This window comes from Ruegeria sp. F5, from assembly GCF_056533845.1.
The window spans coordinates 1-55,215 of sequence record NZ_JBQFOU010000012.1; the positions used below are offsets into that span (position 1 = coordinate 1).

General features: G+C 62.3%; 54 protein-coding genes (1 of these 54 only partly in view). 24 read left to right on the forward strand and 30 right to left on the reverse strand.

Going from position 1 to position 55,215, the window contains the following annotated elements:
- Positions 1 to 98: 98 nt before the first annotated feature.
- A complete protein-coding gene (locus ACR0K1_RS17245) occupies positions 99 to 1,454 on the reverse strand; it encodes a cytochrome-c peroxidase (protein ID WP_480615785.1) in 1,356 nt (451 codons plus the stop codon).
- Here ACR0K1_RS17245 and ACR0K1_RS17250 point away from each other — a divergent pair.
- Complete coding sequence (locus ACR0K1_RS17250; RefSeq protein ID WP_480615523.1) at positions 1,383 to 1,853, forward strand: tetratricopeptide repeat protein; 471 nt, start codon at positions 1,383 to 1,385, stop codon at positions 1,851 to 1,853. The genes ACR0K1_RS17245 and ACR0K1_RS17250 overlap by 72 nt on opposite strands.
- A gap of 30 nt (positions 1,854 to 1,883) precedes the next feature.
- Here the strand turns inward: ACR0K1_RS17250 and ACR0K1_RS17255 are convergent, their stop codons facing one another.
- The 6 genes from ACR0K1_RS17255 to ACR0K1_RS17280 are packed head-to-tail and all read right to left on the reverse strand — an operon-like array spanning position 1,884 to position 7,461.
- Positions 1,884 to 2,945 carry a TRAP transporter substrate-binding protein gene (locus ACR0K1_RS17255; protein WP_480615525.1) on the reverse strand — a complete coding sequence of 354 codons (1,062 nt, stop codon included), beginning with the start codon at positions 2,943 to 2,945 and terminating at the stop codon, positions 1,884 to 1,886.
- 25 nt (positions 2,946 to 2,970) lie between these two features.
- Entirely contained in the window at positions 2,971 to 4,260 is a 1,290-nt protein-coding gene (locus tag ACR0K1_RS17260; protein WP_480615527.1) for a TRAP transporter large permease, read from the reverse strand.
- Positions 4,261 to 4,848 (reverse strand): TRAP transporter small permease, encoded by a 588-nt coding sequence (locus ACR0K1_RS17265; RefSeq protein WP_480851355.1) that lies wholly within the window; start codon positions 4,846 to 4,848, stop codon positions 4,261 to 4,263.
- 53 nt (positions 4,849 to 4,901) lie between these two features.
- Positions 4,902 to 5,417, reverse strand: coding sequence for a flavin reductase family protein (locus ACR0K1_RS17270; RefSeq protein ID WP_480615531.1), 516 nt, complete (start codon positions 5,415 to 5,417; stop codon positions 4,902 to 4,904).
- The gene (locus ACR0K1_RS17275; protein WP_480615533.1) at positions 5,417 to 6,307 is read right to left on the reverse strand and encodes an aldo/keto reductase; all 891 of its coding nucleotides are present in this window, start codon (positions 6,305 to 6,307) and stop codon (positions 5,417 to 5,419) included. Before ACR0K1_RS17275 ends, ACR0K1_RS17270 begins: the two co-directional genes overlap by 1 nt.
- Positions 6,307 to 7,461 carry an LLM class flavin-dependent oxidoreductase gene (locus tag ACR0K1_RS17280; protein WP_480615535.1) on the reverse strand — a complete coding sequence of 385 codons (1,155 nt, stop codon included), beginning with the start codon at positions 7,459 to 7,461 and terminating at the stop codon, positions 6,307 to 6,309. Before ACR0K1_RS17280 ends, ACR0K1_RS17275 begins: the two co-directional genes overlap by 1 nt.
- A 108-nt stretch (positions 7,462 to 7,569) precedes the next feature.
- On the opposite strand from ACR0K1_RS17280, the gene ACR0K1_RS17285 reads away from it, so the two are divergent.
- Positions 7,570 to 8,280 (forward strand): GntR family transcriptional regulator, encoded by a 711-nt coding sequence (locus ACR0K1_RS17285; RefSeq protein ID WP_480615537.1) that lies wholly within the window; start codon positions 7,570 to 7,572, stop codon positions 8,278 to 8,280.
- Positions 8,281 to 8,292: 12 nt separating this feature from the next.
- A complete protein-coding gene (locus ACR0K1_RS17290) occupies positions 8,293 to 9,390 on the forward strand; it encodes a Gfo/Idh/MocA family protein (protein WP_480851356.1) in 1,098 nt (365 codons plus the stop codon).
- A 1-nt stretch (position 9,391) separates the two neighbouring features.
- Here the strand turns inward: ACR0K1_RS17290 and ACR0K1_RS17295 are convergent, their stop codons facing one another.
- The 8 genes from ACR0K1_RS17295 to ACR0K1_RS17330 form a co-directional block, all read right to left on the reverse strand.
- Positions 9,392 to 12,016 (reverse strand): molybdopterin-dependent oxidoreductase, encoded by a 2,625-nt coding sequence (locus ACR0K1_RS17295; protein WP_480851357.1) that lies wholly within the window; start codon positions 12,014 to 12,016, stop codon positions 9,392 to 9,394.
- Positions 12,013 to 12,345, reverse strand: coding sequence for a nitrite reductase small subunit NirD (nirD, locus tag ACR0K1_RS17300; RefSeq protein WP_480615543.1), 333 nt, complete (start codon positions 12,343 to 12,345; stop codon positions 12,013 to 12,015). Before nirD ends, ACR0K1_RS17295 begins: the two co-directional genes overlap by 4 nt.
- Positions 12,342 to 14,774 (reverse strand): nitrite reductase large subunit NirB, encoded by a 2,433-nt coding sequence (gene nirB, locus ACR0K1_RS17305; RefSeq protein WP_480851358.1) that lies wholly within the window; start codon positions 14,772 to 14,774, stop codon positions 12,342 to 12,344. Before nirB ends, nirD begins: the two co-directional genes overlap by 4 nt.
- A gap of 6 nt (positions 14,775 to 14,780) precedes the next feature.
- Entirely contained in the window at positions 14,781 to 16,466 is a 1,686-nt protein-coding gene (locus ACR0K1_RS17310; RefSeq protein WP_480615547.1) for an ABC transporter ATP-binding protein, read from the reverse strand.
- A gap of 5 nt (positions 16,467 to 16,471) precedes the next feature.
- Positions 16,472 to 17,557 (reverse strand): ABC transporter permease, encoded by a 1,086-nt coding sequence (locus tag ACR0K1_RS17315; RefSeq protein ID WP_480615549.1) that lies wholly within the window; start codon positions 17,555 to 17,557, stop codon positions 16,472 to 16,474.
- Positions 17,558 to 17,646: 89 nt separating this feature from the next.
- On the reverse strand, positions 17,647 to 19,014 hold the full coding sequence (locus ACR0K1_RS17320; protein ID WP_480615551.1) for a CmpA/NrtA family ABC transporter substrate-binding protein: 1,368 nt from the start codon (positions 19,012 to 19,014) through the stop codon (positions 17,647 to 17,649).
- Between the two features lie 271 nt (positions 19,015 to 19,285).
- Positions 19,286 to 20,458 carry a CmpA/NrtA family ABC transporter substrate-binding protein gene (locus ACR0K1_RS17325; RefSeq protein ID WP_480615553.1) on the reverse strand — a complete coding sequence of 391 codons (1,173 nt, stop codon included), beginning with the start codon at positions 20,456 to 20,458 and terminating at the stop codon, positions 19,286 to 19,288.
- A complete protein-coding gene (locus tag ACR0K1_RS17330) occupies positions 20,455 to 21,039 on the reverse strand; it encodes an ANTAR domain-containing response regulator (RefSeq protein ID WP_480615555.1) in 585 nt (194 codons plus the stop codon). Before ACR0K1_RS17330 ends, ACR0K1_RS17325 begins: the two co-directional genes overlap by 4 nt.
- 287 nt (positions 21,040 to 21,326) lie before the next feature.
- On the opposite strand from ACR0K1_RS17330, the gene ACR0K1_RS17335 reads away from it, so the two are divergent.
- A complete protein-coding gene (locus ACR0K1_RS17335; RefSeq protein WP_480615557.1) occupies positions 21,327 to 22,508 on the forward strand; it encodes a phosphoserine transaminase in 1,182 nt (393 codons plus the stop codon).
- Between the two features lie 71 nt (positions 22,509 to 22,579).
- Positions 22,580 to 24,175 (forward strand): phosphoglycerate dehydrogenase, encoded by a 1,596-nt coding sequence (gene serA, locus ACR0K1_RS17340; protein ID WP_480615559.1) that lies wholly within the window; start codon positions 22,580 to 22,582, stop codon positions 24,173 to 24,175.
- A gap of 84 nt (positions 24,176 to 24,259) precedes the next feature.
- On the opposite strand, the gene ACR0K1_RS17345 is transcribed toward serA, so the two are convergent.
- Positions 24,260 to 25,777, reverse strand: coding sequence for a malonate--CoA ligase (locus ACR0K1_RS17345; protein ID WP_480615561.1), 1,518 nt, complete (start codon positions 25,775 to 25,777; stop codon positions 24,260 to 24,262).
- A gap of 155 nt (positions 25,778 to 25,932) precedes the next feature.
- Between ACR0K1_RS17345 and serB the strand changes: the two genes are divergently transcribed.
- Positions 25,933 to 26,808, forward strand: a complete 876-nt coding sequence (gene serB, locus ACR0K1_RS17350; RefSeq protein WP_480615563.1) for a phosphoserine phosphatase SerB — start codon at positions 25,933 to 25,935, stop codon at positions 26,806 to 26,808.
- A 6-nt stretch (positions 26,809 to 26,814) separates the two neighbouring features.
- On the opposite strand, the gene ACR0K1_RS17355 is transcribed toward serB, so the two are convergent.
- Positions 26,815 to 29,142: a caspase family protein gene (locus tag ACR0K1_RS17355; RefSeq protein WP_480615565.1), complete on the reverse strand. Its 2,328-nt coding sequence runs from the start codon at positions 29,140 to 29,142 to the stop codon at positions 26,815 to 26,817.
- Complete coding sequence (locus tag ACR0K1_RS17360; protein ID WP_480615567.1) at positions 29,123 to 29,281, reverse strand: hypothetical protein; 159 nt, start codon at positions 29,279 to 29,281, stop codon at positions 29,123 to 29,125. Before ACR0K1_RS17360 ends, ACR0K1_RS17355 begins: the two co-directional genes overlap by 20 nt.
- On the opposite strand from ACR0K1_RS17360, the gene ACR0K1_RS17365 reads away from it, so the two are divergent.
- From ACR0K1_RS17365 to ACR0K1_RS17380, 4 genes are all read left to right on the forward strand, one after another.
- The gene (locus ACR0K1_RS17365; RefSeq protein ID WP_480851359.1) at positions 29,281 to 29,475 is read left to right on the forward strand and encodes a hypothetical protein; all 195 of its coding nucleotides are present in this window, start codon (positions 29,281 to 29,283) and stop codon (positions 29,473 to 29,475) included. The two genes, ACR0K1_RS17360 and ACR0K1_RS17365, sit on opposite strands and share 1 nt — an antisense overlap.
- A gap of 163 nt (positions 29,476 to 29,638) precedes the next feature.
- Positions 29,639 to 29,968 carry an ArsR/SmtB family transcription factor gene (locus ACR0K1_RS17370; RefSeq protein WP_480615569.1) on the forward strand — a complete coding sequence of 110 codons (330 nt, stop codon included), beginning with the start codon at positions 29,639 to 29,641 and terminating at the stop codon, positions 29,966 to 29,968.
- On the forward strand, positions 29,956 to 30,384 hold the full coding sequence (locus tag ACR0K1_RS17375; protein WP_480615571.1) for an SRPBCC family protein: 429 nt from the start codon (positions 29,956 to 29,958) through the stop codon (positions 30,382 to 30,384). Before ACR0K1_RS17370 ends, ACR0K1_RS17375 begins: the two co-directional genes overlap by 13 nt.
- Before the next feature lie 22 nt (positions 30,385 to 30,406).
- Complete coding sequence (locus ACR0K1_RS17380) at positions 30,407 to 30,727, forward strand: YciI family protein (protein WP_480615573.1); 321 nt, start codon at positions 30,407 to 30,409, stop codon at positions 30,725 to 30,727.
- Between the two features lie 3 nt (positions 30,728 to 30,730).
- Here the strand turns inward: ACR0K1_RS17380 and ACR0K1_RS17385 are convergent, their stop codons facing one another.
- Complete coding sequence (locus tag ACR0K1_RS17385) at positions 30,731 to 31,729, reverse strand: asparaginase (protein WP_480615575.1); 999 nt, start codon at positions 31,727 to 31,729, stop codon at positions 30,731 to 30,733.
- A gap of 178 nt (positions 31,730 to 31,907) precedes the next feature.
- Here ACR0K1_RS17385 and ACR0K1_RS17390 point away from each other — a divergent pair, with 178 nt between their 5' ends.
- From ACR0K1_RS17390 to ACR0K1_RS17400, 3 genes are all read left to right on the forward strand, one after another.
- Entirely contained in the window at positions 31,908 to 32,441 is a 534-nt protein-coding gene (locus ACR0K1_RS17390; protein WP_480615577.1) for an invasion associated locus B family protein, read from the forward strand.
- A 132-nt stretch (positions 32,442 to 32,573) separates the two neighbouring features.
- A complete protein-coding gene (gene rlmN / locus ACR0K1_RS17395) occupies positions 32,574 to 33,761 on the forward strand; it encodes a dual-specificity RNA methyltransferase RlmN (RefSeq protein WP_480615579.1) in 1,188 nt (395 codons plus the stop codon).
- A 228-nt stretch (positions 33,762 to 33,989) separates the two neighbouring features.
- Positions 33,990 to 34,610, forward strand: a complete 621-nt coding sequence (locus ACR0K1_RS17400; protein ID WP_480615581.1) for a cytochrome P460 family protein — start codon at positions 33,990 to 33,992, stop codon at positions 34,608 to 34,610.
- Positions 34,611 to 34,643: 33 nt separating this feature from the next.
- On the opposite strand, the gene ACR0K1_RS17405 is transcribed toward ACR0K1_RS17400, so the two are convergent.
- Together ACR0K1_RS17405 and ACR0K1_RS17410 are read right to left on the reverse strand one after the other, a co-directional pair.
- Positions 34,644 to 34,988, reverse strand: coding sequence for a hypothetical protein (locus ACR0K1_RS17405; protein ID WP_480615582.1), 345 nt, complete (start codon positions 34,986 to 34,988; stop codon positions 34,644 to 34,646).
- Positions 34,985 to 35,905, reverse strand: a complete 921-nt coding sequence (locus tag ACR0K1_RS17410; RefSeq protein WP_480615584.1) for a DnaJ C-terminal domain-containing protein — start codon at positions 35,903 to 35,905, stop codon at positions 34,985 to 34,987. Before ACR0K1_RS17410 ends, ACR0K1_RS17405 begins: the two co-directional genes overlap by 4 nt.
- Positions 35,906 to 36,066: 161 nt before the next feature.
- Between ACR0K1_RS17410 and ACR0K1_RS17415 the strand changes: the two genes are divergently transcribed.
- Complete coding sequence (locus ACR0K1_RS17415; protein WP_480615586.1) at positions 36,067 to 36,450, forward strand: hypothetical protein; 384 nt, start codon at positions 36,067 to 36,069, stop codon at positions 36,448 to 36,450.
- Here ACR0K1_RS17415 and ACR0K1_RS17420 read toward each other — a convergent pair whose 3' ends face one another.
- A complete protein-coding gene (locus ACR0K1_RS17420) occupies positions 36,451 to 37,551 on the reverse strand; it encodes a cystathionine gamma-lyase (RefSeq protein WP_480851360.1) in 1,101 nt (366 codons plus the stop codon).
- Positions 37,552 to 37,554: 3 nt separating this feature from the next.
- Positions 37,555 to 38,397, reverse strand: a complete 843-nt coding sequence (locus tag ACR0K1_RS17425) for an LOG family protein (RefSeq protein WP_480615590.1) — start codon at positions 38,395 to 38,397, stop codon at positions 37,555 to 37,557.
- 79 nt (positions 38,398 to 38,476) lie between these two features.
- On the opposite strand from ACR0K1_RS17425, the gene ACR0K1_RS17430 reads away from it, so the two are divergent.
- From ACR0K1_RS17430 to dapD, 3 genes are all read left to right on the forward strand, one after another.
- The gene (locus tag ACR0K1_RS17430; RefSeq protein ID WP_480615592.1) at positions 38,477 to 39,388 is read left to right on the forward strand and encodes a threonine/serine dehydratase; all 912 of its coding nucleotides are present in this window, start codon (positions 38,477 to 38,479) and stop codon (positions 39,386 to 39,388) included.
- Between the two features lie 44 nt (positions 39,389 to 39,432).
- Positions 39,433 to 40,032 carry a GntR family transcriptional regulator gene (locus ACR0K1_RS17435; RefSeq protein ID WP_480615594.1) on the forward strand — a complete coding sequence of 200 codons (600 nt, stop codon included), beginning with the start codon at positions 39,433 to 39,435 and terminating at the stop codon, positions 40,030 to 40,032.
- A 109-nt stretch (positions 40,033 to 40,141) separates the two neighbouring features.
- On the forward strand, positions 40,142 to 40,969 hold the full coding sequence (gene dapD, locus ACR0K1_RS17440) for a 2,3,4,5-tetrahydropyridine-2,6-dicarboxylate N-succinyltransferase (RefSeq protein ID WP_480615596.1): 828 nt from the start codon (positions 40,142 to 40,144) through the stop codon (positions 40,967 to 40,969).
- A 253-nt stretch (positions 40,970 to 41,222) separates the two neighbouring features.
- Here the strand turns inward: dapD and ACR0K1_RS17445 are convergent, their stop codons facing one another.
- Positions 41,223 to 41,819, reverse strand: a complete 597-nt coding sequence (locus ACR0K1_RS17445; protein ID WP_480851361.1) for a hypothetical protein — start codon at positions 41,817 to 41,819, stop codon at positions 41,223 to 41,225.
- Positions 41,820 to 42,159: 340 nt separating this feature from the next.
- On the opposite strand from ACR0K1_RS17445, the gene ACR0K1_RS17450 reads away from it, so the two are divergent.
- On the forward strand, positions 42,160 to 42,498 hold the full coding sequence (locus ACR0K1_RS17450) for a hypothetical protein (RefSeq protein ID WP_480615787.1): 339 nt from the start codon (positions 42,160 to 42,162) through the stop codon (positions 42,496 to 42,498).
- Positions 42,499 to 42,501: 3 nt separating this feature from the next.
- On the opposite strand, the gene ACR0K1_RS17455 is transcribed toward ACR0K1_RS17450, so the two are convergent.
- On the reverse strand, positions 42,502 to 43,560 hold the full coding sequence (locus ACR0K1_RS17455) for a transporter substrate-binding domain-containing protein (RefSeq protein WP_480615600.1): 1,059 nt from the start codon (positions 43,558 to 43,560) through the stop codon (positions 42,502 to 42,504).
- A gap of 209 nt (positions 43,561 to 43,769) precedes the next feature.
- On the opposite strand from ACR0K1_RS17455, the gene dapE reads away from it, so the two are divergent.
- The 3 genes from dapE to rnr are packed head-to-tail and all read left to right on the forward strand — an operon-like array spanning position 43,770 to position 47,804.
- Complete coding sequence (gene dapE / locus ACR0K1_RS17460) at positions 43,770 to 44,909, forward strand: succinyl-diaminopimelate desuccinylase (protein WP_480615602.1); 1,140 nt, start codon at positions 43,770 to 43,772, stop codon at positions 44,907 to 44,909.
- Positions 44,910 to 44,912: 3 nt separating this feature from the next.
- Entirely contained in the window at positions 44,913 to 45,488 is a 576-nt protein-coding gene (locus tag ACR0K1_RS17465) for a TIGR04282 family arsenosugar biosynthesis glycosyltransferase (RefSeq protein ID WP_480851362.1), read from the forward strand.
- Positions 45,489 to 45,545: 57 nt separating this feature from the next.
- A complete protein-coding gene (rnr, locus tag ACR0K1_RS17470) occupies positions 45,546 to 47,804 on the forward strand; it encodes a ribonuclease R (RefSeq protein ID WP_480615606.1) in 2,259 nt (752 codons plus the stop codon).
- Here rnr and ACR0K1_RS17475 read toward each other — a convergent pair.
- Complete coding sequence (locus tag ACR0K1_RS17475) at positions 47,795 to 48,181, reverse strand: DUF1801 domain-containing protein (RefSeq protein ID WP_480851363.1); 387 nt, start codon at positions 48,179 to 48,181, stop codon at positions 47,795 to 47,797. The genes rnr and ACR0K1_RS17475 overlap by 10 nt on opposite strands.
- Complete coding sequence (locus tag ACR0K1_RS17480) at positions 48,178 to 48,876, reverse strand: glutathione S-transferase family protein (RefSeq protein WP_480615610.1); 699 nt, start codon at positions 48,874 to 48,876, stop codon at positions 48,178 to 48,180. Before ACR0K1_RS17480 ends, ACR0K1_RS17475 begins: the two co-directional genes overlap by 4 nt.
- A gap of 85 nt (positions 48,877 to 48,961) precedes the next feature.
- Between ACR0K1_RS17480 and ACR0K1_RS17485 the strand changes: the two genes are divergently transcribed.
- Together ACR0K1_RS17485 and ACR0K1_RS17490 are read left to right on the forward strand one after the other, a co-directional pair.
- The gene (locus ACR0K1_RS17485; RefSeq protein ID WP_480615612.1) at positions 48,962 to 49,675 is read left to right on the forward strand and encodes a helix-turn-helix transcriptional regulator; all 714 of its coding nucleotides are present in this window, start codon (positions 48,962 to 48,964) and stop codon (positions 49,673 to 49,675) included.
- 63 nt (positions 49,676 to 49,738) lie between these two features.
- Positions 49,739 to 51,043 carry a lytic murein transglycosylase gene (locus ACR0K1_RS17490; RefSeq protein ID WP_480615614.1) on the forward strand — a complete coding sequence of 435 codons (1,305 nt, stop codon included), beginning with the start codon at positions 49,739 to 49,741 and terminating at the stop codon, positions 51,041 to 51,043.
- A gap of 146 nt (positions 51,044 to 51,189) precedes the next feature.
- Here the strand turns inward: ACR0K1_RS17490 and ACR0K1_RS17495 are convergent, their stop codons facing one another.
- The 3 genes from ACR0K1_RS17495 to ACR0K1_RS17505 all read right to left on the reverse strand — a co-directional run bounded on the left by ACR0K1_RS17495 (position 51,190) and on the right by ACR0K1_RS17505 (position 54,094).
- Positions 51,190 to 51,783, reverse strand: coding sequence for a GNAT family N-acetyltransferase (locus tag ACR0K1_RS17495; RefSeq protein WP_480615616.1), 594 nt, complete (start codon positions 51,781 to 51,783; stop codon positions 51,190 to 51,192).
- A 154-nt stretch (positions 51,784 to 51,937) separates the two neighbouring features.
- Positions 51,938 to 53,335, reverse strand: coding sequence for an aspartate aminotransferase family protein (locus ACR0K1_RS17500; protein ID WP_480615618.1), 1,398 nt, complete (start codon positions 53,333 to 53,335; stop codon positions 51,938 to 51,940).
- 75 nt (positions 53,336 to 53,410) lie between these two features.
- Positions 53,411 to 54,094 (reverse strand): GntR family transcriptional regulator, encoded by a 684-nt coding sequence (locus ACR0K1_RS17505; protein WP_480615620.1) that lies wholly within the window; start codon positions 54,092 to 54,094, stop codon positions 53,411 to 53,413.
- A gap of 140 nt (positions 54,095 to 54,234) precedes the next feature.
- Between ACR0K1_RS17505 and ACR0K1_RS17510 the strand changes: the two genes are divergently transcribed.
- On the forward strand, positions 54,235 to 55,215 hold the 5' portion of the coding sequence (locus ACR0K1_RS17510; protein WP_480851364.1) for a polyamine ABC transporter substrate-binding protein. 105 nt of this gene lie beyond the right edge of the window; only the first 981 of its 1,086 coding nucleotides appear in the window; it begins with the start codon at positions 54,235 to 54,237; the stop codon falls past the right edge of the window.

Sequence of the window (55,215 nt, forward strand, 5' to 3'; positions counted from 1 at the left end):
ACCGAAACCTCGTCTGCACATGCCCCCCGATGTCAGAATACGAAGACGCCGCAGAGTAAATCACAAAAACCCCGCCCGACATCGGGCGGGGTTTTTTCTTAGGGCTTGAACCCTTCGGGCACGCCGAAGGGCGGCCTGTCGATGCTGGTGCCGGTCAGGGCATGCAAAAACGCCACAAGGGCGTCGATTTCAGTGTCCGACAAGTCCAGCGGCGCGATATCGATCTTGCGCCGCTGACGCTGCATTTCGAACCGGTCATCCCACACCACGAAATCCGCCTTTTGCAACCACGAAACCTTCGGCAGCGCTGCCATATCACGGGTCCAGTGCGACAGGCTGCGTTCGGGGTTCAGGTGGTGGCGGATGATGCTGTCGAGGTCGGGAAAGGCCCCATTATGACCGTAAGGCGCGGTCAGGGCGACGTTGCGCAGCATCGGGGTGCGGAAGCGATAGGCGTCTTCTATCCGGTCGCTTTCACCCATGCGGCCAACATCGCGCACATAGGGGTCCCATTGGCGGGTGCGACCGGGGCCGAACGGGGGCAGGGCCAAAGCATGAAACTGCTGATCCGACATCAGCGGGCCGGAATGGCATGAGGCGCAGTTTGCCTTGCCGTAGAACAGGTCCATGCCGTCTTTCTGCTGCGCCGTTAGCGCGCTTTTGTCGCCCGCAAGGTATTGATCAAACGGGCTGTCGGTGCTGCGCCACTCGACGGCCATGAAGGCGGCCAGAGCATTGGCGATCTGGGTGATCGTGATGTCTTTGGCCGTTTCGATCTCATCGAAGGCTTCGACCATCGGGGGGCCGTAACGCGGATCGGTGCGGACGCGTTTGGCCAGAATGGGCCAGCCAAGATCGATCCGGTCAGCTACGGCACCGGTCACCTGATTTTCGCCGACATTTCCGGCCATCTCGAACTGCGAGGTCAGGGGAAACAGGGCCTGCGCGGCCAGCAGCGAATTCAAACCCTCGGGCAACCATTCCTGCGCTGGCGAATTGAAGCCGTTGCCATAAACATCCGATATACTCAGTCGACCATCATGGAAGACGGTATGAAGGTCGCGCGCGCCAAGGTTCCACAACCCCGGCGAATTGCGCGGGATGCGTTTGCGGATTTTGTCGGCTCCAACGCCGGGCGTGCGCTCCGGCCCCAGCCCTTGGCCACCTTCGCCGATGCCCAGCGATAACCCGTCGGACGTACCTAAATCGGGGTGGTGGCAATGGGCGCAGGCGATGTTCCGATTGCCCGACAGGATGGGATCGTAAAACAGTTGATGACCGATGGCGGCCTGTTCCCTATCAAAGGGGATAAAGTCATCATCGGTCAGCGGGCGCGGCAGGTCCTGCGCCGCCGCCGCGCCGACGAAAAGGAAAACGACCCCATGCGCCAGCTTGTATTTGCCCTTTGGCTTGTTGCGACCCCGGCGCAGGCCGAGTTGGAACAGGCCCGCGATTTGATGGAGGCGGGCGAATTCGAGGCTGCGCGCGAGGAGTTGCTGCCAGCCGCGCGGTCGGGCAATGCCGAGGCCGAGGAGTTGATCGGCGTGATGTACGGGCTGGGCCTCGGGGTCGCGCAGGACTATGAGCGAGCGTTCGAATGGTATCTGCGCGCCTCGATGAAGGGCCATCCGGGGGCGCAGTCCGGTGTCGGCTGGTACTATGAGCTGGGTCTGGGCATGCCCGCGCCCGATCTGGTGCGGGCTTACATGTGGTACACGCTCAGCGCCATTGGCGGCGACCCCGACGCGGCGATCAGCCTTGAGGAAGTGATCAGGAAAATGTCGCCGGAGCAGATCGAAAGGGCGCATGTTCTGGTCAACGACTACAAAGGGTGGATGTACCCGTTTCGCTAAGGGCCGGACGCAACGCCCGGCCCTGCCTGGTTAGTTGAGGTCTGCGTCACGCGCGGCGTTGACCTCGGCCTCGGCTGCGGCCACAGCCTCGGTCAGCGCGGCGAATATTTCATCTCCGCGGGCCACGTTGGACTGGAACCACTCGTAGACCGGTGTCGCGGCCTCTTTGAAGGCCGCTTTCTGCTCGGGCGTCGGCACATAAAGATCACCGCCGCCGGCGACGAAATCCTCATAGGCCTGAATCGCTTTGCGCTTGGGTGAGGCAAAGGTCGCTTGCTGCAGCGCATAGAACCCGTCCACCACGACGCGGCGCAGGTCCTCGGGCAGTTCCTGGAACTTGGCGTTGTTCATCCACCACATGGCGCCCATATAGGCATGCCCGTCCAGCGTCAGATACTGAAGACCTGCATCCGGGAACTTCATGCCCATGATGTCGGTGATGCCGTTCTTGGACCCTTCGACCACACCGGTCTGGAAGCTGGTGAACAGTTCCGGCCACGGGATCGGGGTTGGGGATGCGCCCAAGGCCTTGACCAGTTCCTGCGGCAGGTCGGCAACCACGGTGCGGATTTTCAGCCCTTCCATGTCGGCAGGCTCGGCGATGCGGCGCTGCGTGTTGGCGAAGTTGCGCCAGCCGCCGGTGTTGCCGATGGTCATCAGGCGGATCGCACCGCCGGAATCTTCCAGCGCCATGTCCCGCATCTTGCGGGTGAAGTCGCCCGTCAGGACCTGTTCGGCGATGCGGTCATCGGCCATCAGGTAAGGCAGGTCCAGAACCTGCACGTAGGGGAAGATGCCCGACGCGCCGCTGGAGGTTGAGATGAAGATGTCAATGGTGCCATCGGCCACGCCCTGCAGACACTCGGCCCCGTTCGAGCACAGCTGCGTGCCGATGAACAGCTCCACCTCGATCGCGCCGTTCGAAGCGGCCTCGACATAGTTCTTGAACACGATCAGGCCGTCATAATCCTCGTCGTTTTCGTTCGAGTTTGCGGTGGCCCGCAGCGTGTAATCGGCGGCTGCGGCGGCCATGGCGGACGCGGCCACCAGCGACGTGGCCACCGCTGCGGTTTTGATGAAATCTCTGAGCATGCGTTTCCTCCCTGTGATACTCAGTTCAGTTTGCAAATCCCGTTATCCTCGGGATCGTCATGGATAGTGCGGGGACATAGGTGATCAGGAAGATCACCAGAATTTCGACAGCCAGAAACGGCAGGATCGCCTTGGCAATGGTTTCCACCTTCTCGCGCGACACGGCGGCGGCCACGAACAGCACCAGCCCCATGGGCGGTGTGGCTAGGCCGACGGTCAGGTTAACGCTCATGATAATGGCGAAATGGATCGGGTCCACGCCGAGGCTGGTGAAAATCGGCGCAAGGATCGGGCCAAGGATTATGATCGCGGGGCCCGCGTCCAGGAACATGCCGACGATGAACAGCAGCAGGTTGATCAGGAACAGCAGGATCAGCGGATTTTCCGACAGGCTGAGGATCAGCGAGGCCAGCTGTTCCGGCGCGTGGCTGAGGCTGACCACCGTCTTGAACGCCATCGCCGCGCCGACCAGCAGCAGGACAACCGCCGAGGTGAGCCCGGCATTGCTGAGAATCTCGGGCACCTCTTTCAGGGTCAGCGTCCGCAGAACAAAGAAGCCGATGATGAAGGCGTAACCCACGGCGACGGCGGCGGCTTCGGTCGGGGTGAAGATGCCGCCCAGAATGCCGCCCAGAATGATTACCGGGGTCAGCAGGGGAAAGAACGCCTTGAGGCTGGCCTGACGGCGCTCGCCCCATGTGTATTTGCGGCTGGCGACGGGAAAGTCGTATTTGTCGGCCATGACCTTGATCATCAGCATCAAGCCGACGCCCACCATCACACCCGGCACGATCCCCGCAAGGAACAACGCGGCGACGCTTTCGCCCATCACATAGGCGTAGATGATCATGATGCCCGAGGGCGGGATGATCGGCCCGATCACCGAACTGGCGGCAGTGATCGCGGCGGCGAATTTGCGGGTATAGCCCTGTTTCTCCATCGCCGGGATCAGCATCGACCCCAGCGCCGAGGTGTCGGCGACCGCGGACCCGGAAAGCCCCGCGAACAGGATGGAACTCAGCACGTTCACATGCGCCAGACCGCCCCGGAAATGACCCATCAGGGCCTGAGAGAACTCGACCAGACGGATGGTGATGCCGCCGCGATTCATCAGCTCTCCGGCCAGCATGAAGAAGGGGATCGCCATCAGCGGAAAGCTGTCCATGCCGTTATAGACGTTCCGGTACAGCAGCGTGATGTCGTTGGTCTGGCCGTTCAGCCACAGCAGAATACCGGGCGCGGCCAGAAGCGCGAAGAAGACCGGCAGGCCGATCATCAGGAAGACAAGAAAGGTGGGCAGGAACCAGATCAGCATCTATTCAGCCCCCACCGGTGCGTCTGCGATTTCCGGCAGCAGGTCGCCGCCGCCCATCAGGGTGACGATGGCGCGCAGGATCAGCTCGATATTGACGGAAATCAGCAGGATCACCCCGACCAGCAAGGACGCCATCATCCAACTGCGCGGGATGCGGTACCATTCGTCAAACCCGAACGAGGTGGGGATATAGAGCGCAGCGGTGGCGAACCGGCCGCCAAATCCCGTAACCTCGGACCAGCCGATATTAACCGCGACCAGCAGCACGGCCAACGAAACGAACAGTAAAAACAGCATCAGCAATTGACCAACCACGCGCGGCAGCATCATCGGCACCGTATCGATGGCCACAAATCCGCCGCGCCGGAACGCGGTGGGGGCCATCAGGCCGGTCATCCACAGCATGCAGAACCGCGCGGCCTCGTCCGGCCAGGGCAGGGCGTTGCCCAGAACGTATCGGAAGAACACCTGAATCAGGATTGCGATCACCATCAATGCAATCGCAACGACACCAACCGCGCGGCCAAAACGCAGCACGGTTTCGTTCACGAATGCAATCGGCGCGAGCGCCGACGCCAGTCCGCTCATGCGGATCCTCCCTTGTTCAGCCGCAGGTTTGGCCCGCGGTCGTCATATCGCGCTTAGGCTTTCGCGAATTGGCCGAGTTTTCCGGCATAGAAGGTCAGCGCGTCTCCGTCCGCCATGCTGACCTTGAGCACTTTGCCCACCACGATCACGTGATCGCCTGCATCGTGATAGGCGTGCTGCTCGCATTCGAACCGCGCCAGACAATCCGGCAGCAGCGGTGTTCCGTTGCCGCAGCGGTCATGGGCGATGTCCCGCAGCGCAAACGCGTCTTTCGAGCAGCCAAAACACAGTTCGGCCTGTTCCGAGGATAACACGTGAACGGTGAAATGACGCGCCTTGTGGAAATAGGGGAAGCGGCGCGAATTGCGGTCGCCCGCCCACATGATCAGAGCCGGGTCCAGCGACAGGGACGAAAAGCTGTTGGCAGTGATGCAGACCGGGCCGTCTTCGCTGTTGCAGGTGACGATGGTGACGCCGGTGGCAAAGCGGCCAAAGGCGTCGCGCAGGCTGCGGGTGTCGTCCTTATGCGGGACGAACGTGTGGCTTATGTCCTTTGAGATTGCGTTCATCATGGTACCTCATGCCCCAGCGCCGCCTCGTACAGGCGGAACCAGCTTTCGCGATCCAGGTTGACGTTCAGAGCGTCCGAGATGCCCTTGATCCGGTCCAGGGTGTTGGTGCCCAGAACCGGCAGAATGCCTGCCGGATGCGCCAGCAGAAAGGCCACGGCGACAGCGGCGCGGTCGGTGCCGAATTCAGCGGCGATCTCATCCGCCACGACGCCGACCGGCGGGCTGCCCGCCATCAGCGCGCCCCCACCCAAGGGTGACCAGGCCATGACCGGGTGGCCGTGCTGCTGGTGAAAGGCCAGATCGCCGTTGGTAAACGGAGTGATCTCGGCCAGCGAAATCTCGATCTGGTTTGTCACCAGCGGGGTCTTCATCGCCGATTGCAGCAGCGTCCAGTCCCACGGGCGGAAGTTCGACACGCCGACCGCGCGCACCTTGCCGCTGGCCACGACCTCGTCCAGTGCCGCGCCGGTTTCATGGTGATCCATGAACGGATCGGGGCGGTGGATCAGCAGCAGGTCGATATGGTCGATGGCCATCTCGGTCAGGGATGTCTCGACCGAGTGCAGAATGTGCGCGCGCGAGGTGTCGTAATATTTGACCTTCACGTCCGAATAGCGGCCACAGGGCGCGACGATGTCACATTTGGTGACGATCTCCATCTTCGCGCGCAAGCCGGGATTGGCGCGCAGGGCGTTGCCCAGAACCGCCTCGGCCCCGTAATCGCCATAGATATCGGCCTGATCGAATGTGGTGATGCCCTGATCCAGACAGGCCTGTATCTTGGCCTCGACATGGCTTGCCGAGGTGTCGCTGTCATCGCCCAGCCGCCACATGCCGTAAACAAGGCGGCTCAATTCAAGCGTGTCGTTCAGTTTCACGCGTTGCATCAGCGGCGCTCTCCGTTGCCCAGCGGGGTGGCCGGGGTCGTCTTTGGCACGCGCCCGTATTCTTCGGGCAGCGAGCAGGTTTTCAGGTTGGGCAGGACGCGCGCGCCGAAATGCCTGGCCTCGTCCATGTGCGGATAGCCCGAGAAGATGAAGGCGCGGATGCCCATCTTCTGGTAGTCCTCGATCTTGCTCATGACCTGATCGGTCGAGCCGACCAGCGCGGCGCCACAGCCCGACCGCGCCCGGCCCACACCGGTCCAGAGGCCCGGTTCGACATAGCCATATTCATCCGCCAGATCGCGGTTCTTGGCCTGATGCGCCACACCCAGCGAGGTCGCATCCAGCGCCCGCTCCCGGATTGCGCGGCCATATTCGTCATCCAGTTTGGAAACGATGTAGTCGGCATATTCCTGCGCCTCAGCCTCGGTATCGCGGACGATCATGTGCACGCGCAGGCCGTAATCCAGCGTGCGGTTGTAATTCTCGGCCACCGCGTGCACCGCCTTCATCCGTCCGGCCAACTGGTCCTTGGTTTCGGGCCACATCAGGTAGACATCGCAATGCTCGCCGCACAGTTCCAGCGCCGACGGAGAATAGCCGCCGAAGTAGAGCAGCGGCCCGCCAGTTTGATAAGGTCGTGCCGGGTCGGTGGTCAGGCCCGAGAAGGTATAAACCTCGCCGAAATGGTTGATCTCGTCCTGCGTCCAGGCCTGTTTCAGAATCTCGACCACCTCGCGCGAGCGCTGGTAGCGGAACGCGCTGTCGGCCTTTTCGCCGGGGAAGTCGGACGAGATGATGTTGACCGTCAGCCGCCCCTTCAGCATGTGATCCAGCGTGGCAATGGTGCGGGCCAGCATGATCGGCTGCATCTCGCCGCAGCGCACGGCGGCCAGCAGGTTGATCCGGTCGGTGATCGGCGCGCAGCCGGCGACAAAGCTCAGCGTGTCCTGACCGACCTGATAGGAGGATGGGCACAGGATGTTGCGAAACCCCTGCGCCTCGGCCTCGCGCACGATGCCGGAACAGTGGTCCCAGCTGGAGCGCAGATCGCCATCCGGCACGCCCAGAAACTGATAATCGTCCGAGCACAGCGCCGCGAACCAGGACACTTCGGCCGCATCCAGATCGGGGGATGTGATGGGGACGATGGTCATTTGATTCGTTCTCCGTGCATCTTTTAACTTTCCTCTTGCGTAGCAATCACTTTGATGTAGATCAATAGTGTATCAATTTTTCCTGCGACTCAGTGAAGCGCAATTCCGATGGCAATGACGCACCGCAACCCCAACGCCCTGCCGATCTATGTCCAGATCGCCGAGCTTCTGATCCGCGACATTGCAGCCGGTCGGCTGATCGATGGCGAGCGTTTGCCGCCTGAACGGGACATGGCGGCGAACCTGAAGGTCTCGGTCGGGACGTTGCGAAAATCGCTTGCCGAGCTTGAGAAAAAAGGGATGTTGGAGCGGATTCAGGGCTCGGGGAACTACATTCGCGAGACCGGAACGCAGAACAGCGTCTATGCCATGTTCCGGCTGGAACTGCCCGAGGGCGGCGGCCTGCCGCGGGCCGATATCCTGTCGGTGGATCACTTGGAAAAGCCCGCCGACTTGCCGGAATTCGGCACCTCGGACCGGGGATCGCGGGTGCGGCGGATGCGCTACCTGAATGACACAATCATCGCGGTCGAGGAAATCTGGCTGGACGCTTCCGCCGGAAAGGTCGATCGGGCGCTGCTGTCGGATTCGCTCTATCGCTATTACCAGCAGCAGCTCGGGTTCTGGATAACACGGGCCGAGGACCGGGTGTCGGTCCGCGCGTTGCCCAACTGGACCCCGCCCGGTTTCACCAAACCCGCCGGGGACCCGGCCGGGTATATCGAGCGGTTCAGCTGGTCCGAGGGGACAGAGCCGGTCGAGTTTTCCAAAACATGGTTCGACCCGGATCGGGCCACCTATGTCCAACGTCTGAAATAAAAGGAAACGCGCATGACCCGGACCATCCATTACGGGCTGATCGGATGCGGCATGATGGGGCAGGAACATCTGCACAACATCGCCTTGCTCGAGGGCACGCGGGTCTCGGCAATCTACGAGCCCGATGCCGGGATGGCCGAGACCGCGCAGGCGATTGCGCCTGAGGCGCGGATGGTCTCGTCGCTCAAAGACCTGCTGGCCGTCGAGGACCTGGACTGTATCGTGATCGCCAGCCCCAATCACCTGCATGTGGATCAGATCGACCACATCGCCCGCACACGGCCTTTGCCCTTGCTGGTGGAAAAGCCGCTGTTCACCGACCCGGCGGATGCGGCGCGGCTGGACGCAATTCAGCGCGGCTACCCCCATCCGATCTGGGTGGCGATGGAATACCGCTATATGCCGCCCATCGCCGCCCTGATCGATCAGGCGCAGGTGACGGGCGGGGTGAAGATGCTGTCGATCCGCGAACACCGCTTTCCGTTTCTGCAAAAGGTCGGCAACTGGAACCGGTTCAACCGCAACACCGGCGGGACCTTTGTTGAAAAATGCTGCCATTTCTTCGACCTCATGCGCCTGATCCTGCAATCGGACCCGGTGCGGGTCACCGCCAGCGGCGGGCAGGCGGTCAATCATCTGGATGAAGCCTACGGCGGTCAGGTGCCCGACATTCTGGACCACGGCTATGTCACGGTCGATTTCGCTTCGGGCGCGCGGGCGATGCTGGAACTGTGCATGTTCGCGGAAGGATCGCGCTATCAGGAGGAAATCTCGGCCATCGGCCCGAACGCCAAGATCGAGGCGCTGGTACCCGGACCGGGCCGGTTCTGGCCCGATCATCTGGGCGACGCGCCGGTGCCGCAACTGATCGTCAGCCCGCGCGACCCGAAAGGGCCGGTGTCCAGGGATATCCCCGTCGATCCGCAGCTTTTGGCGGCGGGGGATCACAATGGCTCGACCTTTTATCAGCATCAGGGGTTTCTGGCCGTTCTGCGGGGCGAGAGGCCCGCGCCCGAGGTGACGTTGCAGGATGGCATCTGGGCCGTGCGCATGGGATTGGCGGCGCAAGAAGCGCTGGAGACCGGCGAAGCGGTTCGATTCTCCGGCTAGATTACTCGGCGGCCTCTTTTTGCTGCGCGGATGCCAGCAATGCGGCCAGTTCCGGGCGGCACGATCCGCAATTGGTTCCGGCCTGCAACGCCTCGCCTATGGCCTCGACGCTGAGCAGCCCTTTGGTTTCGATTGCGGTCAGGATGGTGTTCACACCCACATCGAAACACGAACACAGGACCGGGCCGGGATCGGGCATGTCCGCGGGCGCGCGGCCTGACAGCAGATCGGGGCCCTGCGGCAGCGTCGCCAGATAGTCGCGCATCACCGCTACGGGCTCGGGCGAGACAAAGAGGGCGGCGACCAGCCGTCCGTTGTCGCGAAAGGCCAGCCGGGCCATGCCGCGCGCCGGGTCCTCGAGGGCGCTGATTTCGGCATCCGGCAGTCCAAACAGATCGCGCGCCGCCGCCTGCCAGTTTTTGACCGCGTCCACCCCGGCCAGTTCCGCCCGGTAGCCGGATTTGGTGGGTGTCTGCGCCCAGTAGTCGCAGGTGGGCGTCATCTCGCGATCCGATACCGCGAACCCGTACCATTTGGCGTTGAAGCGGGTCACGCTCACCACCGAGGCCTTGCTCTCCGGCTGGCCCGAGACGGGGTCCGTCGCAGCGGCAACCACGGCATCGATACGCGCAGAGGGGGCGGTTTCTCCGGTCCAGTGGATCGGGGCAAAGACCTGACCCTTGGTGACATCGCTGGTGATCCGAGCGCGCAGGATCGCATTGCCATACGGGCTGGAGACCTTGACCAGATCAGCGGGGCTTATGTGGGCCGTGCGCGCGTCTTCGGGGTGGATGTCCAGAAACGGCTCGGGCAGATGGGCGGACAGGCGCGCCGACAGTCCGGTGCGGGTCATCGTGTGCCACTGATCGCGCAGCCGTCCGGTGTTCAGCCAGAACGGAAAGCGCGGTCCGGTTTTCGCGGCGGGTGGCCGCCATTTGACCGGCAACAGCCGCGCCTTGCAGTCCGGGTGGTAGAACTGCCCATCCGCAAAAAAGCGCCCGCCCTGCCGGGTTGCGGTGACGGGCCAGCGGGTAGGTTCCAGATTTTCGTAACCGGCGGCATTCAGATCAGCCAAACCGGAGATATCGAAATCCCGCCCGAACTTTGCGGCCACACCGGACAGGGCGGCGTATTCGTGGAAAATCTCGCCGGGCGATTGGTAGTCGAAGGCGGATGCCCAGCCCATCCGCCGCCCGACCTCGGCCAGAATCGCCCAGTCCGCGCGGGCCCGCCCCGGAGGGGGCAATACCGCGCGCTGGCGGCTGATGGTGCGGTCGGAATTGGTGACGGTGCCGTCTTTCTCGGCCCACCCGGCGGCGGGCAGCAGCACGTCCGCCAACCGCGCCGTATCGGTGCGGGCGGTGATGTCCGAGACAACGGTGAACGGGCAGGCGGCGATGGCGTTGCGCACGGCGTCGGCCTCGGGCATCGAGACTGCGGGGTTGGTGTGGATCACCCACAGCGCCTTGATCCGCCCGTCTCCGACAGCGCGGAACATGTCTACCGCTTTCAGGCCAGGGGCTTCGGGCATCGCGGGGGCCGACCAGAAATCGCGCACCGCGGCGCGGTGGTCGGCGTTCTCGATATCCAGATGGCAGGCGAGCATATTGGCCAGCCCGCCAACCTCGCGCCCGCCCATGGCGTTGGGCTGGCCGGTGACCGACAGCGGCCCGCAGCCCGGTTTGCCAATGCGCCCGGTGGCCAGATGGCAGTTCAGGATCGCGTTGACCTTGTCGCTGCCCGAGGTCGACTGGTTCACGCCCTGACTGAAGATCGTCACGACCTTTTTGGTGCCTATCCACATCTCGCAGAAGGCGGCGATATCGTCCGGGTTCAGGCCCGTGACCGAAACATCATCGGTTTTTGCGCTTTCCAGCGCGTCGGAGAAGCCGTTTGTGTGGGTGAGGTATTCCGCATCCACCAGCCCGGCGGTCTCGATCCGGGTCAGCAGGTGGTTGAACAGCGCCAAATCGCTGCCCGCCGCCAGCGGCAGGTGCAGATCGGCGCGGTCGCAGGAGGCGGTGCGGCGCGGGTCGATCACGATGATCTTTTTCCCGCGCGCCTGCCGCGCGGCCATCAGGCGTTGGTACAGAACCGGATGGCACCAGGCCAGGTTTGAGCCAACCAGAACCACCAGATCGGCTTGGTCCAGATCCTCGTAGGTGCCCGGCACGGTGTCGGTACCGAACGCGCGCTTGTGGCCCGCGACGGTCGAGGCCATGCAAAGCCTTGAATTCGTGTCGATATTGGCCGAACCGATGAAGCCCTTCATCAGCTTGTTGGCGACATAGTAATCCTCGGTCAGCAACTGCCCCGAGACGTAGAAGGCCACCGAATCCGGCCCGTGTTTGGCGATGGTTGCGCGGAACCGATCCGCGACCAGTTGGAGGGCATCGTCCCAGCCAGTCTCTACGCCGGAAACCACGGGCGCCAGCAGCCGCTGCGACAGGCCCACGGTTTCGGCCAATGCCGACCCTTTGGAACACAGCCGCCCTTGATTGGCCGGGTGATCGGGATCGCCAGTGACGGTCAGGCCACCCGCGCCGTCCGGTGTCAGCAGAACACCGCAGCCAACCCCGCAATAGGGGCAGGTCGAGCGGGTGGCGCAGGCGGTCAGGTCTTTCACGCGGCGCTCCTTTGCCCCAGCGAGGTGCTGTCCAGCAGGATGCGTTCGCCGTCCAGCTGCACCGGATAGGTGGCGATCCGGCCCTCATCCGCGCCCTGCGCCTGACCGGAATTCAGGTCGAACACCCAATTGTGCAGCGGACAGGTGACGGATTGGCCATGCACGATCCCTTCTGAAAGCGGCCCGCCCTTGTGCGGGCAGCGGTCCGAGGCGGCAAAGACTTCATCCTCGGAGGTCCGAAACAGAGCGATGCAGCCCACCGGCGTTTTCACCACCCGCGCGCCGCGCAGGGGGATGTCGTCGATATGTCCGATGTCGATCCAGCTCATTCTGCGGCCTCCAGTGTCAGATCGGCCAGCGGCGCAAAACGCGGGGCCTCTTTGGCCTGCTCGGCCCATGGGTCTTTGCGATAGATGGATTGGCTGAGTTCAAAGCGTTCAACCAGCGCCCGGCGGTTGTCCAGATCGTCCACCACGGTCCGCTTGATCCAGTCGAGGCCGACCTTCCCCATCCATTTATACAGACGGTCCAGATACTTGCCGCCCTCGCGATAGGCCTGGGTGACGGCCATCACGACCTCGATGGCTTCGTCCTCGGTTGGCACCTGCACCAGCAGTTCGGTTTCCTTGACATCCATGCCCGCTGCGCCGCCGATGCTGATCTGAAAGCCCGAATCCACGCAGACCACGCCAATATCCTTGCAGGTCGCCTCGGCACAGTTGCGCGGGCAGCCCGAGACCGCCAGCTTCAGCTTGTGCGGGGTCCACGAGCCCCAGAGGATTTTTTCCAGCTTCACGCCAAGACCGGTGCTGTCCTGCGTGCCGAACCGGCAATGATCGGTGCCGACGCAGGTTTTGACCGTGCGCAGACCCTTGGAATAGGCGTGCCCCGAGACCAGCCCGGCCTTGTTCAGATCGGACCAGATATAGGGCAGGTCAGCCCCCTTCACGCCCAGCAGGTCGATCCTCTGACCGCCGGTGACCTTGACCGTGGGCACATCGTATTTCTCGGCCGCGTCGGCAATGGCGCGCAACTCCGTCGGGTTGGTGATGCCGCCCCACATGCGGGGCACGACGCTGAACGTGCCGTCCTTCTGGATGTTGGCGTGTTTGCGTTCGTTGACGAAACGGCTTTGCGGATCGTCCTGATATTCAACCGGCCAGTCGGCCAGCAGATAGTAGTTCACCGCCGGGCGGCAGACATGACAGCCGTTCAGGGTTTTCCAGCCCAGTTCCTGCCAGACGGCCTCCTGACTTTTCAGTTCCTGCGATTTGATCAGGCGGCGCACGTCCTCGTGGGTCAGGTCGCAGCAACCGCAGATCGGTTGCGCTGTAGGCATCTGGAAGTCATCGCCCAGCGTGACCTGCAGCAGTTGCTCGACCAGCCCGGTGCAGGTTCCGCAGGAGGCGCTGGCCTTGGTGGTTGCGCGGATCGCGCCCAGGTCGGTTGCACTGCCTTCGATGGCTGCGGTGATGTCGGATTTGCACACGCCGTTGCAGCCACAGATTTCCGCCTCAGGCGGCAATGCTGCAACGGCTGAGAGAGGGTCCGCAGAACCGCCCCCCTGATAGGCCGGGCCGAAGATCAGCGTTTCGCGCATGTCCGAGACATCCTCGCCGTCGCGGATCAGGCCGAAGAACCAGTTGCCGTCGCCAGTGTCGCCATACATGACCGCGCCGACCAGCCTGTCGCCTTCCAGCACCAGCCGTTTGTAGACGCCACGGGCGGGGTCGCGGAAGACAATGTCCTCGCGGGTCTCTCCCTCGGCGAAGTCGCCTGCACTGAACAGGTCACAGCCGGTGACCTTCAGCTTGGTCGACAGCGAGCGCTGCTTGAACGCGGCAGGTTCGCCCAGCAGGGTCTGTGCCAGCACTTTCGCCTGATCATAAAGCGGCGCAACAAGGCCAAACACCTCACCCTGATGTTCGACACATTCGCCAACGGCAAAGATATCGGCGTCTGAGGTGATCATCTGATCGTCCACATGGATGCCGCGCCCGACGGCAAGCCCCGTGTCCTGTGCCAATGCGGTGTTGGGGCGGATGCCCACAGCCATCACCAACAGGTCGCAGGGCAGTTCAGTACCATCGTCCAGCAGCAGCGCACGGGCCTTGCCAGCCTTGCCCACGATCTCGGTCGATTTGGCATTCAGCAGGACGGTGATGCCTTTTTCTTCCAGCGATTTCTTCAGCAGGTAACCGGCGGCAGGGTCCAGCTGACGTTCCATCAGGTGGCCCATGATGTGCACCACGGTCACATCGGCCCCGCGCGCGGCCATGCCTGCGGCGGCTTCGAGCCCCAGCAAACCGCCGCCGATCACGACGACCTTGCTGCCCGCGTCCATGCGCATCATCCGTTCGGTATCTTCCAGATCGCGATAGGCGATCACGCCGTCCAGATCATGGCCCGGCATCGGGATCATGAAGGGGTTGGACCCGGTGCCGAAGATCAGCTTGTCATAGGGGACATGACCGTTTTCGCCCTCGACCACTTTCAGCTCGCGGTCGATCTTGACCACTTTCTCTCCAAACCGGCAGGTGATGCCACGCGCGGCATACCAGGCGGCGTCATGGGTGATGATCTCTTCATAAGTCTGATCCCCGGCCAGAACCGGGCTCAGCATGATGCGGTTGTAATTCCCGCGCGGCTCGGCGTTGAACAGGGTGATGTCGAACGCATCGGGGGCGGCGTCGGTCAGGTGTTCCAGCACCCGGCCCGAGGCCATACCGGCACCGATGACCACAAGTCTTTGTTTCATATCAGGTCACTCCGCAGCAATGGCTTTGGGGGAAGGGGTTTTGGGCTTGGGTTTGGCGCCATGCTCGTATTCCTCGAGGAAATCCAACACCTCTTGCCGGTAGGCGTAGTAGTCGGGATGGGCCAGCAGCGCCTTGCGGCTGCGCGGGCGCGGCAGGTCGACATGGGTGATTTTGCCGATCGTCGCCTGCGGGCCGTTGGTCATCATCACCACCCGGTCGGCCAGCAGGATCGCCTCATCCACGTCGTGGGTGACGCAGATGGTGGTCACTTTGGTGCGCGACCAGACCTCCATCAGCACTTCCTGCAATTCCCACCGGGTCAGGCTGTCGAGCATCCCGAAAGGTTCATCCAGCAGCAGCAGTTTCGGAGACAGCGCAAAGGCCCGCGCAATGCCAACCCGCTGGCGCATGCCGTTCGACATATCGGCGGCGGATTTGTCCATCGCGTCGGCCAGACCGACCCGTTCCAGATAGTATTCCACCACGTCCTGCCGTTCGGCCTGACTGGCGCGAGGGTAGACGCGGTCCACCCCGACCGAGACATTCTCTTTCGCGGTCAGCCACGGGAACAGCGAAGGCGACTGGAACACCACGGCGCGTTCCGGGTCGGCGCCTTCGATATGGCGGCCGTCCAGCTTGATCGCGCCTTTCGAGATGTCGTTCAGACCGGCGGCCATGGTCAGCACGGTGGACTTGCCGCAGCCCGAGTGGCCGATCAGCGAGATGAACTCGCCCCGGTTCAGTTTCAGGTTGAAATCCTCGACCACGGTCAGCGGGCCTTTGGGCGTGGGATAGACCTTGTGCAACTGGCTGAAATCGAGATAGCGCTCGTCGATCAGACCTGTCTGAGCCTCTTTCACCGCCGCCGGAACCCCGTGGATCGGTGTCACGTCCGGCAGGGTACGGGTGCCTTCGACCCGGGCCTCGATCCCCACATCCATCAGGTATTTCGTGACTTCACCGCGCAGGGTCTTGAACGTCTCGTCATGGTTCATCGCCGAGCGGTCGCGCGGGCGGGGGATTGCGACCCTGAACTCGGTCCCCAGCGTGCCATCCGGGTTCAGCGGGATGATGCGGTCGGCCAGCAGGATCGCCTCGTCCACGTCATTGGTGATCAGGACGCAGGTTTTGCGGTTCTCTTCCCAGATCCTTTCGATCTCTTCCGCCAGATTGCCACGGGTCAGCGCGTCCAGCGCCGACAGGGGTTCGTCCAGCAGCAGAACCTCGGGGTCCATTGCCAAGGCGCGGGCCACGTTCACCCGTTGCCGCATTCCGCCCGACAACTCAGCCGGGCGGCGGGTGGCGGCGTGGCTCAGGCCAACCATGCGGATGTAATGGGCAATCTTTTGCTCTTTTTCAGCCTTGGGCATCTTGGGAAAGACCGCATCCACGGCCAGCCGCACATTGCCCGTCACCGTCAGCCACGGCATCAAGGAGTAGTTCTGGAAGATAACCCCCCGTTCCGGCGCCGGGCCGGTGATCGAGGCGTCGCGGAAGGTGACGCTGCCCTTGGTGGGAAACTCGATCCCCGCCATCAGGTTGATCAGCGTGGTCTTGCCGGTGCCGGAAAAGCCCAGCAGCACCACGAACTCACCTTCCTGAACCGAGAGGTTGATGTCTTTCAGCACATCCGTCGCAGCGGTGCCGGTGCCGAAGGATTTGCTGACATTCTTGAAGTCGATCACAGCCATATCGGTCACCGGTTGTTCGAGAAGGTGAACAGGGATTGCAGCGCATACATCACGCGGTCCAGCAGGAAGCCGATGATGCCAATGGTGAAGACAGCCACCATGATCTTGGCCAGCGAACTGGAGGAGCCGTTCTGGAACTCATCCCAGACGAACTTGCCCAGACCGGGGTTCTGCGCCAGCATCTCAGCCGCGATCAGAACCATCCAGCCGACACCCAAACTCAGGCGCAGACCGGTGAAGATCAGCGGCAGGGCCGAGGGCAGCACCAGCTTGGTGATCTTGGTGTAGGTGTTCATTTTCAGAACCTTCGAGACGTTGACCAGATCCTTGTCGATCGATGCCACACCCAGAGAGGTGTTGATCAGCGTCGGCCACAGCGAACACAGCGTCACGGTGATGGCGGAAATCAGGAAGGATTTCGCGAACCAGCCGTCATTGGTGACGTACACGGCCGAGACGATCATGGTCACAATCGGCAGCCAGGCCAGCGGCGAGACCGGTTTGAAAATCTGGATCAGCGGGTTCAGCGCCGCATTTGCGGTGGGCGACAGGCCCGCCATGATGCCCAGCGGAACGGCCACGATGGTGGCGATCAGAAAGCCGAAAAAGACGGTTTTGATCGAGGTCCAGATCTGGTTGTAGTAACTCGGCGCGCCGGTATAGGCGACTTCCTTCACCTTTTCGGGCTGGCCTGCGTCGATGAACTTCTGGTTACGCTTTTCGACCATCGCCTCGAACTTGGCCTTCTTGGCGGCCTTGGCTTGTGCGTCTTCGTGCAGGCTGACGGCCTCGGCCCAGACCTGCGCCGGTCCGGGCACCGCACCCAGCGAGGTCTGCACCTTGGGGGCCAGCGTGCCCCACAGCAGCAGAAAGGCGCAGATGGCCAGCAGCGGCACGGCCAGCAGACGCCAGATTTCGCCCATCTGGGCGCGGGGGTTGTCGCCTGCGGTGGCCTTCAGAACAGGGGTGATCCAGGCCAGGCCCAGCACCTGAAACCATTTGTCGGCGGCGTTGATCCGGGTGAACAGGCGGGCGCGGCGGGCCTCGCGTTCGGCGTCCGTGGATAGCGTATCGTGGTCGATGGCTGTCATCTTGCGATCTCCTGAGCCGGCTTGATCCGGGCGGGTGGAATTCTGTATCGGGTGGGAAACCCCGGCCACGCAGGGCCGGGGAGAGGGACCTAGCCCTGCACTTCGGAGCCGATGACGACCTGCTCGCCTTTCAGGCCAATCGGCAGGCTTTGCAGATAGGCGTTGGGCTGGCGGGCGTCATAGGGAATGCCGTCGATGATATCCTCGGCGGGTGTCGGGGCCTTGTAGCCATCGCTGTCCCACGGGAAATCGGCCTTGTTCGCCAGACCTTCGTCCACAAGCATCTGTGCGGCGTCCAGATAGATGTCGGGGCGATAGACGGACTTGGCGACCTCATCGTACCACGCATCCGTCTGTGGCTCGGCGATTTGGCCCCAGCGGCGCATCTGGGTCAGGTACCAGATGGCGTCGGAATAGAACGGATAGGTCGCGTTGTAGCGGAAGAACACGTTGAAATCGGGCACCTCGCGCTTGTCGCCTTTTTCATATTCGAAGGTGCCGGTCATCGAGTTCGCGATCACGTCGTAATCGGCGCCCACATATTCCGGCTGGCTCAGGATTTCGACCGCGGCGGGGCGGTTGGCATTGTCATTCTCGTCCAGCCAGATGGCAGCGCGGATCAGCGCCTTGGTGACGGCGCGGGTGGTGTTGGGATATTCCTCGGCGAACTCGGCGGTGATGCCAAAGACTTTCTCGGGGTTGTTCTTCCACAGTTCATAATCGGTGATCACCGGCACGCCGATGCCCTTGAACACCGCCTGCTGGTTCCATGGCTCGCCGACGCAATAGCCATAGATCGTGCCTGCCTCCAGGGTCGCGGGCATCTGTGGCGGCGGGGTCACCGACAGGAACACATCCGCGCCGATCTGGCCGGTCACGTCTTCGGGGCTGTAATAGCCCGGATGCAGACCACCAGCCGCCAGCCAGTAGCGCAGTTCGTAATTGTGGGTCGAGACCGGAAAGACCATGCCCATGTTGAACGGCTTGCCTTCGGATTTGTACTTCTCGACCACCGGGGCCAGCGCCTCAGCGCTAATGGGATGCTGCGGGCGGCCATCGTCCAGTTTCGGGATGTTCGGCTTCATCTCTTCCCAGACCTCGTTCGACACGGTGATGCCATTGCCGTTCAGGTCCATCGAGAAGGGGGTGACGATATGCGCCTCGGTGCCATAGCCGATGGTCGCCGCCAGAGGCTGCCCGGCCAGCATATGCGCGCCATCCAGTTGGCCGTCGATCACGCCGTCCAGCAGAACCTTCCAGTTGGCCTGCGCTTCCAGTGTCACGAACAGGCCTTCATCCAGAAAATAGCCGTTCTCATAGGCCACCGCCAAAGGGGCCATGTCGGTCAGTTTGATGAACCCAAAGGTCAGCTCGTCCTTTTCCAGCTCCTGCGTCTCGGCAAGGGCCGGGCTGATCAGGGCGGTGGTGGCGACAAGGCCTGCAATCAATCGCGTCATGTGGGTCTGTCCCTTTCTTGGTCCCGGTCGATCCGGGAATGAAAAACAAAAAGCCGCTGCACGCTCTGACCGGAAGGAGGAGGTCAGAGAGTGAGCGGCTTTGCTCGGTCGTTCCCAGTCTTTGGGAGAATTTCGGGCGGCACACGCCATTGCGTGCCAACATCGACAGGGTGCAAAACGGCGCGGCTCGGATCAAGCGGTTTTGCTGCGGCGCGGCGTAAATTTCTGCGTTTGCACTGCGGCCTGCATCGAGACGCCTAATTCTTGGGCATCAGATGTCCTGCGGATCAAAAATGCGCCCGTCCAGGAACGCGTCCCGTTTCAGGGAAAGCTGCCCGTTCTGCGAGGCGACAGGCGTTGTGTCCCGAATCGCGCCTTCCAGTTTTTCGGACGCGCCGGGCAGATCGGCACCGATATCGGCCAGTTGATTGCGGTAGATATCGCTGCGAAACACGCCGCCCGCCTGCGCCAGCGCCAGATGCGGGTCCAGATCGTACCGGGCGGCCAGCCTGTGGGCGATCCACTTGGCCTGACTGCGCCAGGGGAAATTCGCCGCCCCGTCGTGAAACTCGACAAAACCCGGCACCTCGCGCTGCTCGGCATGGCCCGAGATGGTGAACCGCCCTGACAGCGCCCGGTCGATCAGTTCCGAGGGCAGGTTCAGATAGGTGTCGCGCGCAAGGATTTCGGCAGCGGCAATGTGGCTGCCCGGCTGGCCCAGCCAACGCCCCGCGCGCCAGACGGCCCGCATCAGCTTGCCCAGCAGGTGCGGTTCGGTCTCTGCCCATTCGGTACGCACGGCCAGGACCTTTTCCGGCGCAAAGGCCCAGATCGCTTGACCGGGCAGCAACAGCGCCCCGGCCTGCGATTCCACCGCGACCGAGCCCCAGGGTTCGCCGACGCAGAACGCATCCACATCGCCCTCGGCCAGCGCCTGCGCCATCAGCGGCGGCGGGATGGTGCGAACCTCGACGCCCGTGCCGGACAGGTCCGTGGCCTCGAGCCAGCAATGCAACAATTCCACATGCAGGGAAAACGGGAAGGGCACCCCGAATACCAAAGGCCGATCCGCGACCGTGGCCAGCGCGGCTGCGGCTTTGAACGGATCGCGAAAGTCGAACTCGTATCCGGTATCGCGCAGGCGGGTTTCCAGCGCCCGGCTGACGCCGATCACATCGCCGTTCATCGACAGGACAGAGACGGCGGACAAGGGCTGCGTCACCCCGCCCAACCCCAAAGCCATCGCCACCGGCACGGGTGACAGCAGATGCGCCGCATCCACGCGGCCAAAGGCCAGCATGTCGCGCACCGATGACCACGAGGGCGCGGCGATCAGGTCCAGTTCGACCCCTTCGGCGCGGGCCAGCCCCATCTCATGCGCGATGATCAGCGGCGCGGCATCGACCAATGGGACATAGGCAACAGGCAGCGTCACCGTATTCATGACAGCAACCCGGATGCTGTGACCAGCGACTCGGCCACGTCGGCCACGCGCCGCCCCTGATCCATCGCGGCCTTGCGCAGCAGGGCATAAGCCTCTTCTTCCTCGATCCCGCGGGCCTTCATCAGCAGGCCCTTGGCGCGGTCGATCACCTTGCGCTCTTCCAGCGCGCGTTTGGTCTCGGCCAGTTCGCGGCGCATCTGGCGCACGATCTGGAACCGCGCGATGGCGGCATCCAGCACCGGTTTCAGCCGGTCGGGCTGCATCCCGTCGACGACATAGGCGGACAGGCCGGCCTCGATCGCGGTCGAGGCCAGATCGCCGGCGGCGGCGGAGACGAACATCGCCACGGGCCGCTCCAACGGCCCCGAGGCCAGCGTCAGCTCTTCCAGCATGTCGCGTGTGGGGTTGTCGATATCGATCAGCACCACATCCGGCACCACCGCCGCAATCCTGCGGGCAAGGCTCGAGACATTGCCGATCACATGCACATCGTATGAACCGGACGCGTTGAGGGCGTCGACAATTGCGATGGCGCGTTCCCGGTCTTCTTCAACAACGACAATGGTCAGAGTGTCAGGCATGGCCTTGTTTTGGCCGGGCCATTGCCGGGATCGCAAGGGTTGCGGGGCTATTCCGCTCGGGCCCTGTTGCGACTGCCTAAAAAACAGTCAAACGACCTGCCCGGCTTGTCAGGGCGCGGCACATCTTTCGCCTATCGGAAACGCGCGACCGCGATTTCTGCGCAAAGCGATGTCGTTTTCCGGCTTTCAAGCGTCTTTTCTGCTTGCCGCAATGCGGCGGGCTTTCTACGAGTGGCGGTGGGACACCCCTCCCCAACGAGGGGCGTGTATCTGGAAGGGTAATACAGATGAGCATTGAACAACCGGCGTCGCGCGACGCCGCGCGCAAACCTGAACTGCGGCCAGCTAATCCGCGTTTCTCCTCGGGCCCCTGCGCCAAACCCCCCACATTTGAACTGAGCAAACTGGCCGATGCCGCGCTGGGCCGGTCGCACCGGGCCGCTGTCGGCAAGGACAAGCTGAAAGCCGCGATCGAAGGCACCCGTGAGGTGCTGGACATTCCGGCGGATTACAGGATCGGCATCGTTCCCGCCTCGGACACCGGCGCGGTCGAGATGGCGCTGTGGTCGCTGCTGGGCGCCCGCAAGGTCGAGATGCTGGCCTGGGAAAGCTTTGGGGCCGGTTGGGTCACCGATGTGGTCAAACAGCTGAAGATCGACGCCGAGGTCAAGACGGCCGATTACGGGCAGATCGTTGATCTGGCCTCGGTCGATTTCGCCAATGACGTGGTGTTTACATGGAACGGCACCACCTCGGGCGTGCGGGTACCCAATGGCGACTGGATCGCCGATGACCGTCAGGGGCTGACGATCTGCGACGCGACAAGCGCCGCCTTTGCGATGGACCTGCCCTGGGACAAGCTGGATGTGACCACGTTCAGCTGGCAGAAAGTGCTGGGCGGCGAAGCGGCGCACGGCATGCTGATCCTGAGCCCCCGCGCCGTTGAGCGGCTGGAAAGCTACACCCCCGCATGGCCTCTGCCGAAGATTTTCCGCCTGACCAAAGGCGGCAAGCTGATCGACGGCATCTTCACCGGGGCGACGATCAACACGCCCTCGATGCTGGCGGTTGAGGATTATCTGTTCGCGCTGGACTGGGCGCGTTCGGTTGGTGGCCTGCAGGGGTTGATCGCCCGGGCCGATGCCAATGCCGGTGCGGTGCACGCGTTCTGCGATCAAAACGACTGGATTGCGAATCTGGCCGAGGATGCGGCGACGCAGTCGAACACATCCGTGTGCCTGAAATTCACCGATGCCCGCATTCAGGACGGGGCCACCTTTGCCAAGGCCGTGGCCAAACGGCTGGAGGCGGAAAACATCGCGCTGGATATCGGTGCCTATCGCGACGCCCCTGCGGGCCTGCGCATCTGGTGCGGCGGTACGGTTGAAACCTCGGATATCGAGGCGATGCTGCCCTGGCTTGCCTGGGCGTTTGAGGCCGAAATCGCTGCGCAAACGGAAGCCGCCTGACAAGGTTTTTCGACGAAAACCCGGGCCGGCCCGTGGCCCGGATATCTTCCCAAAATTCAAGGACCAGAGATATGGCCCCCAAAGTACTCGTATCTGACAAGCTCAGCGAAACCGCCGTGCAGATTTTCCGCGATCGCGGCATCGACGTGGATTTCATGCCCGATCTGGGCAAGGACAAGGACAAGCTGGCCGAGGTGATCGGCCAGTATGACGGTCTTGCCATCCGCTCAGCAACCAAGGTCACGCCGACCATTCTGGAGAAAGCCGACAAGCTGAAAGTCATCGGCCGTGCCGGGATCGGCACGGATAATATCGACAAGGACGCGGCCTCGAAAAAGGGCGTGATCGTGATGAACACGCCGTTCGGCAACATGATCACCACCGCCGAGCATGCGATTGCGATGATGTTCGCCGTCGCGCGGCAAATCCCCGAGGCCAGCACCTCGACCCATGCGGGCAAGTGGGAAAAATCCAAGTTCATGGGGATCGAGCTGACCAACAAGACCTTGGGCGTGATTGGCGCGGGCAACATCGGCGGCATCGTCTGCGAACGCGCGCTGGGCCTGAAAATGAAGGTGATCGCCTATGATCCCTATCTGGGCGAAGAGAAAGCCGCCCAGATGGGCGTCGAAAAGGTCGAGCTGGACGAGCTGCTGTCGCGCGCCGATTTCATCACTCTGCACGTGCCGCTGACCGATCAGACCCGCAACGTTCTGAGCCGCGAAAATCTGGCGAAGACCAAAAAAGGCGTTCGCATCGTCAACTGTGCCCGTGGCGGTCTGGTTGATGAGGAAGCCTTGGCCGAGATGCTGCAATCGGGTCACGTGGCCGGTGCGGCCTTTGACGTGTTCAGCGTGGAACCGGCCAAGGACAACCCGCTGTTCAACCTGCCCAACGTGGTCTGCACGCCGCATTTGGGCGCGGCCACGACCGAGGCGCAGGAAAACGTGGCGCTGCAAGTGGCCGAGCAGATCTCGAACTATCTGCTGACCGGCGCGGTGGAAAACGCGCTGAACATGCCCAGCGTCACGGCGGAAGAGGCCAAGATCATGGGTCCGTGGATCAAGCTGGCCGGTCATCTGGGCAGCTTCATCGGCCAGATGACGGATGAGCCGGTCAAGGCGATCAACATCCTGTATGATGGTGTTGCGGCTGAAATGAATCTGGCCGCCCTGAACTGCGCCGTGGTCGCGGGGATCATGAAAAAGTTCAATCCCGAGGTGAACATGGTCTCGGCCCCCGTGGTTGCGAAAGAGCGTGGTATCCAGATTTCGACCACCAATCAGGACAAGTCGGGCGCGTTCGAAGGCTATATCAAGGTCACCGTTGTGACGGACAAGCGCGAACGCTCGATCGGGGGCACGGTGTTCAGCGACGGCAAGCCGCGCTTCATCCAGATCAAGGGCATCAATATCGACGCCGAGATCGGCGCGCATATGCTCTACACCACCAACGAGGATGTTCCCGGCATCATCGGCGCGCTGGGTCAGACCATGGGCGAGAACAACGTGAACATCGCCAACTTTACCCTGGGCCGCGCCGCAGCGGGCGGCGAGGCGATTGCGCTGCTCTATGTCGATGAACCCGTGCCCGCCGAGGCGCGCGCCAAGCTGGCGGAAACCGGTCTGTTCACGCAGATCAAACCGCTGGAATTTGACGTGGCCTGACGGTCGGCAGATTTTGCAAGCAATTGGACCCGGGTCGAGTTCGGCCCGGGTTTTTCATTGGCGAGGATCAACTAGATCAAGCGTTCAGTCTGCGGTGAAACTGTCCTTGTACGCGTCGCGCAGGGCGTTTTTCTGCACCTTGCCCATCGTGTTGCGCGGCAACTCGTCCAGCACGATCAGCTTGCGGGGATGCTTGAACCGGGCGAGGTCGTTTTGCACCGACGCCATGATGGCCTCAAGATCGGGGGTCTGGCCGGGCAGGGGCACGATGATGCCCAGAACGGTCTCTCCGAAATCGGGATGGGGGACACCGATCACCGCGCTTTCCAGAACACCGGGCTGGTCGTCGAGCACCAGCTCGATCTCTTTGGGGTAGATATTGAACCCGCCCGAGATGATCAGATCCTTGCCCCGGCCGACGATATGGACATAGCCGTCCTGATCCACGCGCCCCAGATCGCCGGTGATGAAGAACCCGTCTTCGCGCAGTTCGGCGGCGGTTTTCTCGGGCATCTGCCAGTAGCCGCTGAACACGTTCGGGCCGCGCACCTCGATCATGCCGATCTCGCCTTGGGGCAGGGGGTCTCCGGTTTCCGGGTCGGTCACTTTCAACTCGACATCGGGCAGCGGAAACCCGACCGTGCCCGCGCGCCGATCCCCGTCATAGGGGTTCGAGGTGTTCATGTTGGTCTCGGTCATCCCGTAGCGTTCAAGGATGCGGTGGCCTGTCCGGGTTTCGAACTGCTCATGGGTTTCCGCCAGCAGCGGCGCCGAGCCCGAGATGAACAGCCGCATATGGCGCGCCAGGTCGCCGGTGAACCGATCATCACCCAGCAGGCGGGTGTAAAAGGTCGGAACCCCCATCATCGACGTGGCCTGCGGCATCAGGCGCAGCATAACGTCCAGATCGAATTTCGGCAGGAAAATCATCGACCCGCCCGCAGCCAGGATCACGTTGGTCGCCACGAACAGCCCGTGGGTGTGAAAGATCGGCAAGGCGTGCAGCAGCACGTCATCGCGGGTAAACCGCCATTCCCGCATCAGCGTTTCCGCATTGGACAGCAGATTGGCCTGCGTCAGCATCGCGCCTTTGGATCGCCCCGTGGTGCCCGAGGTATAGAGGAACGCGGCCAGATCATCCTCAGACCGTTTGACCGGCTCGAAGGCGGGCAGCATGCCGAAAGCCCGGCGCATCAGGCTGCCCGAGCCATCGGCGTTCAGCGTCTCAAGCCGCGCGTTCTGAGCCTGCGCGATGGGTGCCAGACCGGCCTCGCTGGCTGCATCGCAGACAACCAGCGCCGCGCCGCTGTTTTCGATGAAATAGGCCAGTTCCGCCGTTTTATACGCCGTGTTCAGCGGCAGAAAGATCAGCCCCGTCTGCGCGCAGGCGGCATAAAGCGCCAGCATTTCAGGGGATTTCTCGACCTGAACGGCAACCCGGTCGCCCGGTTCCAGTTCCAGCCCGGTCAGGGCGTTGGCGATGCGGGCGGCCATGTCCAGAAAATCCGAATGCGTCAGGATCTGACCGTCCGGCAGATGCAGGAACGGGGTGTCCTTGCCCGCGTGGATGCCAAACAAACGATCGTAAAGCGGGTTGCCCATCCCGTTTCCCCTTGTCCCAGATCGCCCTGAATCTGGCTTGGAAATGCAGGGGGGTAAAGCCCCGAACGGGTAATTTCAGGGCCGCAGATGCAAACCGGCACTGGCGAAAATGCTGCACCTGCGATATGCGCAGGCAACCCTGCCGGAGACCTGCCATGTACGTTGCCACCTTGCTGACCAACCCCACCGCGCCCGCGCTTGACAGCGCCCTGCCCGAGTCGCTGCGGAATGCGTGGGGCGGGCAGGATATCGTCTGGCTGAACCCGGATGAGGCGGCGGAATTTGCCGTGCCGGCCCTGCCCGACAACCGCTGGGATGTCTGGGCGGACCTGCAGGGCATGGGCGTCGATCTGGTTGTTCAGCCTGCCGAGGGGCGGCGCAAGAAAATGCTGCTGGCGGATATGGACAGCACGATGATCCAGCAGGAATGCATCGACGAACTGGCGGATGAGGCAGGCGTCGGCGACCGGGTCAAGGACATCACCGCACGGGCGATGAATGGTGAGCTGGATTTCGAAGGCGCGCTGATCGAACGGGTCGGGCTGCTGAAAGGTCTGGACGAAGCGGTGATCGATCAGGTGCTGAACACGCGGATCACCCTGATGCCCGGCGGGCGCGAACTGGTCGGCACCATGCGCGCAAACGGCGGTTATGCGGCGCTGGTTTCAGGCGGGTTCACCGCCTTCACCGCGCGCGTGGCCGCGCTGTTGGGGTTTGACGAAAACCGGGCCAACACGCTGCTGGCGGAAGACGGGCGGCTGACCGGTGATGTGCAGCGGCCCATTCTCGGGCGCGAGGCCAAGGTCGAGTCTCTGGACCGGATCATCACACAGCTGGGCCTGTCCGAGGCAGATGTGATCGCGGTGGGAGACGGCGCAAACGATCTGGGCATGCTGGGCCGCGCCGGAACCGGCGTTGCGCTGCACGCCAAGCCCTCGGTCGCGGCGCAATGCGATGTGCGGATCAACCACGGGGATCTGACGGCGCTGCTGTATCTGCAGGGTTACTCAAGGGCCGAGTTTCTGGGCTGAGCGCCCTCAGAAAAGATCGAACCGCACCGGATTCTGCGCCCAATACACCCGGGCGGCCAGCAGCAGGCGTTCCTTGGGATCGTTCGCCGCCGCATAGGGAACCGGAACCCCGAATTTGGCGCTGATGTTTTCGAGCGCTCGCAGGGTGGCCGGGCCGACCTGACCATCCACGGCCACGTTTTCACCAAGCTCATTCAGCGCCAGTTGCAACGCGCGGTTCAGATCGGCGCCCGAGATACTGTCCAACTGGGCCCTGGCCTGGCCGGCGGGCTCGTCATTGGGCAACAGGGCGGCCTTGGCCGCGCGCAACGCCGCATCCGCCGGACCGCGCTGGGGCACCTGACCATCCAGAATGATATAGGCCCCGTTCGCGCCGCCCCAGGCATCGCCGCGTTCCAGCGAGATATCGTACCAGTCTAGCGCCTCGGTCCGGGTGCGGTCCTGCAACTGATCGTTCAGGATCATCCGGGCAATACTGGCCGGGGCTGTCGGGTGGCCGCCGTTTGACGCGGCCAGAAAATACGCCTCGGCCTTGTCGAGATTGACGGGGTTGCCGCCAAGACCCAGCAGGGACACGTAGGCCAGATTGTCATAGCCATAGATATCCTTGCGCAGTTCCGAGGCGCGCAGATAGCGCATGCCGCGTTCGGGGATATAGTGGTCCGAGTTTTCGCGCAGGAAATACAGGCCCAGTTCGTTCATCGAATAGGTGTGGCCCAATTCCACCGAGCGTTCCAGCAATTCGAACCCGCGCTGTTTCTCGGCATCCGTTTGCCCGTCGCGCAGCAATTGCTTGCCAAGGCTGTGCATGGCAAAGGGGTCTTTTTCCGATGCGGCCTCTTCCAGAAGGGCGCGGGCCTTGTCCAGATCGCGGGGTGTTTTGGTAACGGCGCGGTCGATGCGGTCGGTCTGCAACAGGGTCGCCAGCGCATATTTTGCCCGGATATGCCCGCCGTTCTCGGCCGCTGACATGCTTTCATAGGCCCCTGCTATATTGCCCGCCGCCTGTTGCAAGCGGCCCAGCTGATACAGGAACCGCGGGTTGACGGGATCGTCTTCGACGGCTTTCGTACAGGCCGCCAGACCTTTCGAGATGTTCAGCTCATTGGGCAGGCGAAACACGCCGATACCGTTGATGTCCAGCGCATCCCCGGCCTCAAGATCGCAGGCATTCATCTCGAGATTGAGCGACACCTCGACATTCTGTTTCTTCTGATCTGCCGTGATCACCTCGACCAAAAACGTGTCGGTGAACTGCTGGGTCCCCAGTTCAGCGGCCCGCGCGTCGGTGATCTCGGGCGAGTATGTCAGGCCCTCGCTTGTCGATTGATCGCGGACGCTGACGACCCCCCGTTCGGGGTTTTCCACCAGCCGCAGGCCCCGGATGTCATTACCAAGCGTCTGTTCCAGGCTCTGCGCCAGAGGGATGGACTTGTCGAACTGGTAGCTGAGGCTGAGCGATTGCGGCGCGCCTTCCTGCACCTGCCCGTCCTCAACCTCGACCTGTTGCTGCGCCAGATAAAACGGGCGCACCAAGGTCGAGCTTTCCCAGGGAATTTGCTGTCCCTGGGTCGAATCGTGAACCCGTTCGCGAATGACCGGGAACAGTTGCTGAATGTTCTCGAAGGGCGACGACTGGGCGGTTTCCAGAACCGCCGCCGTATAGGGGCTGTTCTGGCCCGTCGCGCCATCGCTGGCCACCGCGCCCGGTGAGGTCGAATAGGCCACAAGCGAATTCAGTGGCGTTTTGAACACATCGAACCCTTCGCGGGTTTCGAACAGGTTGGCATCCAGATCGGCGGCCAGCCTCAGGTCCTGGAACGGATTGTCACGGCAGGAATCCAGAATGGCGACATGGGCCGAACTGCGCGCCGACAAGGTGTCGATCACACGATCCAAGGTCATGGTCGCCAGCGGGACATCATAGACGCTTTCAAATTTTGCATCCACGGGCAGCAGATAATTCCGCCGCCCGATCTGAATGCCGTGGCCCGCGTAGTAAAACAGCACATCGGCCTTGTCCGGGATGTTCAGAACAGCGGTTCTGATCAGCTCTTCGAACTCGCGTTTGCCAAGGTCATAGCCGTCGTAGACGCGGAAATTGAAGCCGCGCAGCATGTCGGCGATGTCTTCGGCGTCCTTGCGGGCGTTGGTCAGGTCTCCGACATTTGCGTAGTCCTGATTGCCGATGACGATGGCGATCCGGTTGGCTGGGAACGAGCTGTTGCTGTTCGCAACCGCCATCTGCGCAGTGAAAACACCCGCGTTCAGAACAAGGGCGACAAGCGCCGCATGCAGATGGCAGTTTCTGGTTTTAAACCCGCGCCGTGACATGTTTTGATCCTTTCAGATCAACCCCAGCTTCCGCCGCCGCCGCCGCCGGAACCACCTCCGCCGCCGCCACCACCGCTGGAGCCTCCTCCGCCACCGCCGCCTTCACCACGGTCGGCTTCACCGCCGCTTTGGGCTTCATTGGATGTTGCAGAGCTGGACGTTGTTGATGCTGTCGAGGACGTGGTCGCAGCGGCCTGCTGCGGAACCTCCGCCGCAGGTTCAGCGGTTTCTGTCTGCGACCAGGGCGAGGTGCAACCGGCAACAGTAACAGTACATAAAACAAACATTGAAATGGTCGCACAACGCATCTCAAGCCTCCTTAACGAAAAATAAAAACAATTAAACGCACGCATAATATCTTACTGTGTACGTGCAATGTCTGTCCATCAAAGTTTGAATTTGGGGCAGTTGTCAGTGAACTATATCTCTTAAGCGCGGTCACAAGGCGAGAAAAACGGGGGTTTCCATTATTTAACTGCGGTGTTAAATAATGGATATGACGGATTTACTGAACACGTTCTCGGCGCTTTCCGATGCCACGCGGTTCTCGATTGTCGAGCAGTTGATGGCGCACGGTGAATTGCCCGCCGGTGACCTGATCGAAGGCAAGGGCATGTCCGGCGCGGCCATTTCGCGCCATCTGAAAATTCTGCGCAACGCCGGGCTGGTCCGGCAGCGGGTGCAGGGAGCGCAGCGGATGTATTCCATTCAACCCGACGGTCTGCGCGCGATTGCCGAATGGACGATCTCGAAGCGGCAGTTCTGGGACAGCAGCCTCGATCGTCTGGGGGACATACTGGAAAGGGAAAACTCATGGCCGACCTGAAACTCGAGCGGGCGTTTCCCGTCAGTCCCGAAACCCTGTTTGCCTGGGTCAGTGATGGTGCCAAACTGCTGCAATGGTGGGGGCCAGAAGGCGTGCATGTGCCCGAGCATGATCTGGATTTCTCGCGCCTCGGGCCGTGGTATTCGGTGATGGAAAACGGCGAAGGCCAGCGGTTCAAGGTCTCGGGCCATGTCACCCATATCGATCCGCCCAACTCGGTCGGCTTCACCTGGGCCTGGCATGACGATCAGGACCAGCGCGGCGCGGAAAGCCATGTGACGTTTTTCGTGACAGCGGCAGGCGACGGGGCGCGGCTGGTTGTGGATCACCGCGAACTGGCCGATGCCGAGGCTGCCGCAAACCACGAACAGGGCTGGACCTCGTCTCTGCGCAAGCTCGAAGCGAAGGCAAGATAGATTTTCAACAAGGAGGACTGAAATGCCCCAATATTTGTTTGTTTATCACGGCGGAACCACCCCGACCGACCCTGCCGAGGTCGAAGCCACCATGGCCGCCTGGGGCGCATGGTTTGGCGGTATGGGCGATGCGCTCGACATCCCCGGCAATCCGGTGGGCCAGTCCTATACGGTCAGCAGCACCGGCGTTGCGGATAATGGCGGGGCCAACCCGGCCTCGGGCTTTACCGTGATCAAGGCCGACAGCATCGAAGCCGCGACCGAGATGGCCAAGGGCTGTCCAATGGTCGTGAACGGGTCCGGCTCGGTCGAAGTGGCCGAGGTGCATGAGATCGAGATGTGATCCTTAGCCGGGAAACCCCGGCGCAGGTCTGATCAAGCCACATTCCAACCCGCGACGGCTGTATTGCGTGGCGTTCATGAATTTGCCTGTGGCCGGGTGATCGGCCTCAAGCACCCCAAGGTGAACCATCAGGGTGGCGATGGCGCATTCGCTGGCGCGGGTGGTGCCGTCGGTGATTTTCAGCGCCACGCCCATGCGTTTTTCCGGCAGGATGGCAACAAAGACGGCCTCGGCCCCGGTCTTGATCGCGGCGCGGCCCTGCATGGCGCGCATCAGCTCGGTGCAGGCGCGGGTTTCGCCAGCTACCAGTTCGGGGTGTTTTATCATCGCGGCGGTCAGTTGCTGTGCCGCGTCGCTGGCCCGGTCGGACCGGTCGGCGGCGGATGCAAACCATGCCATCGACCGCGCCAGCCCGACCAGCGAAGTGGCAAAATTCGGCGCCGAGCAGCCATCGATCCCATAGGCGGGGCTGGTTTCGCCGGTGGTTTCTTCGATGGCGGACAGGCAGGCCTGCTGAACCGGGTGGTCGATCTCAAGATATTCCGGCCCCGCGCCCATATGCTGCGCGACCGTCAGGAACCCGCAATGCTTGCCCGAGCAATTATTGTGAATCTGGCAGGGCGTGTCATCGGCCAGAATAAGCCCGTCGCGCGCTGCCATATCGTCCGGCTCTTGCGGGCCGCAGCGCAGATCGGGTTCGCTAAGCCCCAGATGATCCAGCCAGGCGGACACCCGGTCGGTATGAATATGCGCCCCGTTATGCGAGGCGCAGGCCAATGCCAGATGTTCGCTGTTCAGCCCGTATTTTGCCGCCGCACCGGATGTGATCAGCGGCAGCCCCTGAATCATCTTGGCCGAGGACCTTGGATAGATCACCGCATTCGGGTCGCCCCAACTGCGCACGATCTGGCCGGTATCGTCGCAGATGACCGCATGACCCAGATGCAGGCTTTCCAGCAGGGGTCCACGCCACAGTTCTGTCATCGGTACGGGCTGCGTCATCTGGACCTCCGGATTTATGCGCAAAATTCTGCCAATCGCCCTTTCGCCTGTGGCGAAACCTGCGTTAGTGTGTGTATGTCGGCAATCATCGGAATGCGCAATGTTATAGACGAACCGGCAGGGTTCGCAGGGCTTTCCGATGGGTATGAGGTATGGGTCGAGCTAGGAGGCTGGACAGATGGGATCAAAGCTCGTTCGCGTGATCGCGGGCTTTTGCATGGCAGGGATGGCCACAACCGCAATCGCTCAGCAGGCGACCAGCACCAATCGCGTGGCGGCAAAAACGGATTGGAGCGTTTTTGTCGAAGATGACCCCACCGAATGCTGGAGCGTTTCGGCCCCAAAGGAAACCGTGAACACCCGCGGCGGTCGCGTCGTGTCGGTGCGGCGCAGCGATATCCTGTTGTTCGTGTTCTATCGCCCCAATGCCGAGGTCAAAGGCCAGGTCACTTTCACCGGCGGCTATCCCTTTGCAGGTGGGTCCACCGTGAACCTGACAGTTGACGGCAGCGAGTTCGAACTGTTCACCGAAGGCGAATGGGCGTGGCCCGCAACCGCTGCCGATGACGCCAAGATCGTCACCGCGATGAAACGCGGGACCGAAGCGGTGCTGACCGCGCGGTCCGAACGCGGCACGCAGACCAAGGACACGTTTTCGCTGCTGGGTTTTACCGCCGCGATTGAAGACGCCGAAAAGCGCTGCACCAACTAGACGCCTTGCCCGAGTGAATACGGCCCCGTCCGCTGGTGGGGCGTCTTCCGTGCCGTGTACGATTCCTTTTGATCTTTGCGCGCAGTCCTATATAGAGGCGCATCCCAAGCCAGAATCCGTTGAGATAGCCCCATGTCGCCCAAAGCGCCGATCACTCAAGACGTCATGACCATCCCCCGCAAACTGCCCGAGGGGAAGATGAACCTTGTTGGCCTGACCCGTGACCAGTTGCGGGCTGCTCTGATCGAACACGGCACGCCCGAGAAACAGGCGAAGATGCGCACCGGGCAGATCTGGCAGTGGATCTATCAGTGGGGCGTGCGCGATTTTGGTGAAATGACCAATCTGGCCAAAGCCTATCGCGCGCAGCTGGCCGAACATTTCGTGATCGAAATCCCCGAGGTGGTGACGCGGCAAGTGTCCGAGGACGGCACCCGCAAATACCTGTGCCGCATCGCCGGCGGGCATGAGGTCGAGGTTGTCTATATTCCCGAAGAGGATCGCGGCACGCTGTGTATTTCATCCCAGGTAGGCTGCACGCTGACCTGTTCCTTCTGCCATACAGGCACTCAGAAACTGGTGCGCAACCTGACGGCGGCTGAAATTGTCGGTCAGGTGATGATGGCACGCGACGATCTTGAGGAATGGCCGACCCCCGGCGCGCCCAAGGATGAAACCCGCCTGCTGTCGAACATCGTGCTGATGGGCATGGGCGAGCCGCTTTATAACTTCGAAAACGTCCGCGACGCGATGAAGATCGCCATGGACCCCGAAGGCATTTCCCTGTCGCGCCGCCGGATTACGCTCTCGACCAGCGGCGTGGTGCCCGAGATTGCGCGCACGGCCGAGGAAATCGGCTGCCTATTGGCGATCTCGTTCCATGCCACCACGGATGAAACCCGCGACGTGCTGGTGCCGATCAACAAGCGCTGGAATATCGAGGAACTGCTGGGTGCTCTGGCCAGCTATCCCAACGCGTCGAATTCGGAACGGATCACGTTCGAATACGTGATGCTGGATGGCGTCAATGACAGCGATGAAGACGCGCATCGGCTGATTGAACACATCAAGCGCCACAACATTCCGGCCAAAATCAACCTGATCCCGTTCAACGAATGGCCCGGCGCGCCGTACAAGCGCAGCTCGAACAACCGTATCCGGGCCTTTGCCAATATCATCTATCAGGCGGGCTATGCCTCGCCCATCCGCAAGACGCGGGGAGAGGATATCATGGCGGCTTGCGGTCAGTTGAAATCGGCCACGGAACGCGCCCGGAAATCGCGCAGGCAGATCGAAGCCGAGGCTGGTCTGAACCCGTAAACGGTTCAATCCTGCCGCGTTTGCAAACTTAATGTTTCTGCCGCTTTTTTTTGTATGCACAATTTAGTATGTTTGCGGCAGGCCGGACCCGGTTATGGGGGGCTCACCTTTGTGCACAAACGGGTGAGGCTTCGGGTCGGCATATGGAATGATTTTTCCTGACCGCTACCATGTATTCGGCTCGGTAGGCGGCGTGAAGGCAAACTGTTTTTCAGGTGGGCCAAGATTATGATTTATGACATTCAGCAGAGTCTGAAATCTGCAGCGGCGGCTATGGTCTGCGTTGCCCTGCTGGCCGGAGGGTCAGCAGCACAAGAGCAGGACGCACATCTCGCAATCGAAAACCCAGCGGACCTGACCAAGGAGGAAGCCCGGGCGCATTACCGCTCGCTCGCACGGCGCATGGCGCGGGGCTATGCGGCGGCACAGCTGGATCTGATCCTGAACTATCAGAACTGGCCGCTGTTCAACGACGCGCCCTATATCTCGGCGACGCATGGGCAGCGGTTCGTGAACAGCTATGCCAACCGGATGGCGCATAATTACGGCACCCTGCAGCCGGGTGAGGAACTGCCCAAAGGGTCGGTTTTGGCCAAGGACAGCATGACGGTCACCGATGAAGGGCGCATTCATCCCGGCGCCATGTTCATCATGGAGAAGCTTGCGGACGGGGCCAGCCCGGAAACCGCCGACTGGCGCTATATCATGGTGCTGCCGGACGGGTCCCTGTTCGGCGACACGATGGGCGCGCGGTCGGGCGAGGTGGCCTATTGCCACGTGTGCCACGAAGCGGTTGCGGACCGGGACTATACTTTCTTCGTTCCCGAAGAATTTGCGGTGACAGAATAAGTCAGACCGCAGCATCCGGCAGTTTCAGGGCCGTCACCTGCGACGGAACCGCGCTGTGCCGATGACCTCGATCAACTGCTGCCGCACGGGGTCGGGCTGCGCCTCGACCGCGTTCAGAACCTCGCGCAGTTCGGCGCGCAGCCCGTGCATCTGGTCGATCAGCGAGATCATCATCGACAGTGCGTCCGCCTCCATGTCGTATTGCTCGTGCAATTCACAGGCCAGTTCCAGCCGCGCCACGTCGATGCTTTGATAGACAAGCCCGCGTTCCGATTGTTCGGGGATCACGATTTCAGCCGCCAGATACTCGGTCAGCCGGTCGGGGGTCAGGCGGGCGATGGCGGTGATCAGCTCCTCTTCGGTCAGGGTCGGGCTCATGACGGCATTCCTTTCCGCGGATCATAGCGGTGCGTTTCGCGCCAGGTCTCCATGAAGTGTTTCAGGTCGTCATCGATCGTGTCCGGCATCGAGACCGTCAGTTCGATCAGCTGGTCGCCCCGGTCCGACGCGCCGCGTTTCCTGACCCCCTTGCCGCGCAGGCGCAGGGTTTTGCCGCTGCTTGTGCCCGCCGGAACAGTGACATTGACGCCCCCGTCGATGGTGGGGGCCGGGACCTTGCCGCCCAGAATGGCCTCGTCGATGGTGATGGGCAGGGTGATGTGGATGTCATCCCCGTGCCGGTCGAACACCGGGTGTTTCGTGACCGAGACCGTGACCAGAGCATCGCCGGGCGGTCCTTCCCCGTAACCGGGCGCACCCTTGCCGCGCAGGCGGATGGTCTGACCATCGGTGATGCCTGCGGGGATCTTGACCTCGATCCGGTCGCCATCAGGCAGGGTCAGTTTCTGGCTTGCCCCGAACACGGAATCCAGAAAACTGATCTGAAGCGAATAATTGAGGTTGTGACCGGGGGCGTGAAAATCCTGGCCGCGCTGCCCGCCAAAACCGCCGCGCCCGCGCATGAATTCGGCGAAGATGTCGGACATGTCCTCGGGGTCCGCCTGACGTCCGCGATAGGGGTTTCCGGCGGCTTCGGCATAGTCGCGGTAATATTGCTGCTGCGGGCGTTCCTGACCCGAGGCGTCAATCTCGCCATTGTCATATTGCGCCCGCTTTTCCGGGTCTTTCAGCAGGTCATAGGCGGCGGCTGCGGCCTTGAATTTCGCCTCGGCCTCGGCATCGCCGGGTTTCAGATCCGGGTGGCAGTCCTTGGCGATGCGCCGATAGGCCTTTTTGATCTCGGCGGCACTGGCATCCTTGGCGACTCCAAGGACGGTATAGGGATCGTCGCTCATCTCACCTCTCGTCGGTGTCAGGGGTGGGTCTGATCTTGATGAATGTGTTTTATCATGCGATTTCAATGGCCCAAAAGGAAGTGGCTTTTGAAACAACTCGCAAAATCCCGCAGGTCTGTTAACATTCGCATGTTTCTGACCGATCACGCACGGAGAGCCCCATGACGCGCAGACTCAAGTCCATTCTGGCCCTGCTGGCCGGGAATGCCATCGGTTTGCTGCTGGCGGCGCTGCTGTTGCCGGAATTTGCGATCAAGCCGATCTCGTTCATCGTGGTGGTGATCGTCTTCACACTGGTTCAGTGGGTGGCCGAGCCGCTGATCCTGAAACTGGGTGAAAAGAGAGCCCCGGCGATCAAGGGCGGGATTGCCCTGATCGTGACCTTTGTGGGCCTGCTGGTGACCGATCTGATCACTGCGGGCCTGACCGTGGGGGGCATCGCGAACCTGCTGGCCGCAACCCTGCTGGTCTGGCTGGGGGCGTTGATCGCCAGCATCGTGCTGCCGATCTACCTGTTTCCCGAACTGCGCGAGCCCAAGAAGTAATCACAGCGTGTTCAGGCTGGCCTCGACCGCCTGCCACAGTTCCTCGACCGGTTCGCAACCGACAGAGATGCGCACAAAACCCGGTTCGACATCGTCGCCCCAACGGGTGCGGCGCTCGGCCGAGCTATGGATGCCCCCGAACGAGGTGGCGGGCCGCAGCAGCGGGCAGCCGGAAATGAACCGGTCGGCCCGGTCCGCATCGGCCAGCGTGATGCTGAGCATGAAGCCAAACCGCGCTGTCTGTTTCTTCGCCAGCGCATGGGCCGGATCATCGGGCAGGCCGGGGAACCGAATGTGCTGTACGGCAGGGTGATCCGCCAGCCGTTCGGCCAGCACCTGCGCCGTGGAACACATGCGGTCATAGCGCACATCCAGCGTCTCGAGCCCGCGATGCAGTAGCCAGGCCTCATGCGGGCCGGGGATGGCGCCTGAGACGCGCCGCCATTCGCGCACCCGCGCCATGATTGCCTCGTCCCGGCTGGCGACATGGCCCATCAGCATGTCGGAATGGCCGCCCATTGCCTTGGTGTCCGAGGCCACGACCACATCGATCCCCAGATCCAGCGGGCGCTGGCCCAGCGGTGTCATGGTAGTGTTGTCGGCAATGGTGATACCACCCGCCGCCCGCACACCCTGCGCCACGGCGGCGATGTCCAGCATATCCAGCCCCGGATTGCAGGGGGTTTCGATGAACACCACGTCGAACCCGTCAAACCCGCCCTCGGTAAAGGTTGCGGTCGGGCGTTCCTGCACGGTGACGCCCAGATTGCCCAGAAACTGATTGGCCAGCACGCGGGTCACGTAATACCCGTCCGAGGGCACCAGCAACCGTGTGCCGCTTTTGACCGTGGAAAACAGCGCCGCCGAGATCGCCCCCATGCCCGAGGGGAAGGTCAGGCAGGGTGCGCCTTCCAGATGGGCCAGCATATGTTCCAGTTCGGCCCAGGTGGCGTTGTCGACACGGCCATAAGCCGCGTGGCCATCCACTTCTCCGGGCAGGTGATACATGCTGCTTTGGGTCAGCGGCAGGGCCAGCGGCTCGCCCTTGTTCAGACTGTTGCCGCGCAGGTGCAGCATCTCGCCGGTCTTAGGATAGTTCATGTCTCAGCGTCCCGGTATTTCATCGCGCGCAGGCGCGGGTTCCCAATTTTCAATGATATCGACGGCCTGCTGGGCGGTGTCGACAAAGCGGAAGAGGTCAAGGTCTTCGTCCGAGATCGTGCCCGCATCGGCCAGCGCCTCCCAGTTGATGACCTTTTCCCAGAAGGCGCGGCCAAACAGCAGGAAGGGCACGCGTTCCATCCGGCCGGTCTGGATCAGGGTCAGCGACTCGAACAGCTCGTCCATGGTGCCGAAGCCGCCGGGGAAGATGGTGATGGCGCGGGCGCGCATCAGGAAATGCATCTTGCGGATGGCGAAATAGTGGAAATTGAAGCTGAGCTCGGGCGTCACATAAAGGTTCGGCGCCTGCTCATGCGGCAGCACGATGTTCAGCCCGATGGAGCAGCCGCCCGCATCCTGTGCGCCGCGATTTCCGGCCTCCATCACGCCGGGGCCGCCGCCGGTGACGATCACGTTCTCGCGGCCGCCGGTTTCGTTGGATTTCTCGGTCATCAGCCGGGCAAATTCGCGCGCCTCGTCGTAATAGGCGGACAGACCGGCCAGCGTTTCGGTGCGCGCGGTGTGTTTCTGCGACGGCTCGGGGATGCGCGCGCCGCCGAACATCACGATGGTCGAGGTGATCTGCCGTTCGGACATGATCATCTCGGGCTTCAGCAGTTCCAGCTGCAGGCGCACCGGGCGCAGCTCGTCCCGGCACAGGAAATCGTCATCCGCAAAGGCAAGGCGATAGGCCGAGGATCGGGTTTGCGGCGTGTCCGGCACCTCGCTCGCGGTGGACCGGTCGGTCTGCGCGTCGCGGAAGGGGCTGAGGCGGTCTTCTCTCATCGGTGATGGTTCCCTGCTTGCGTGTCGACAAAACAGCTATAGGGTTCGCGGGCAGAGTGCCAGTCACGGAAAGACAAGAATGGATTGGAAGACAGAAATATCCGCCGCGCAGGGCCGCATCGACGGCTGCGCGCAGGTGACGCCGGTGATCGTAAGCCACATGCTGGGCTTTCCGGTCGAGATGAAGCTGGAACACATGCAGCACACCGGCAGTTTCAAGGCGCGCGGGGCGTTCAACACGTTGCTCAGTTCCGAGGTGCCAAAGGCGGGGGTGGTCGCCGCATCAGGTGGCAATCACGGCGCGGCGGCGGCTTATGCGGCGCGGGCGCTGGGCCATCCGGCCAAGATTTTTGTGCCGGAACTGGCTGGTCCGTCGAAGATTGCGCTGATCAGACAGACCGGCGCGGATCTCAGCGTGGTGCCGGGCGAATATGCCAACGCATTGACCGCAGCGCAGGCGCATGAGGACGCAACCGGCGCGATGCAGATCCATGCCTATGACGCCCCCGCCACCGTGGCCGGACAGGGCACCTGTTTTGCCGAGTGGGAGGCTCAGGGACTGCAGGCCGACACTGTTCTGGTGGCCGTCGGCGGCGGCGGTTTGATCGCGGGCGCTCTGGCCTGGCTGCAGGGCGCGCGCAAGGTTGTGGCGGTTGAACCCGAGACCTCCTGCGCCTTGCACGCCGCTTTGAGCGCCGGTGAACCGGTAGACGTTTCGGTGTCGGGGATCGCGGCAAATGCGCTGGGCGCGCGGCGTATCGGGTCGATCTGTTTCGATCTGGCGCAGGGGATGACCTCGGTTCTGGTCCCGGACAGTGCGATTGCACAGGCGCAAACGGCCCTGTGGCAGGCGCATCGGATTCTGGTCGAACCCGCCGGGGCCGCCGCGTTGGCGGCGTTGACCTCGGGCGCGTATCAGCCGCAGCCGGGGGAACGCGTGGCGGTTCTGGTCTGCGGCGGGAACATCGCGCCGGACCCGTTTGCCGCGTGATTTATCGGGTTGTGGAAACGGGTTATCGATTTTATCTATAATCTATGAACGCAACAATCGCCGACACGATCTACGAAAGCCTAAGCCAGCAGATTATCACCGGCGACCTGAGCGCCGGGGAAAAGCTGCGTCAGGATCATATCGCCAAAGCCTTTGACACCAGCCACGTGCCCGTGCGCGAGGCTTTGCTGCGGCTCGAGGCGCACGGCCTTGCCCAAAGCGAGCCGCGCCGCGGCATGCGCGTCACTGCGCTGGACCCGGCCGAGATACGCGAGGTGATCGAGATGCGGGTGGCGCTGGAATCACTGGCGCTGCAGCATTCGGTGCAGAACCTGACCCCCGCCGATCTGAAGCTGATCGACGACGCCCGGGTCGCCTGTGACGCCGCCGAAACCATGCCGCTATGGGAGGCGAAAAACCGGGCGTTTCACCGCGCCATTCTGACCCCCTGCAGGTTGCCGCGTCTGCTGCACGCCATCGACGATCTGCACATCGCCAGCGCCCGCCATCTGTTTGCGTTCTGGCGGCCCAGATGGACGCAGCGGACGGATACGGATCATGCGGCGCTGGTGCAGGCGCTCAAACGCAAGGACACGGCCACCGCCGCGGCCATTCTTGCGCGCCATATCCGCCGGGCAAGCTGATCGCGCCCCGCTCTGGCCGCAAATCGCACCACCTACGTCGCATTGCGTCATTGACCCGGCTTGCGTATAGGCCACACCAACGCGAACAGATTCTGCAGGGAGTAGCACAATGTCCAACGCGCAACTGGAAGCCGCCATCGAAGCCGCCTGGGAGGCGCGCGACACCGTCACACCCGCAACCACCGGCGAAACGCGCGAGGCGATCGAAGATACGCTGAACGCGTTGGACAGTGGTTCGCTGCGGGTCGCGGAAAAGCAGGACAGCGGCGACTGGCATGTGAACCAGTGGGCGAAGAAAGCGGTCCTGCTGGGCTTTCGCATCAAGGATATGGAAATCCACAACGGCGGCCCTCAGGCCGGTGGCTGGTGGGACAAGGTCGACAGCAAGTTCGCCGGTTGGGGCGAGAACCAATGGCAAGCTGCCGGGTTCCGTGCGGTGCCGAACTGCGTGGTCCGCAAATCCGCCTTTATCGCACCGGGCGTGGTGCTGATGCCGTCTTTCGTCAACCTCGGCGCCTATGTGGACGAGGGCACCATGGTTGACACATGGGCCACCGTGGGGTCCTGCGCGCAGATCGGCAAGAACGTGCACCTGTCGGGCGGCGTTGGCATCGGCGGCGTGCTGGAGCCGATGCAGGCAGGCCCCACAATCATCGAGGACAATTGCTTTATCGGCGCGCGGTCCGAGGTGGTCGAAGGCTGCATCGTCCGCGAAGGCTCGGTTCTGGGCATGGGTGTGTTCATCGGCAAATCCACCAAGATCGTCGACCGCGAAACCGGTGAAGTGATGTATGGCGAAGTGCCGCCCTATTCGGTGGTCGTCGCGGGCTCGATGCCGTCGAAGAACAACGTCAGCCTGTATTGCGCGGTGATCGTGAAGCGCGTGGACGAAAAGACCCGCTCGAAAACCGGTATCAACGAGTTGCTGCGGGACTGAGTCCGTCTATGGCCCGCATCAATATCGACGCCGTGACGCGCTTGCGTCCGATCGACCGGTGGCGCGACGCATAGCGCAAGGTGGTTCAGAAGCCCGTTGGATGCGGTGAGGCAGACGACAACTCAAAAAAAAGGCCGAGGGTCGGACCCTCGGCCTTTCTTAAGTTTCAAACCCCCGAAGTTACGCTATGTGATCGCGACCTCCCTCCGGCAATCGGGACCGGGGTGCGGGTTTTCCGGCGTTGGACGCGCGGTTACTGGACTACGACGGCTGGCGTTTCGCCATCAACGCCACGGCCAAAACCGTCTTCCGTTCCGTTGCCGCCGCCGCCTTCGCCATCGTCGTTGCTGTCATCACTTCCGGTTTCGCTGTCGCCGGATTCATCCGGACCTTCGGTGCCGCCTTCATCGCCGCCACCGGAGTCATCGCTGCCTTCATCGCCGCCACCGGAGTCGTCGCTGCCTTCATCGCCGCCGCCGGAGTCGTCGCTGCCTTCATCGCCGCCGCCGGAGTCGTCGCTGCCTTCATCACCGCCACCGGAGTCATCACTGCCTTCATCGCCGCCGCCGGAGTCGTCGCTGCCTTCATCACCGCCACCGGAGTCATCACTGCCTTCGTCGCCTCCACCGGAGTCGTCGCTGCCTTCATCGCCGCCGCCGGAGTCATCACTGCCCTCGTTTTCATCGCCGCCGCCGGTTTCGCCTCCGCCACCGGTCTCGCCGCCTTCGTTTCCGCTCTCCTGAGCGAATGCCGCGTCCACCGAAACAAAAGATAGAACGGCAACAGCCGGCGCACCGGCCAGAACAATCACACTTGCCGTGGTAGTCATAAGTTTGGACAAGATACTCATTGAATTTTCCCCTGTAAAAAAATGACTTTGCTAGTGCGGTCAGCCTAGGTCTCGTTATGGGACGCCGAAACGGAACGGTGAGCGTGCTGCGCCTCAAGCGAAAATTGGCCGAAATGTGGCGAAACTGTGGCAAAAATATGCCGGAATCAACTTAAGGTAATTTTGGACCACATGATTCACTTAATTCGAGAAGGCGAAGATCGGATGACTTGGGGCGATTCCATTTTGCTCCGCAGACGCTTTCACCAAACGCCCAATCATGTGCATCGTCAGATTCATGTCCAAGTCCGGCGGACGGATTTGGTTGACCCCTTTGGGTGGCGCGCGTAAGGCAAGCGCCATGGAAAAGCAAAAGAAACCCTCGCGTCAGCAAGTTTATACCCTTTTGGTCCAGGTGGGCCGCAAGGATGGCGATGGCCTGCCCGACGGGGCCACGGGGGCTGCGCTGATCTGCTATGCCAGCGGTGTGGATGAGGCCGAGGCCGTGCGCGAAACCGTTGCGATCCTGAAACAGGCCGATACCGCGCCGCTGGATGTGACCGGCTACGGCACCCTGGCCGAGCGTGAGGCGCAGGGGCACGAGATCGACGCGGATGAGCGTGACCTGATGCAACGCGCGCTGGATGAAAATGCGGTCATCGTGGCGCAGATGACGCCGTTTTTCGAAGATCAGACCTAAGGCCTAGTTCCGCGCGCCGAACCACTTGCGGTAAATCTCGTCATAGGTGCCGTCCTCGCGCAGGGCGAGCAGCGCCTGGTTTACATCTTCGACCAGCGGCGATCCGGTCGGGAAGGCGATGCCGTAATTTTCGCGCAGGAAAACGCCGCCGGTCATCGATGCGATCCGGCGGCCCTCATGCGCGGTGAAATAGGACAGGATCGGCGCGTCGAACACTACGGCATCCAGTTGCTCGGCTTTGAAGGCGTCCAGCATCTGGTCCAGACCCGGATATCCGGTGAACTCGATCTCGCGCCGGGACAGGAAATTCGCGGCCGTCGATCCGGATACCGTGCCGACGTTTTTGCCGTATAGGTCGTTCACCGAATTCACGTTGCCGGTGATCGCATCCACCGTCATGACCGAGGTGATGCGGGCGGTGAATACCGACACGATGAACAGCGACGACACCACCAGCACCACACCCAGCAGCCGGCCAAATGGGGTGCGGGGCATACGTTCCTCGAACCCGCCATTGACGACAAGGTTCAGCGCCCACCAGAAGGATGGAAACCAGGCCTCGTTCAGCTTACGGTCGAAATAGGGCTGGGCGCGGCGCTCGAACCCCCACATCAGCATGCCGCCGCCCAGCAGGATGGCGAAGGCAAGGCCGATGGCGATGAACAGCTCGCGCGACAGCAGCGCCTGCATCAGCGACGGGCGGCGCACCGCATCCGATGGCACCATGATCTGCAGCCCGGCCTCGAAAATCGGCTGGCTGAAATCCATCTGGGTTTCGCGCAATGCGGTGATCGAGATATTTGCGACCGCCAGATCCGCCGAGCCATCCTGAACGGCGCTCAACATGTCGGCAAAGGCATCGACGCGGTTGACCGTGTAATCCCAGTTCAGCGCCTCGGCCAGCGCCTGCAGCAGATCCATCGAAAAGCCGGTTTCGGCCCCGTCTTCCACATAGGAGAACGGAGGGCGTGTCACCGTCGTGACCGACAAGGACTGTGCCTGGCTTTGCTGTGCAAGAGCGGCGAAAGTCAGGCAGATCAATGCGAAGAAAACGCGCGTCATGGGAACATCACCTGTTTCGCGGCCCTGTAACGCAAACAGGCAAGGCGCGGCAAGGTCGTCGCGGGGTAAAGCGCCATGTTTTTCAGGGATCTCAATGCGGGATGCGGGCAAAACAGGGTCGTGATTTTTGAATTGTTGGGGTTGGCATTCCGGCCAATTCGTTGAAACACTGCGCGAACCCCTGCGGAATCAGACTGAAAGGCGCGCCGATGACCGATCCAGTTCAATTGACGGCGGACCTGATCCGTTGCCCATCGGTCACACCTGCCGAGGGCGGGGCCCTGGTCCTGCTCGGGGCGCTTTTGTCCGATGCCGGGTTCGACTGCACCCGCGTTGACCGTGGCGGCGTCAGCAACCTGTTTGCGCGCTGGGGGCAGAAAGGGCATGCCCGCACCTTTGGGTTCAACGGCCATACCGATGTGGTTCCGGTGGGGGACGAGGCCGCATGGACCAAGCCGCCCTTCGGGGCCGAAGTGCACGACGGCGTCATGTATGGGCGCGGCACCACCGACATGAAATCGGGCGTGGCCGCCTTTGCCGCCGCGGCGGTGGATTTCGTCCGCGACACGCCGCCGGACGGGGCGATCATCCTTACGATAACCGGGGATGAGGAAGGCGATGCGTTGGACGGCACCACCGCCTTGCTGGATCATATGGCGGACGCGGGTGAGCGCATGTCTGTTTGTCTGGTGGGCGAGCCCACCTGCCCGAATGAGATGGGCGAAATGATGAAGATTGGACGGCGCGGCTCGATGACGGCGTGGTTCACGGTGACGGGCGTGCAGGGGCATTCGGCCTATCCGCATCGTGCCAAGAACCCTCTGCCCGCCTTGGCGCGGCTGATGGATCGGCTTGCCCGCCATGAACTGGATCAGGGCAGCGATCATTTCGATGCATCCACTCTGGCGGTCGTGACGATGGACACCGGAAACCCGGCGACAAATGTCATTCCGGCGCAGTGCAGCGGGGCGGTGAATATCCGGTTCAATGACCTGCATTCCGGCGCAGGCCTCAGCGATTGGTTGCGGGCCGAGGCCGATCAGGCCGCGCAGGCCTTTGGTGTCAAAATCGACACAAGGATCAAAATCTCGGGCGAAAGCTTCCTGACCCCGCCGGGTCCGCTGTCTGATCTGGTGGCGCAGGCGGTCACGGCGGAAACCGGGGTGCAGCCCGACCTGTCGACGACCGGCGGCACCTCGGATGCCCGTTTCATCAAGGACCACTGCCCGGTGGTGGAATTCGGTCTGGTCGGCCGCACCATGCATCAGGTGGATGAATGCGTCGAGGTTGCGCAGATCGAGCAGCTCAAGGCGATCTATACGCGGGTTCTACGGGATTATTTCGCCTGATCCATGCAGCGTACCTTGGTGATCATGGTCAAGGAACCGCGCCCGGGCCGGGTGAAGACGCGGCTTGGGCGCGATATCGGCATGGTCGGCGCGGCCTGGTGGTTTCGCAGGCAGGCCCGGTCGCTGATCCGGCGATTGCGGGACCCGCGCTGGCAGATCGTGCTGGCGGTGTCGCCGGATCGCGAGGGGCTGAGCAGCCGGAACTGGCCCGCCGACCTGCCCCGCGCGCCGCAGGGGCGGGGCGATCTGGGGCAGCGCATGGCGCGGATGCTGCGGGCCGCGCCAAAAGGGCCGGTGTGCCTGATCGGTGCGGATATTCCCGGCATCACGCGGGCGCATATCGCACGGGCCTTCGATGCTTTGGGGCCTTCGCAACTGGTGTTTGGCCCGGCGCAGGATGGCGGCTATTGGCTGGTCGGCGCGCAGCGCTACGGGGCCTTGCCCGCCGGGCTGTTTGCTAATGTGCGCTGGTCGACGGAACATGCGCTGGCCGACACGCTGGCCTCGGTCCCGGGCTGCCGTGTGACGACGGTCGATCAACTGCGTGACGTCGATACGGTTGCCGATCTGCACAGCTGACCCAACGTGCGGTTTTTTGGTCATGACGCGGTCGCGCACGCGTGCTAGGCCGAAGACATGACTCGCATCCCCACCAAGCAAGAGGTCCTCGACTGGATCTCGGCGAACCCCACCCTGACCTCGAAACGCGATATCGCCAAGGCCTTTGGCATCAAGGGCGCGGACCGGATCGATCTGAAACGCATCCTGCGCGAGCTTGAGGCCGAGGGGCATCTGGAAAAGCGCAAGCGCAGCTATCGCGATCCGGATCGTCTGCCGCCGGTCAGCGTGTTGCAGGTCAAGGCGCCGAATGCCGATGGCGACCTGTTTGCCCGGCCTCTGGAGTGGCATGGCGAGGGGGTTGAGCCCATCGTACTGATCATCGCCCGCGCAAGCGATCCGGCACTGGGCGAAGGCGACCGCATTCTGGCGCGCCTGACAGTGGTGCATGAGGAAGACCACAATTACGAGGCCCGCCTGATCCGCCGCATCGGCACCAACCCGCGCAAGATCGTCGGCATCTTCCGCAAAGGGGCCGAGGGCGGGCGGATCGTGCCTATCGACAAGACCGGATCGACCGAGTGGCTGGTCCATGACGGCGCGGTGCTGGGCGCGAAAGACGGTGAGCTGGTCGAGGCCGAACAGGCCGGCCCCAAAAACCGCATGGGCCTGCCACGCGCGCGCATTGTGGAACGGCTGGGCGATCCGTCGGCCCCCAAGGCGGTGTCGCTGATTGCGATTCATCAGCACGGTATCCCCGACGATTTCCCCGACAAGGTGATTGACGAGGCCGACAAGGCCAAGCCCGTCGGCCTGAAGGGGCGCGAAGACCTGCGGGACATGCCGCTGCTGACCATCGACCCTGCGGATGCGCGGGATCATGACGATGCCTGCTATGCCCATGCCGATGACGATCCCAAGAACCCCGGCGGCCATGTGATCTGGGTCGCCATCGCCGATGTCGCCGCTTATGTGCAACCCGGCACCGCGCTGGACCGCGAAGCGCGCAAGCGGGGCAATTCCAGCTATTTCCCCGACCGCGTGGTGCCGATGCTGCCGGATCGGCTGTCGGGTGATCTGTGCTCGCTGCACGAAGGCGTTCCGCGCGCCTGTATCGCCGTGCGGATGCAGATCGACGCCGAGGGCAACAAGATCGGTCACCGCTTCGTGCGTGGCCTGATGCGATCCGCTGCCTCGCTGCATTACGCCGAGGTGCAGGAGGCCATCGACGGCAATCCCAACGACCGCACCGGTCCGCTGTTGGAGACGGTGCTGAAACCGCTCTACGCCGCTTACGCTGCCCTGAAAACGGCGCGGGGGGTGCGGCAACCGCTGGAACTGGACCTGCCCGAGCGCAAGATCGTGCTCAGCGACAAGGGCGATGTCGAAAGCGTGGCGTTCCGCGACCGGCTGGATGCCCATAAGCTGATCGAAGAGTTCATGATCCTCGCCAATGTCGCCGCTGCCGAGACGCTGATCGCCAAGCGCCGCCCGCTGCTGTTCCGCGTGCACGAAGAACCCGCGCCAGAAAAGCTGGAGAGCCTGCGGGAAACGGCGCAGGCGGCGGGGCTGAATCTGGCCAAAGGGCAGGTGCTGCAAACCCGGCACCTGAACGCGCTGCTGAATGCGGCAGCCGGGACCGAGGATGCGGAACTGATCAACCTGACCACGCTGCGGTCGATGGCGCAGGCGTACTATAACCCCGAGAATTTCGGCCATTTCGGGCTGGCGCTGCGCAACTACGCGCATTTCACGTCCCCGATCCGCCGTTATGCCGATCTGATCGTTCACCGTGCGCTGATTTCGGCCCATGACTGGGGCAAGGACGGGCTGACCGAGGAGGAAATCGCCCGGCTGGACGAAACCGCCACCCATATCTCGGACACCGAACGCCGATCCATGATGGCCGAGCGGGACACGACCGACCGTTATCTGGCCGCCTATCTCAGCGAACGGGTGGGCAATGAATTCTCGGGCCGCATCAGCGGCATCGCCCGCTTCGGAGCCTTCGTGAAGTTGGATGAAACCGGCGCGGACGGGCTGGTGCCAGTACGCTCGCTGGGGCGCGAGTTCTTTCATTTCGACCGCGAGGCCGGGACGCTGATGGGGTCAGACACCGGGTTGGTCATCGCCATCGGCCAGCGCGTCACCGTGCGGCTGACCGAGGCCACGCCGGTCACCGGCGGTCTGGAACTGGAACTGCTGTCCATCGACGATCAGGCCCTGCCGCGCGGACGGGGGCCTGCCAAGCGGGCAACGCGGCGCAAGGCGGTCAGTACCAAGCGCAAGAAGGACAAGATCAGGCGCAAGGTCGAACGCAAACGCCGTCAGAGGTGATAGGTCAGCGCCCGCGCGATCAGCCAGCCATGCCGCGTGGCGTCGATCTGCGCGGGGTCGTCGAACAGCACCGCGCGGTTGCCGTCAATCCGGTCCTCGCCCGGGAAGGCCGAAGTAAAATCGCCCATCAACCGGCTCTGACAGTGGACGAACAGCGCGAACCGCGCGGATTTGTGCCCGCCCAGCCGGATTGTCGACCCTTTCGGGGCCAGATAGGCCGGTTGGCCCCAGCGCAGGGCCTCTTGCACGGGTTGCGCCGCAGGCAGGGTTTCAGCCGTCGCAAGGATCAGGTCGCGCAGGGCGAGGGCTCCGGCGCAGGTGTCCTGCGGCAAGGCCGCAAAGGCGGCGGCCACGGCGGGATCGTCAAATTCGGTCATGACAACGGCACAGCCTGTTCCATCCGGTCGATATAGCTGTTCAGCAGGGTATCCTGTTTGATGCGCCGCGTCAGCGGCGTATCGGCGGGCGTGGCGCGCATCGCGGCCAGCATCGGCCCGACGCTCATATCGGCCGAGGTCGGCTGATCCCCCAGCAGGAACGGAGATTTCCACAGATAGGCCGAGATCGCCTCGAGATCGCGCTCGACCCGCTCCAGCCGTTCGGCCAGTGAAAACCGCCCGATGCCTTGCGTCCTTACTCCTTTCAGAACGGATTTCCGGATCGCGCCCGAGGCCGGTTTGCGGATCAGGGCCGGAATGCCGTTAAAGAAAGTCTGGCGCAGGATCGGCCAGACCTCATCATTGCCCCAGCGGTCCAGAACGATGTGAAAATACAGGTGTTCCTCGGCCATGCGAACCAAAGCCCGCGATTGCGCCTTTTCCACATCCGTCAGGCCCTGATCGAAATTCGCGCCCTGCTGCTCCAGCCAGTCGCGGATCAGATCGCTGTCGGGCACCAGCCGTTCCGGTGTGCGCAGAACCGGCAGCTTTTGATGTGGCATCTTGCGGGGGTCCAGCAGATCGGATCGCTGCCAGCTTTGGCCTGAATGTTGCAGCATCAGCGCGGTCTTGACGCAGAACGGGCTGGCGCTGAACAGGCCAAAGGCGGCGGGGTAGGTGAGAAGGGTCAGCATCGGGTGGCTCCGGTGATTTGGGGTGCCTTTAGGGTACGAAACCTTGATGACAGTTTCTGGCATCAGGGTTAGGCTAGGCTGCATCATGTCCCGCACCGCCCGCCTGTTCCAACTGATGCAAGCCCTGCGCTCTGGCCCGTCGCCGAAAACCTCGGCGCAACTGGCCGGGGATCTGAGCGTGTCGCCGCGCACGATCCACCGTGATATCGACGCGCTGCGCGGGCTGGGGGCCGTCATTGATGGCGAGGCCGGGTTTGGCTTCACCCTGATCGAAGACGCCACCCTGCCGCCGCTGGGCTTCACCGATGATGAGCTCGAGGCGCTGGTGCTGGGCCTGCGCGAGGTTCAGGTGATCGGCGACCCGGCGCTGTCCGATGCGGCCAGCGCGGCGCTGCGCAAGCTGCAGGGGCGCTTGCCGCCGCGACAGTCGCACAGGCTGAGCCACGCAGTGCTGGCCGCGACCCGGTTCAACCGCCCGCCCGCGCCCACAATTCACGTTGCGTCCCTGCGGCAGGCCACCTGGGATGAGCGCACAATCGAGTTCTCGTATATCGACGCAAAGGGTGACGCCACGCGCAGGCGGGTCGATCCGCTGAGCATCGTCTACATGGACCGCTCGAACGTGCTGCTCAGCTGGTGTCATCTGCGGCAGGATTTCCGGGTGTTCCGGCTGGACCGCATGGATGAAATGTCGGTGACAGATCAAAGCTTTCGCCCCAACCGCGTGCCGCTGCTGCGCGAGGCGCTGGCCCGCATCCGCGACGAACGCCAAGCACAAGAGCGCGAGACCGCCACCTGAGCGCTTTGTGATTTGCCGATTTTGCGCTACCCTTGCGCCTGAGCAGTAATCAGGAAATTCGGAATGCGTAAATGCATAAGCGGCGTCATGACCGCTGCATTATGGGCATCCATAGTGCAGGCGAATCCGGCAACAGATACGCCGGTCGGGCAACTCGATTCAATACAACTGGCATCGGCGGATGTTACCGTCTCGGTCCGGCCGGTTCCGCGACCCAAGGCTAAGGTGGTGCAGGTGGCAGCAGCGGGCAACGCACGGTTTCAGGCCTGGCTGGGGGCCTTTCAGCGACGCGCGGTTGAGCAGGGGATTTCCCAGCCCATTCTGACCCGGGCGCTGGCGGGCCTGACCTATGACACCGATGTCATCAAACGCGACCGCAATCAGGCTGAGTTTTCAAAACCGATCTGGGACTATCTGGATGCCGCCGTCTCGGACACACGGGTTGCAAATGGCCGTGCCGCGCTGGGCCAACATCGGCAGGTGCTGGAGCAGATCGAAGCGCAGTATGGCGTCGAGAAAGAGGTGGTGACGGCGATCTGGGGGCTCGAGACCTCGTTCGGCACTTACCGGGGCAGCAGCCAGACCATCCGCGCGCTGGCGACGCTGGCTTTTGATGCCCGCCGCGCGTCATTCTTCGAGGCGCAATTGATCGCCGCCCTGCGCATCATTCAGGCCGGGGATGTGAACGCCGGTGATATGGTGGGCAGTTGGGCCGGGGCGATGGGGCACACGCAGTTCATGCCGACCTCGTATCTGGATCATGCGGTGGATTTCGACCGCGACGGGCGGCGCGATATCTGGTCGGACGATCCGACCGATGCGCTGGCCTCGGCAGCGGCCTATCTTCAGCGGCATGGCTGGACCATGGGCCAGCCTTGGGGGGTCGAGGTGCGCCTGCCCGAGGGGTTCGACTATTCCGCCGCCCGCCGGGATGTCACGCTGATGCCGTCGGAATGGGCACAGCGCGGGGTGCTGTCAACACATGGCCAACCGGTTCCCGATCATGGCCGCGCCGCAATCCTGCTGCCTGCAGGGGGGCAGGGCGTGGCGCTGATGATCTTCGACAATTTCAGCGTGATCGAGAAATACAACGGCGCCGATGCTTACGTCATCGGGATCGGCCACCTGTCCGACCGCCTGTCGGGCCACAGCCCGTTTCAGGCCAACTGGCCGCGCGACGACCGGGTTCTGAGTTTCACCGAGAAGAAAGAGCTGCAAACCCGCCTGACCGAGGCCGGTTTCGACACGCAGGGCATCGACGGGCGCACCGGGCCGAACACGATCAACGCGGTGCGGGAATACCAACTGGCGCAGGGGCTGTTGCCGGATGGGTATGTGAGTTTGCAGGTGTTGGAGCGGTTACGGTGACGGGGTAGGGGTTGTCTGCTTTTTGCATGAGCCTGCTCATGCGGGACGAAGCGGACAAACGGGTTGCTAGTCGAATGACTCCCGGTCTGGCCGCTTCAATCGACCTCATTGATTTACTTCTTAACGTTACCGTTTCTAAACCACTTTCAGCACAGCTCTTTTTCCATCAAGAGCCACCTATTGGCATTCGTTTCCCATCCCTTCCGAACCACAGGTTCAGTTGCAGTTTTGGTGTAGCCGTGTCTCTCATAAAAATTTATCGCAGAATGATTGCTGTCTATGACTACCAGGCTGATTCCCGATTTTCCGGCGCCCCTTCCAAGCTCTTCGGCGATATTCATCAGGCTGGAACCAAACCCGCGACCTGAGTACTCTGGATAGGTCGCGATACCGTGCAAATACCATGTCCCTTTGGCTTTCGAGAACAATCTCATAAGGGGTCGTATCATTTCATCCATGCCGGGAACGTGTGGGTTTGGCGTCTCCGCCATGGGATAGGAAATCAGCATCGCAACCAACTTACCCTCAACTTCCACGACAATTGTGTTTTCCTCATGGATGAATGCGCTTTGTGCCCGGCGCCCAAAATCGTCTGCTGTTTCGTCTTCTTCTGCCAACCTTTGCCAAAGTCGTTCGACGAACCCCGGCACTGTGTATTTGGCGAGAAGAATTACTTGCTCAAGGTCGCGTTCCGTCGCTTTTCTGAAGGGCACTTCAAGTAGATTTTCTAGATCGACCATTAGTGAAACCTCAAGGAGCCGGTACTGAGTGGCAGAGTATCAGATATGTTTCGCGATGTCCGGATTGGACTCACAGCAGACACTGTCCCCCAATAATTCCTAAAGAAAAAGGCGGCTCTCAAAGCCGCCCTGTCCAAATTCCCAACCCTGCCGCCTACGCCGCCGCCTTCATCAACCCCTGTGCGTTGATCTCGGCCTGCGCCTCGTCCAGCGATTTGGTGATCCGCACGAACATCTCGTCGATATCCGCCGGGGTGATGACCAGCGGGGGTGAAATGATCATGCGGTCGCCCACGTGGCGCATGATCAGGTTGTTGGCAAAGCAGCGCTCGCGGCAGATATAGCCGATGGTGCCGGGCTCGGAGGCGAATTTGGCGCGGTTGGCCTTGTCCGGGGTCAGCGCGATCGAGGCCATCATGCCGACGATTTTCGCCTCACCGACCAGAGGGTGATCGGCCAGAGCCTCCCATTTTTTCTTAAGATAGGGCGCGGCGACGTTGCGGACGTGGTCGAGGATATTTTCCTCTTCCAGGATGCGCAGGTTTTCCAGCGCGACGGCGGCGGCGACCGGGTGGCCGGAGTAGGTGTAGCCGTGGTTGAACTCGGTGCCGCTGATCACCTCGGCGATCTCGTCGTTCACGATCGATCCGCCGATGGGCGCGTAGCCCGAACTCAGGCCCTTGGCGATGGTCATGATATGCGGGCGGATGCCAACGGTCTGGGACCCGAACCAGTTGCCGGTGCGGCCAAAGCCGCAAATCACCTCATCCGCGATCAGCAGGATGTTGTATTGGTCGCAGATGCGCTGGATTTCGGGCCAATAGGTCTCGGGCGCCACGATCACGCCGCCTGCGCCCTGCACCGGTTCCGCGATGAAGGCGGCGACGCGGTTTTCGCCGAGGTCCTGTATCGCCTCTTCCAACTCGCGCGCGCGGGCCAGGCCAAACTCTTCGGGCGACATGTCGCCGCCCTCGGCCCACCAGTTGGGCTGGTTGATGTGGTGAACGTTCGGGATCGGAATGCCACCCTGCGCATGCATCCCCGCCATTCCGCCCAGCGAGGCCGAACCGACCGACGAGCCGTGATAGGCATTGTGGCGGCTGATGATGATGTTCTTGTCGGGCTGGCCCTTTTCGGCCCAGTAGGTGCGCACAAGGCGGATATTGGTGTCATTCGCCTCGGACCCGCTGCCGGCGAAAAAGACGTGGTTCAGGTCGCCCGGGGCCAGTTCGGCAATCTTGGCGGCCAGTGCGATGGCCGGCGCATGCGAGGTCTTGAAGAACGTGTTGTAATAGGGAAGCTCGCGCATCTGGCGTGCCGCCACCTCTGCCAGTTCATCCCGCCCATAGCCGATATTCACGCACCAGAGCCCCGCCATGGCATCCAGAATCTCTTCGCCTTCGCTGTCGGTCAGGTACACGCCTTTGGCGCGGGTGATCACCCGCACGCCTTCCTTGTCGAGCTCTTCGTTGGTGGAAAACGGATGCAGGTGATGCGCCGCATCCAGCGCCTGCAATTCGGCGGTTGGCATGTGGTTGGTGATCGTCGGCATCGGAGATCCTCCTGCAAAAGCGGTTGGCGATCACAATATGATCAAATTTATAACTGTCAATCGAATCGCGTTTACCTAGGTTGGCGACAGTGCCTCGGCCATCAGTTCCATCCCCTGCTGAATGTCCTGAGCGGTGGCCTTTGCCGCCTTTTCCGCATCGCCATCGCGCAGGGCACGAATGATATCCTTGTGCCTATCGGGCAGGCTTTGGGTCCCGGCCCGACCGCAGACAACGCGCAGCGAAGGGCCGAAACGCAGCCACAGACGGTCGGCCAGATCGCTGAGAATCGGGGCATTGGCATGGGCATAGAGCGTTTCGTGAAAGGACTGGTTCAGGCGCAGGTAGCCGCTGACATCGCCATCGGCAATGGTGCGGTCCAGACGAGTGTCTATGCGTTCCAGATGGTCGATGTCCGCGGGTTTGAGATTGGCTGCGGCACGTCTGGAAAGTTCTGATTCTATTGACTTTCTGGCGAAAATCATCTGCTCGACATCCTCGGCGGACAACAGCGGAACGCTGACCCGGCGATTGCCCTGAAACACCAGCGCGCCATCGGATATCAGCCTGCGGATCGCCTCGCGCACAGGGGTCATGCCAACGCCCAGAGAATCAGTCAGGCCCTGGATCGTGACCGGCTGGCCCGGCACCAGTTCGCCAAACAGAATCTGCGACCTGAGCGTTTGGTACACCTGTTCATGCGCCGGGCGTTTTTCGCTGTCTGACTGCGTCTTCGGTGCCTTATTTTTGATCAAATCCAATTGGTTCGTCCCGTTTCAATTGCCCCTGACTTGTCAGACGGCAGACCTCGTGAAACCATACGCGGGATCGGGGGAAAACGCAAAACTTGATCAAATCCAAAAAAACGGGAAAATACCCGTACACTTGCAGGGAGAACAAAATGTCAATCAAAACGCTGACCATGACAGCGGTCATCGCATTGGGGACTTCGGCGGCTTTTGCCGAAGAGGTGCGTGTTTACAACTGGTCCGACTATATCGACGAAGGCCTGTTGCAGAAATTCGAGGAAGAGACGGGCCTGACCCTGATCTATGACGTGTTCGACAGCAACGAGGTTCTGGAAACCAAAATGCTGGCCGGAGGCTCGGGCTATGATGTGGTGGTGCCGACCGGCAGCTTCATGAGCCGTCAGATCAAGGCCGGCGCGTTTCAGGAAATCGATGCGGCCAAGCTGTCGAATTTCGGAAATGTATGGGACGTCATCGCCGAGCGTGTGGCCCGGTTCGACCCGGACAACAAGCATTCGGTCAATTACATGTGGGGCACGACCGGGCTGGGCGTGAATGTCGGCAAGGTGAAAGAGGTGCTGGGGGAAGACGCGCCGATCGATTCGATGGAGCTGATCTTCAACCCCGAGAATATGGAAAAGCTGGCATCCTGCGGGGTCTATTTCCTGGACGCCCCGGATGAGATGGTTCCGGCGGCCATGGTCTATGCGGGTCTTGATCCCAACAGCCATGACAAGGACGATATCGCCAAGGCGGAAGAGGTCTTTGCGGCGGTCCGGCCTTACGTGAACAAGTTCCACAGCTCGGAATACATCAACGCGCTGGCCAACGGCGATATTTGCGTCGCGGTTGGCTTCTCGGGCGATGTCCTGCAGGCCCGCGACCGCGCGGCCGAGGCCGATAACGGAGTCGAGATCGCCTATAACGCGTTCAAGGAAGGCTCGCAGATGTGGTTCGATCAGATGGCGGTTCCGGTGGATGCACCGAACCCCGAGGGTGCGCATAAGTTCATCGACTTTATGCTGGACGCTAAGAACATGGCGGCGGCCTCGAACTATGTCTACTACGCCAACGGCAACAAGGCATCGCAGGAGTTCTTGTCGGAAGACGTGATCGGCGATCCCGCGATTTAC

What these genes read in the sequence shown, in the direction of transcription:
- ACR0K1_RS17250 (WP_480615523.1), top strand. Translation starts at nt 1,383, where the DNA reads ATGCGCCAGCTTGTATTTGCCCTTTGGCTTGTTGCGACCCCGGCGCAG.
- ACR0K1_RS17255 (WP_480615525.1), bottom strand. Translation starts at nt 2,945, where the DNA reads ATGCTCAGAGATTTCATCAAAACCGCAGCGGTGGCCACGTCGCTGGTG.
- ACR0K1_RS17260 (WP_480615527.1), bottom strand. Translation starts at nt 4,260, where the DNA reads ATGCTGATCTGGTTCCTGCCCACCTTTCTTGTCTTCCTGATGATCGGC.
- ACR0K1_RS17265 (WP_480851355.1), bottom strand. Translation starts at nt 4,848, where the DNA reads ATGAGCGGACTGGCGTCGGCGCTCGCGCCGATTGCATTCGTGAACGAA.
- ACR0K1_RS17270 (WP_480615531.1), bottom strand. Translation starts at nt 5,417, where the DNA reads ATGAACGCAATCTCAAAGGACATAAGCCACACGTTCGTCCCGCATAAG.
- ACR0K1_RS17275 (WP_480615533.1), bottom strand. Translation starts at nt 6,307, where the DNA reads ATGCAACGCGTGAAACTGAACGACACGCTTGAATTGAGCCGCCTTGTT.
- ACR0K1_RS17280 (WP_480615535.1), bottom strand. Translation starts at nt 7,461, where the DNA reads ATGACCATCGTCCCCATCACATCCCCCGATCTGGATGCGGCCGAAGTG.
- ACR0K1_RS17285 (WP_480615537.1), top strand. Translation starts at nt 7,570, where the DNA reads ATGGCAATGACGCACCGCAACCCCAACGCCCTGCCGATCTATGTCCAG.
- ACR0K1_RS17290 (WP_480851356.1), top strand. Translation starts at nt 8,293, where the DNA reads ATGACCCGGACCATCCATTACGGGCTGATCGGATGCGGCATGATGGGG.
- nirD (WP_480615543.1), bottom strand. Translation starts at nt 12,345, where the DNA reads ATGAGCTGGATCGACATCGGACATATCGACGACATCCCCCTGCGCGGC.
- nirB (WP_480851358.1), bottom strand. Translation starts at nt 14,774, where the DNA reads ATGAAACAAAGACTTGTGGTCATCGGTGCCGGTATGGCCTCGGGCCGG.
- ACR0K1_RS17310 (WP_480615547.1), bottom strand. Translation starts at nt 16,466, where the DNA reads ATGGCTGTGATCGACTTCAAGAATGTCAGCAAATCCTTCGGCACCGGC.
- ACR0K1_RS17315 (WP_480615549.1), bottom strand. Translation starts at nt 17,557, where the DNA reads ATGACAGCCATCGACCACGATACGCTATCCACGGACGCCGAACGCGAG.
- ACR0K1_RS17320 (WP_480615551.1), bottom strand. Translation starts at nt 19,014, where the DNA reads ATGACGCGATTGATTGCAGGCCTTGTCGCCACCACCGCCCTGATCAGC.
- ACR0K1_RS17325 (WP_480615553.1), bottom strand. Translation starts at nt 20,458, where the DNA reads ATGAATACGGTGACGCTGCCTGTTGCCTATGTCCCATTGGTCGATGCC.
- ACR0K1_RS17330 (WP_480615555.1), bottom strand. Translation starts at nt 21,039, where the DNA reads ATGCCTGACACTCTGACCATTGTCGTTGTTGAAGAAGACCGGGAACGC.
- ACR0K1_RS17335 (WP_480615557.1), top strand. Translation starts at nt 21,327, where the DNA reads ATGAGCATTGAACAACCGGCGTCGCGCGACGCCGCGCGCAAACCTGAA.
- serA (WP_480615559.1), top strand. Translation starts at nt 22,580, where the DNA reads ATGGCCCCCAAAGTACTCGTATCTGACAAGCTCAGCGAAACCGCCGTG.
- ACR0K1_RS17345 (WP_480615561.1), bottom strand. Translation starts at nt 25,777, where the DNA reads ATGGGCAACCCGCTTTACGATCGTTTGTTTGGCATCCACGCGGGCAAG.
- serB (WP_480615563.1), top strand. Translation starts at nt 25,933, where the DNA reads ATGTACGTTGCCACCTTGCTGACCAACCCCACCGCGCCCGCGCTTGAC.
- ACR0K1_RS17355 (WP_480615565.1), bottom strand. Translation starts at nt 29,142, where the DNA reads ATGTCACGGCGCGGGTTTAAAACCAGAAACTGCCATCTGCATGCGGCG.
- ACR0K1_RS17360 (WP_480615567.1), bottom strand. Translation starts at nt 29,281, where the DNA reads ATGAAGCCCAAAGCGGCGGTGAAGCCGACCGTGGTGAAGGCGGCGGTG.
- ACR0K1_RS17370 (WP_480615569.1), top strand. Translation starts at nt 29,639, where the DNA reads ATGACGGATTTACTGAACACGTTCTCGGCGCTTTCCGATGCCACGCGG.
- ACR0K1_RS17375 (WP_480615571.1), top strand. Translation starts at nt 29,956, where the DNA reads ATGGCCGACCTGAAACTCGAGCGGGCGTTTCCCGTCAGTCCCGAAACC.
- ACR0K1_RS17380 (WP_480615573.1), top strand. Translation starts at nt 30,407, where the DNA reads ATGCCCCAATATTTGTTTGTTTATCACGGCGGAACCACCCCGACCGAC.
- ACR0K1_RS17385 (WP_480615575.1), bottom strand. Translation starts at nt 31,729, where the DNA reads ATGACGCAGCCCGTACCGATGACAGAACTGTGGCGTGGACCCCTGCTG.
- ACR0K1_RS17390 (WP_480615577.1), top strand. Translation starts at nt 31,908, where the DNA reads ATGGGATCAAAGCTCGTTCGCGTGATCGCGGGCTTTTGCATGGCAGGG.
- rlmN (WP_480615579.1), top strand. Translation starts at nt 32,574, where the DNA reads ATGTCGCCCAAAGCGCCGATCACTCAAGACGTCATGACCATCCCCCGC.
- ACR0K1_RS17400 (WP_480615581.1), top strand. Translation starts at nt 33,990, where the DNA reads ATGATTTATGACATTCAGCAGAGTCTGAAATCTGCAGCGGCGGCTATG.
- ACR0K1_RS17405 (WP_480615582.1), bottom strand. Translation starts at nt 34,988, where the DNA reads ATGAGCCCGACCCTGACCGAAGAGGAGCTGATCACCGCCATCGCCCGC.
- ACR0K1_RS17410 (WP_480615584.1), bottom strand. Translation starts at nt 35,905, where the DNA reads ATGAGCGACGATCCCTATACCGTCCTTGGAGTCGCCAAGGATGCCAGT.
- ACR0K1_RS17415 (WP_480615586.1), top strand. Translation starts at nt 36,067, where the DNA reads ATGACGCGCAGACTCAAGTCCATTCTGGCCCTGCTGGCCGGGAATGCC.
- ACR0K1_RS17420 (WP_480851360.1), bottom strand. Translation starts at nt 37,551, where the DNA reads ATGAACTATCCTAAGACCGGCGAGATGCTGCACCTGCGCGGCAACAGT.
- ACR0K1_RS17425 (WP_480615590.1), bottom strand. Translation starts at nt 38,397, where the DNA reads ATGAGAGAAGACCGCCTCAGCCCCTTCCGCGACGCGCAGACCGACCGG.
- ACR0K1_RS17430 (WP_480615592.1), top strand. Translation starts at nt 38,477, where the DNA reads ATGGATTGGAAGACAGAAATATCCGCCGCGCAGGGCCGCATCGACGGC.
- ACR0K1_RS17435 (WP_480615594.1), top strand. Translation starts at nt 39,433, where the DNA reads ATGAACGCAACAATCGCCGACACGATCTACGAAAGCCTAAGCCAGCAG.
- dapD (WP_480615596.1), top strand. Translation starts at nt 40,142, where the DNA reads ATGTCCAACGCGCAACTGGAAGCCGCCATCGAAGCCGCCTGGGAGGCG.
- ACR0K1_RS17445 (WP_480851361.1), bottom strand. Translation starts at nt 41,819, where the DNA reads ATGAGTATCTTGTCCAAACTTATGACTACCACGGCAAGTGTGATTGTT.
- ACR0K1_RS17450 (WP_480615787.1), top strand. Translation starts at nt 42,160, where the DNA reads ATGGAAAAGCAAAAGAAACCCTCGCGTCAGCAAGTTTATACCCTTTTG.
- ACR0K1_RS17455 (WP_480615600.1), bottom strand. Translation starts at nt 43,560, where the DNA reads ATGACGCGCGTTTTCTTCGCATTGATCTGCCTGACTTTCGCCGCTCTT.
- dapE (WP_480615602.1), top strand. Translation starts at nt 43,770, where the DNA reads ATGACCGATCCAGTTCAATTGACGGCGGACCTGATCCGTTGCCCATCG.
- ACR0K1_RS17465 (WP_480851362.1), top strand. Translation starts at nt 44,913, where the DNA reads ATGCAGCGTACCTTGGTGATCATGGTCAAGGAACCGCGCCCGGGCCGG.
- rnr (WP_480615606.1), top strand. Translation starts at nt 45,546, where the DNA reads ATGACTCGCATCCCCACCAAGCAAGAGGTCCTCGACTGGATCTCGGCG.
- ACR0K1_RS17475 (WP_480851363.1), bottom strand. Translation starts at nt 48,181, where the DNA reads ATGACCGAATTTGACGATCCCGCCGTGGCCGCCGCCTTTGCGGCCTTG.
- ACR0K1_RS17480 (WP_480615610.1), bottom strand. Translation starts at nt 48,876, where the DNA reads ATGCTGACCCTTCTCACCTACCCCGCCGCCTTTGGCCTGTTCAGCGCC.
- ACR0K1_RS17485 (WP_480615612.1), top strand. Translation starts at nt 48,962, where the DNA reads ATGTCCCGCACCGCCCGCCTGTTCCAACTGATGCAAGCCCTGCGCTCT.
- ACR0K1_RS17490 (WP_480615614.1), top strand. Translation starts at nt 49,739, where the DNA reads ATGCGTAAATGCATAAGCGGCGTCATGACCGCTGCATTATGGGCATCC.
- ACR0K1_RS17495 (WP_480615616.1), bottom strand. Translation starts at nt 51,783, where the DNA reads ATGGTCGATCTAGAAAATCTACTTGAAGTGCCCTTCAGAAAAGCGACG.
- ACR0K1_RS17500 (WP_480615618.1), bottom strand. Translation starts at nt 53,335, where the DNA reads ATGCCGACGATCACCAACCACATGCCAACCGCCGAATTGCAGGCGCTG.